The sequence below is a fragment of the Thalassospira sp. HJ genome (genome assembly GCF_000948415.1).
Taxonomy (GTDB): Bacteria; Pseudomonadota; Alphaproteobacteria; order Rhodospirillales; family Thalassospiraceae; genus Thalassospira.
The window spans coordinates 112757-170427 of the sequence record NZ_JYII01000021.1; the positions used below are offsets into that span (position 1 = coordinate 112757).

Consider the following 57671-nt stretch of genomic DNA (forward strand, 5'->3'; position numbering starts at 1 on the left):
GCGGCGACGTCGATCTGATTGCTGCGCAGTGCGGCGAGGATCGCACGGTGGTCTTGATCGGTCGGGGCTTCCCATTCCATGCGAAAGCCCGAGAACAGGAAACGTGCGCTGGCCGCATGCAGGTCATCAATTGTCGCAAGCAATCTGGGCATGCCACAGGGTTCAAGGATCACGCGGTGAAAAGCCTTGTTGGCCTGTTCCCAGGCATGAACGTCAGCGGCATTTTCGCCAGCGCGATTATGGTCCTCTGCCGCATCAAGGATTTCGGGGGTCAAATGCGGGGCGGCATGGCGCAATGCAAGGACCTCAAGCGATGCACGCATTTCGGCAACTTCACGGACCTCGGCAACGTCAAAACTGGCAACCCGCACCCCGCGACGGGGCTCACTGACCGCAAGGCCCTGTGCTTCGAGGCGACGGAATGCTTCGCGTACGGGCACGTGACTGGCACCGAATTCCTCGGCGAAATGGTCCTGACGCAGTTTCATGCCCGGTGCGAATTCGCCGGAAATGATCCGCTCTGCCAGTGCCCGGGTAATGCGGCCCGCGACCGTGGTGTCTGTGCTGCGTTTTGTCATGTTTTATAGATAATTTGTGACAATTGATTTGTCGACCGGATTGATGTGCAACAATGTTGTGCGGTGCAATATACTCTAGAACAATTGTCGTTCCCCACATCGCACATGCGAACCCAAAAGGGGCAAAGAGGCGCCATCATGATGGAACAGACTGCCAAACGCGATTTCCCCGAAATTGATCCATCCTTGCTGCAAACAGACCCGAAAACCGGTCTTGCGCAGGACGAGGTAAGCCGTCGGACCGAGCAGTTCGGTGAAAACCGGCTCAAGGATGATCAGACCAGCGCGCTCAAGAAGCTTCTGTCATTCTTCTGGGGGCCAATTCCCTGGATGATCGAAGGTGCAGCCATCTTGTCGGCGGTCGTGCAGCATTGGTCGGACTTTGCGATCATCATGGTGATGCTGGTGCTTAATGCCGGGGTCGGGTTCTGGCAAGAATTCAAGGCCGATAACGCCATCGCCGCCCTCAAACAACGCCTTGCCCCGGATGCCCGCGTGTTGCGCGACGGCAAGTGGTCGGATCTGCCTGCGCGCGAACTGGTGCCGGGCGACATTATCCGCATCAAGCTTGGCGATATCATTCCCGCCGACGCCAAACTGTTGGCGGGTGATTATTTGCGGGTTGATCAGTCGGCACTGACCGGGGAGTCGCTGGCGATTGATATGAAGGTCGGCGATGAGGTCTATTCCGGTGCGGTGGCGCGTCAGGGGCAAATGACCGCGATGGTGACGGCGACCGGCATGGCGACCTATCTTGGCCGGACGGCAAGTCTGGTCAAAGGGGCCGGCAAGCAATCACATTTTCAGCGCGCGGTTTTGCGCATCGGTAACTTCCTGATCCTGATCACGCTGGGCCTGATTGCGCTGATCATGACTGTCGCCCTGCATCGCGGTGATCCATTGATGGAAACCATGCTGTTTGCCCTGATCCTGGCGGTGGCGGCCATTCCGGTTGCCTTGCCAGCGGTTCTGTCGGTCACACTGGCGGTCGGGGCGGAAAAGCTGGCCCGGATGAAGGCGATTGTTTCGAGGCTGGTGTCGATCGAGGAACTGGCAGGCATGGACATCCTGTGTTCTGACAAGACCGGCACCTTGACGCAAAACCACCTGACGGTGGGAACGCCGGTTCTGATTGATGCAAAGGATGAAGCCACCCTGATCCGTGCCGCCGCATTGGCGTCTGAGGCCGACAGTCACGATCCGATTGATAGTGCGGTCTTTGCCACTCTTGGCGATCCGGCAAAGCTTGATGGTTATGACGTCACCACGTTCCGCCAGTTTGATCCGGTCCGTAAACGCGCCGAGGCCGAAGTCACCCATGATGGACAGACCTTCACGGTCGCAAAAGGTGCACCGCAGGCTGTTCTGACCCTGCTGTGCGGCGATGAGGCATCCGATATTGAAAGTGTCGCGGTCTATCGCCCGGTGATGGAAGCGATCAAGACCATGGCTGAGCACGGATACCGTGCCCTTGGTGTGGCAGAAAGCGATCAAGACGGTAATTGGCGGTTTCTGGGATTGCTGCCGCTATTTGATCCACCGCGCGAGGATGCGGCATCGACAATCGCCGAACTGCGCAGCAAGGGCGTTGATATCCGCATGATCACCGGCGATCACGAGGCCATTGGCCGCGAAGTCGCCGGGCAACTCGGACTGGGTCAGAATATCCTGCCTGCCGATGCGGTGTTTGACCAAAACAACCGCGCTCGCGATCCGTTGGCTATTGAGCAGGCCGATGGTTTTGCCCGCGTCTTTCCCGAGCATAAATACGCGATCGTCCGCCAGTTTCAGGATCGCGGCCACATCGTTGGCATGACCGGTGACGGGGTGAATGATGCCCCGGCCCTGAAACAGGCCGATATTGGCATTGCCGTATCCAATGCGACGGATGCGGCGCGTGCGGCCGCCGACCTTGTCCTGACAGCACCCGGGATTTCCGTAATCACCAGTGCGATTGAAGAATCGCGGCGCATTTTCGAACGCATGGGCAGTTACGCGACCTTCCGGATTTCCGAAACGATCCGCGTTCTGTTGTTCATGACGATTTCGATTTTGGTGTTTGATTTCTATCCCGTGACGGCGGTGATGATCGTGTTGCTGGCATTGCTCAATGACTTCCCGATCATGATGATCGCCTATGACAATGCCGATGTCGCCGAACGCCCGGTGCGATGGAATATGGGCAATACGCTGACCATGGCGTCACTTCTGGGCGCCATTGGGGTTGTCTCGTCCTTTACCTTGTTGTGGGTCTCGGAAATGTGGCTGCATCTGCCGCCCGCGGAAGTCCAGACGCTGGTGTTCCTGAAGCTTCTGGTGGCGGGGCATCTGACGATCTATCTCACCCGGCACAAGGGGTTCTTCTGGCAGAAACCCTATCCCAGCATGAAGCTGTTTCTTGCGACCGAGATCACGCAGATTATCGGCACGCTGGCCGCAGTTTATGGCTGGTTTGTGCCGTCGATTGGCTGGTATCACGCGCTGGTGGTCTGGGGCTACGCGCTGTGCTGGTTTGTGGTGGCAGGCTTTATCAAGGTCTGGGTCTATCGGCTTTTGACCCACCGCCATCATAGTCATCACAGCCATCTGGCCCGGGTTGAGGGATCACTTCATCGCGGACGGTAAGTTTGGCGCAGAGATAAAAAAAGCCGGACCATTTTGGCCCGGCTTTGATTTCTTGTTTTCTTATTCGGCGGCGATATCGCAATGCTCGTCTGGCATATCGGCAAAGGCATCGCGGAGCGCATTTGACCAGGCATCCGACAGGGCGCGAAAGCCGTTATCCTCGGCCTCAATCCGCCGGATTTCGGAAAACTGGCAGGCGTCATCGGGCAAAACCGCCAGATCAAGCGGCATACCGACCGACAGGTTGGAGCGCAGGGTTGAATCCATTGACAGCAACACCGCCTTCACCCCGTCCTGTATCGGGGTATCCGGCGTGATCACACGATCAAGGATCGGTTTACCGTACTTGTGCTCGCCAATCTGAAGATAGGGGGTGTCAGATGTCGCTTCGATAAAGTTGCCCGCGGCATAGACCAGAAACAGGCGCTGATCGCCGCCCTTGCGCTGACCACCGATCATGATCGAGGCAGCGCTGCTTTCATGATGTTGTTCAAGCGTATCATGGTATTTCAGCTGCACCTTCTGCATGGCTTCGCCGACCAGTTCGGCAACGCGGAACATGCTTGGTGCGCTGAGGATGCAGTTGCCCGGCTCGGTTTCGGGATCGTCGATGGCCTCGTGCAGGGTGCTCATCACCGCCTGGGTAATGGCAAGGTTGCCAGCCGAAAGTGCGACAATCGCGCGTTCACCGGGCACTTCCCAAGTGAACATCTTGCGATAGCGCGAAATGTTATCAAGGCCCGCATTGGTCCGCGTGTCCGAAAGGAAAACCATCCCTTCGTTCAGCATCAACCCGACACAGTAGGTCATCTTTTTGTCGTCCGACTATTGTTGTGACTGCGCAATGACGACTGTTACATCCAAATTTTCATTCGCGCCACCAGTATGTACGCCCCTAACGGGTGTGGCGACCTGGCCATCAAGCCCCGCCCCGAGCCGGATGTAATAATCGGTCGGGCAGCACTTGTTGGCCGGGTCGAACCCCACCCAACCGAATTCGGGCAGATGCAGTTCCGCCCATGCATGGGATGCCTCATGCGGTTTGCCATCCTGATCGGCAAACAGATATCCCGATACATAGCGGGCCGGAATGCCAAGATGGCGGGCAGCCGAGATCAGAACATGGGCATGATCCTGACAAACACCTTTGCCATCGGCCAATGCATCCGCCGCCGTAGTATGGACGTGGGTTGTGCCCGGGGCATATTCAATGGCATCTGCCACAGCACCGGCAAGGGCATGTGCCAGATCAAGTTTTGTGCCGTCCTTGGACTTCTTGGCGACCTTTTCGGCAAGTTTGCGGATGGCGGCACTCGATTTGGTCATCGGGGTCGAGCGCAGGAACACGTCGGGAAAGGCGCGCTCCTTGTGGCCGCGCAAAACGCCGGCGGTATCGGTGGTTTCGACCTCGCCGGTGACGACGATTTCAATTGCATCGACCGGTCCGTTGGCCGTCAGCGTGCTGATGACATCGCCATTGCCGTCGGTAAATTCCGATCCGATGGAGCATCCCTCAGCCGTGATCGACCAGTTGATGATTTTCTGGCCTTCGAACTCGGCCGGGGTCAGCTTAAGGCTTTGCACCGCGTGATAAGCTGGCATTTCATAGCGGTAGTGGGTTCTGTGTTCGACGGTCAAGCGCATCTTACTGCCCCCCGAAATGATAGGCGTCAGCAATCGCCAGCGACAGGATACGGTTGCGGCCCTGGAAATCGTTCAGGAATTCATGCAGCCCGGTCGAGAAGATCTCGTCCATGTCGCTTTGCGTCAGCAGGGAATACATCTCGACCGCCTGGCGGTGCACGCTGTGGCGCTGGCCATAATGGCGGGCCAGCCGTTCAAGATGCTGGGTAATCTGTTCAGCGCAATGGGCAAGGGATCGCGGACTGAACGGATTAAGGATCAGGAAGTGCGCAATTCGGTGCGGTGAATAATCATCACGATAAACCCAGTGGAATGCGCGAAGCGACGATGCCGCGCGCAGAACCGTTGTCCATTGATAGTTATCGACACCATCGCCAACCATGCTGGTTTCCGGCAGCAGGACGTAATATTTGACGTCAAGCAGCCGGGCGGTGTTATCCGCCCGCTCGATAAAGGTGCCCAGACGGATGAAGTCATAGCCGTCATTGCGCAGAATGGTGGAATCCGTGGCACCACGGAACAGCGCGCCCTGCTTTTTGACCCAATCGATGAATTCCGGCAGTTCATTTTTGGCCAGATTGTGCATCGACGGACGGCGAAGCTCCATCAGCGCATTGTTCAATGCTTCCCACATTTCGGCGGTGATGGCGGTGCGCATGGCGCGTGCATTGGCGCGCGCATATTCAAAGCAATTGATGATTGATGACGGATTGTCACGGTTAAAGATCAGGAAGTTGGCGACCTCTTCCTGGCGCAACGGGGCATCGGGATCATATCCCGCTACACAACCTGATGCGGACAGGACCGATTCCCATTCCGACCGGTTGCCGGTGGCGGCCGCAGGCATCAGCGCCATGCGATAGCCCATCTCCATCAGGCGGGCCATGTTTTCGGCCCGTTCAACATATCTCGACAGCCAGAAAAGGTTGTCTGCGGTACGACTAAGCATCTCTCAACCCTTTCCTTTTAATCGCTCATGATCCAGGTGTCCTTGACCCCGCCGCCCTGCGACGAGTTCACGACAAGCGACCCTTCGCGCAAAGCAACACGGGTCAAACCGCCCGGCGTCAGGCGCACATCATCGCCGACAAGGCAGAATGGCCTGAAATCGACATGGCGGGGTGCAACACCGCTTTCAACAAATGTCGGGCAGGCCGACAGCGACAGGGTCGGCTGGGCGATGAAATCTCCGGGATCTGCCTCGATCCGTTTGGCGTAGGCTGCCTGTTCTTCCTTGGTCGATGCCGGTCCGACCAGCATGCCATAGCCACCCGACCCGTGGACTTCCTTGACCACCAGTTCACCAAGGTGTTCAAGCACGTATTTCAGATCATCGGGCTTGCCGCATTTCCAGGTCGGGACGTTATTAAGGATCGGCTCCTGCCCCAGATAGAAGCGAATCATATCAGGCACATAGGTATAAACCGCCTTGTCGTCGGCAACACCGGCCCCCGGTGCCGAACAGATCGCCACCCCGCCGGAACGATACACATTCATCAGGCCGGGAATGCCAAGAACCGAGTCAGGCTTGAAACACAGCGGATCGATATAGGCATCATCAATACGGCGATAGATCACATCCACCCGTGCCGGGCCGCGCGTGGTGCGCATATAGACCCGGTCTTCATGAACAAACAGGTCCTGCCCCTCGACCAGCTCAACCCCCATCTGATCGGCTAGGAAGGAATGTTCATAATAGGCACTGTTCATCGCACCCGGGGTCAGGACGACAATATTGGGATCACGGTCGCATTTGCGCGGTGCGATGCTTTTAAGGGTTTTTAAAAGCATGTCCGGATAGCTTTCGACCGGCTCGATCCGAAGGCTTTTGAACAGGTCGGGGAACATGCGCATCATGATTTCGCGGTTCTCAAGCATATATGACACGCCAGACGGCGTGCGGCAGTTATCTTCGAGAACATAAAAATCTTCGGGCCCGGTGCGCACGATATCGACACCGACAATGTGGCTATATACATTGCGCGGCGGATCAATGCCGATTACGGCCGGTTCAAACGCCTCGTTGCGAAACACCAGATCGGCCGGAATGATGCCGGCCTTGATGATTTCGGCATTGTGATAGACGTCATAAAGAAACGCATTCAGCGCCCGGGCGCGCTGTTTGACGCCACGGTCAAGCTTGCGCCATTCCTGGGATGTGAAGATGCGTGGAATCAGATCAAAGGGAATAAGCCGTTCGGGATCCCCGCCCTCGCCATAGACGGCAAAGGTGATGCCGATCTTGCGGAACAGGGTTTCGGCTTCAAGGCGCTTTTGTTCGAGAACCTCGGGGCCGCTTGCTTCCATCCAGTCAACCAAGGCGCGATAAGGTTCGCGAATTTGGTCGTCAACACTCATCTCGTTGAACATGCATACTCCCCTTTATTACCCTTTGATTAAAGGGCGGCAGGCAGGGGACGGTCAAGGATGTTCACGGTTGAAATGACAGATTTTTCAGCAAACTACTGATCTGCTGAAAAAATAAACTTGCGGATCAGGCCCATTGTACAAAAAACGGGCGGACTTCACATCCGCCCGCCTCAATCAGGCTTTTGCCGGGCGCAGAACGTGGGTGTGATCAGCGGCATAAAGTCTAGAGTCGGTAAAATCTTTCCGACCGAAAACTTCGCCCACCATGATCAGTGCGGTCCGCGTGATGCCACTGCCTTTGACCTTCGCGCGGATATCGCCAAGGGTGCCGAAAATGTATTTCTGATCGGGCCAGGTCGCGCGATAGGCAATCACAACCGGGCAGTCTTCACCGTAATGCGGCGTCAGGTCGCGTACGACATTGGCAAGGTTGTTGATCGACAGATGCACCGCAAGCGTCGCCCGTGATTTGCCAAGTTCCTTCAGGCTTTCACCATCGGGCATGCTCGACGACCGCATGGCGGTTCGGGTCAGGATCACGGTTTGCGAAATATCGGGCAGGGTTAGTTCCGCCCCGATTTCAGCTGCCGTCGCGGCATAGGCCGAAACACCCGGCGTGATGTCATAGGGAATGCCGAGGTCATCCAGACGGCGGATCTGTTCGGCAATTGCGCCATAAATCGACGGATCACCGGAATGAACGCGCGCGACATCCTGACCCTTGGCGTGGGCAGCCTCGATCTCGGCCATGATTTCATCAAGGTTCATGGGGGCTGTATCGACCACATGTGCGCCATCGGGGGCAGCCGTGACGATTTCTTCAGGCACCAGTGACCCGGCATAAAGACAGACCGGGCATTTTTCGATCAGACGCAAGCCACGCACAGTGATCAGGTCCGGGGCGCCGGGACCGGCGCCGATAAAATGAACAGTCATTAGTCTGCCTTGTCGTTTTTTGGGGTGTCGGAAGTGCTGTGCGCAGATGTGCTCAGGACCGGTGCCTTGGCCGCGTCCGGGCCCTTTTTGGCATAGCCGCGCGGGGTATAGACCCATTCGTTTTCGCCGCGTGTGATATGGCGGCTGTTGCTGGACCCGACCAGCACGGTGGTCAGCATGTCGACCATGTCGACTTCTAGTTTCGAAAGCGGAACAACCGTGATTTCTTCGTCCGGGCGGCCAAGCTGGCGGCCAAGAACCACAGGCGTATCATCTTGGCGATGTTCAAGCAGGATATCACGGGCTTTCGCCAGCAAGTCGCGACGGCGCTTCGATACCGGGTTATAAAATGCAATGACGAAATCGCCCTCGGCCGCGGCTTTCAGGCGGCGCAGGATATCCTCGCGCGGGGTCAGAAGGTCCGAAAGCGAAATCGCGCAGAAATCATGACCGAGCGGCGCACCGATCCGTGATGCAGCAGCCTGCAGGGCGGAAATGCCCGGTGAAACCTGCACTGCGACACGGTTCCAGTCGGCGCGATCTTCGCGATCAAGCAGTTCGAACACCAGGGTGGCAAGCGCATAGATGCCTGCATCCCCCGATCCGATCAGGGCGACATCCTTGCCCGTCGCAGCCAGTTCCAGCGCATGACGGGCACGGGCTTCTTCGGCGCCGAGATCGGAATGGTGGCAATCCTTGCCATCAATCAGCGGGCCCAGAAGATCAAGATACATCTGATAGCCGACAATGTCGGTGGCACGTCCGATCAATGCAGTTGCCTCTGGGCTGCGCCAGCCGATCTGACCCGGTCCGATGCCAACAATCGAAAGCCTGCCTTGCGCGGTTCCGACCATCTCCGGGATGATGTCATCCTGGGACAGGGCAACGGCACAGGTGGATTTTTTGGTCTTGTGCTTGGGCACGATCAGCTTGCCCTTGGCACCGACCGTTGCCAGTGCCGCACCCTCGGCAACACCGTGGCAGCCGGTTTCGGCAAAGACGACGTCAGACGGGGTGACAAGGCGGTCTGCCTCGGCCTCAAGGGTTTTGGCATCAAAGAACCGTGCCGGCACACCAAGACGGTTTGCCAGTTCGTGAACGGCCGCTTCATCGGCCTTGAGATCGATCGAGCTCACACAGGCAATTGCCTTGGGGCTCAGACATTGTCCGGCCAGTGTTTCCATCACCAGATCATAAAGATCATCGACCGGGCAGCCGCGTTCGCAACCAACACCAAGTGCCAGAACCGGCGGGTGATAGGTGATGGCTGTTTCCGGTCCGGTTTCATCGGCATCCGACTGATCGGTTGAGCGCGCGGTGGCGGTGATCACGATACTGCCGTCATCAGATTGGGCAATCGCGCTGTTGGTCAGCCATGCGGCCGATCCGGCCTCGATCTCAAGCCTTGCGGATGCACCGGCCAGAAGGGCCGCCGTTGCCGGTTTGACGGTTTCGGGTGTACCCAGTTTCCAGCCCGCTGGCGGTTCATCAAGGGCAAGACCCAGCATCGCATCGCCCGGCGTGGTGATGGCGGCAAAGCCACCCAGCCGCTCAGCCAGATCGCGTGCCAGACGATTACCACCGTGATGCCCCCCCAGAAGCGGGATGAAGGTATCACCGGCCTCATCAACGGCAATAACCGCGGCGTCCTGCCACTTGCCACTCAGCAACGGGGCAAGGGCGCGGATCAGGATGCCCGATGCGCAGACGCCAATGATGACATGCCCGGTCGAAAAGGTTTGTTGCAGATGTGCAATGGTATCGTCAAAGGCGATATCGACATCGTTTGTCGAAACCCGGGTGCGTAGGCCATGCACGGTCGCACCCTGCAGGTTTGATGCGATCTTGCGCGCGGTCGGAAGAGCGCGCTGGGTCAGGCAGATCACCGCAATCGGGGCAATAGGATCGGTCGGCAGTGCCGGATTGTTGTTATTGTTCTGGGCGGTCATCGCCATGCGTCTCCGCGACGGTGGATCAGGATCATGGAAAAGTACGGGGCCTTGGCATCGCTGGGCAATTCGCCAAGCGGCACCATTTTCTGGGTCTCAAGCGTTGCGCGTTCGATATAGCGCGCCCGATCCGTCAGGCCGAGTTCATCAATCACGGCACGAACCTTGGCAAAGTGACGACCCAGTTTAATGATCGCAGCGGCATCGGTCTTGGCCAGCTGTTCGCGCAGGCGATCAGCATCAAGCGGGCCAGGAATGACCTGCAAGACATCGTTCTTGGCGGCAAGCGGCGCGCCAAGCTGGGCGGCACAGGCCATCATGGAACTGACACCCGGAACGGTTTTGACCGGATAACCGGCATCTGCCAGACGGCCAAACAGATACATGAAGCTGCCATAGAAGAACGGATCACCTTCACACAGCACTGCAACGGTTTTGCCATCTGCCAGATGCTTGCCGATTTCAAGTGCGGCTGCGTCATAGACCGGATCGGCGGGCTTGCCCATTTCAATGCGAATGGCAATTTCAATCCGGCCTTCTGGGATGTGCGGATCAACGATCTGACGCGCCAGACTGACACCGTCCTCAAGCGCCGGATAGGCAATCACATCGGCCTTTTGCAGGACGTTATAGGCCTTAAGCGTGATCAGATCCGGCTCGCCCGGTCCGATGCCAAGCCCATAGGCCGTTCCGGCCACCGGAAGGGGCGTTGCGGGACGTTCCGCACTGCTCATACTTTTACTCCGAGGTAATGGGTGACCGGGGCCAGATTGCTCCATCCCTTGAAACCGCCGCGCGGCACCAGCCGGGAAACCGACAGGCGCGTCAGGCTGCCACCATTTTTATTGTAAAACCGTAATAATTGTTCTTCGCCTTCGAGCGTCACCGTATTGGCCACCAGTCGCCCATGGATTGGCAACAGGTCCCAACAGGTATCAAGCAGGCCATCAATGGTGATCCCGCCGCCGATGAAAATGGCATCGGGCTTGGGCAGGCGATCGGCAAAGGCCAAGGCCTCTTCAATTGATTTTTGCTCGACCGCCAGGCTTGGCACGCCAAGACGAATGGCGTTCTTTTTGATGAGGGCGCAGCGTTCAGCGTCGCGTTCGATTGCGACTGCCAAACCCCCCATGCGCTTCCACTCAATCGAGATGGAGCCACATCCAGCGCCCAGATCCCACAGCACGCCATCCTCAAACGGGGCAAGCGAGGATAATGTCTGCGCACGGATTTCCGATTTCGTGATCATGCCATCATGGATAAAGGCATCATCAGGAAGACCGGGACCCTTGGGCAGCGGTTTGGCGTTGGGGCCAGCTTCGAGTTCGATCATGATCAGATTGAGCGGATCAATCGGCTTGATGTCGGGTATCGATGTTGCCCGCGCCTGCCAGGTTTGTGCGGTCTGGGTGGTAATGCGTTCTTCCGGGCCACCAAGCCGTTCGCAAACCGACATGCGGCTTTGATCAAAACCAGCTTCGCACAGCATAACGGCGACCAGCGCCGGGGTTGATCCGTCGGCACTCAGCGCAATCAGTTTGCCGTGCGGGCGCAGATGGCTGCGCAGGCTTTCGGGATCGCGGCCATGCAGGGTAATGACATCACAATCGGCAAGCGGCCAGCCAAGGCGTGATGCTGCTAGTGAAATGCTCGAAGGTGCCGGGATGGCGTAAACCGGTTCCGGCCCGAAATAGTTGATCAACGTATTGCCAACCCCGAAATACATTGGATCGCCACTGGCCAGCACCACCGGGTTCTGCTCAAGACAATCTTCGATCAGGGGCAGATTGGCTTCAAATGGCGTGATCCATTTGTTCTGGGTGGCGATGTTGCTGCCCGGCAGCATGGCAATATGGCGTTTGCCACCAAAGATGACGCTGGCTTTTTCAAGGATTTGGTGGGCCAGCGGGGAAAGGCCGTCATAGCCATCCTCGCCAATGCCAATCACCGTAATGCGGCCCTTGATCGGGGATTGTTCGTTCATGAAACCCCACCTTTCTTGCGATCAAGCGTGCCATCGGGTGTGGCATCATCATCGCGGGCCATGCGGGCCAATGCATTAACCGTGGCCGCTGTTACCGCACTGCCGCCAAACCGGCCGCGCAGTGTGACAAACGGAATGCCGTTGGCATGCGTAATCAGGGCATCCTTGCTTTCCGCGGCACCGACAAAGCCGACCGGCATGCCGATGATGACTGCAGGCTTCGCCATCCGGCCATCGTTGATGGCTTCAAGCAGATGGAAAAGGGCGGTCGGCGCATTGCCAATTGCAATTATTGCGCCTTCGATATGATCTTTCCAGCCTTCGACAGCGGCGGCAGATCGCGTCGTTGCCAGCTCGGTTGCCAGGCCATGCGTATCGCCGTCATTCAAGGTGCACAGCACCGGATTTTCGGCGGGCAGTAGCCGGGAAATGATGCCATGGCGGACCATTTCCGCATCACAGAGAATAGGCTTTCCGGCCCGAAGTGCGGTGATCGCCGCCGCGGCTACATTCCCGCCAAAGGCGATCTGGTCGGCCATTTCGACCATGCCACAGGCATGAATGATGCGAATTGCAATCGGGCGTTCATCCTCTGAAAAGCGCGCAAGCTTTGCCTCGGCCTCGATGGTGGCAAAGCTCTTGGCGTAGATTTCCTGCGGGTCACGCAGATAGTCAAACATTACCGCGCCTTTCAGGGGGACAGGGATCGACCGGTCAGGAACCGGTCGGCTTTTTCGCATCGTCATGATCATGGGCGTGGCTGTGCCCGTGATCATGGCTGTGGCCATGGCTATGACCGTGATGATGATGTCCGTGGCCATGATGGTGGTGGTGACCGTGGTCATGGCTGTGCCCATCGGTGCCAATGCCCATCACATGGTGGTGGTGGCCAACCTGCGGGGTGCCGACATCGCCTTCATAGCCAATGATCTGCTCGCGGTATTTGCACAGCTGGCAGTTCATGTTGTTATCGCCGGTATCGATCTCGGCCAGGCGCTCGGCAAAGCTTTCAAGCACCATCGGGTGGTCCTTGAGATAGCCCGCCTTGATGAATTCAACATCGCCAAATTCGGCCGCAACTTCATCCGTATGGGTATAGATGCGGTCGATCAGGATGCCGGCAAACAGGAAATACGGGAAGACGACAACGCGCTTGTAACCAAGCTTCATCGCTTCGCGCAGGCCCGCATTGACGCGCGGATGGGCAACGCCGGAATAGCTGATTTCGGTCCGGCCAAAGCCCATGCCTTCCTGCAGCATGCGCGCGACTTTATAGACGTTGGAATTGGCGTCCGGATCGTTGGTGCCGCGCCCGACCACCATCAAAAGCGTGTCCTTGCGCTCGATGCTGTCATCAGCGTCGACAAGTGCTTCTTCGATGCGCTCTTTTGCTGCCATCAGAAGTTTGGGATCAATGGCAAGATCGCGGCCAAACAGAACTTCGATATCCGGGTTCTCATGGGCGAAATTGTTCACTTCGCTCGGCAGGTCGTTTTTAACGTGACCGGCGGCAAACAGCATGCCCGGCAGGGCATAAATCTTTTTGTGACCCATGGCTTTGAGCTTTTCAAAGCCGTCACGCAGGATCGGGTGGGCAAATTCGAGAAAGCCGCTTTCGACATCGTAGTCGGCCAGGTGGGTTTGTTTCATCGTTTCAACCATGGCGTTGAACTGTGAAACTGCGCGTTCGTCGCGCGAACCGTGACCGCAAATCATTACTGCGCCTTTGGGGGACATAAAAGGCTGCTCCTTTGTCTCTCTCTGATGGTGTTCTTCGCACGACATTTTTGCCATGCGGTACCCGATGCCACCCCCGTTTTCACCGATTGGCTTGCGGAATGCAAGCGGCAGGTACGCCAAGATGATGCGCAAGGGGCATGGGCGATGAAAATACTACTTGTTGTGGGCTGCTATTGGCTTGGTATCGAAGATGTTGTGGGGTGGTGATCGGACTTTCTGTTCTGTTGGCTGTACTGCGAGGGGTTCCCGTGGGGTTCCAGACGATGGTTGATTGCCTTACGTGGTTCAGGGCAGGCAGGATTTATCAAGACAATGTATGATAAAATAAAATTTTGTATGAAACGTTTCTAGCAAACCGAAAACCTGATGGCAAATTCCGTGATTCCATCGGGACTTACCCCATTCCCATCGTCATTGGGATTGACGCCTTGTCGATCACCGCGCACATTGCCGCCATGGACCCAAACTTCACTGATTTTCTGATCCCGGAGCCCGCGTTTTTCGGGCCACTTTTCACAATGCTGGTGCTGGCACTGGTGTTGGATGCGGTGTTTGGTGATTTCCCATGGCTGTTTTCGCGGATCGGGCATCCGGTTGTCTGGTTTGGCAATCTGATTGCCTGGTTTGAAAAACGCCTGAACCGGCCAGATCGCAGCAATGCCGACCGGTTGCTGCGTGGTACCATTACAAGCCTCGCGGTCATTGCCTTTGCTGCCGCATTCGGCGGGTTGGTGCAGTTTATCTCCGCATTTGGCGAAGTCTTCATGGTGTTTGAGGTGCTCCTGGTCGCGGTTCTGATCGCGCAAAAGGGCCTTTATCAGCATGTCAAAGCCGTCGCGGTCGCACTTAAGAAAGATGGCATCGCCGGTGGCCGCAAGGCGGTTTCAATGATTGTCGGGCGCAATCCCGATACGCTGGATGAGGCCGGGGTTAGCCGGGCAGCCATTGAAAGCTGTGCGGAAAACTTTTCGGACGGCGTGGTGGCACCTCTGTTCTGGTATGTGGTGGGCGGACCGATTGGCATTTGTGCCTATAAGGCGATCAACACGCTTGATTCGATGATTGGTCACCGCAATGACCGCTATCTTTACTTCGGGCGTTTTGCCGCGCGCCTTGATGATGTGGTGAACTTTGTCCCCGCACGGATTGCGGGCGGTGTGATTTGTCTTGCAGCGTGGATCGGTGGCAAAATCAGTGGCAAAGCGGCCTGCCAGACTATGCTGCGTGATGCCAAAAAACACAAATCCCCGAATGCCGGTTGGCAGGAAGCCGCCTTTGCAGGCGCCCTTGAAATAGCCCTTGCCGGTCCCCGGCAATATGGCAGCGAAGTGGTTGATGACCCCTATATCGGCGATGGTCGCCGTGATCTGACAGCGATTGATATCGACCGTGCATTGCGGCTTTTCACAACCTCCTGTCTGATCAATGGCGCCTGGCCGATTGTGCTTAAAGTAATCTGGATCGGGTTATGAGTATCGGGCAGCGCGCCAGGGAGATTCCGCACGGCTGCGAATTTCTCTACGGTATCCTGCAAAATCCGGTCAATCGCCTGATCCTTGATCGGTTTTCTGTGCTCGGGATTGACGACTGGTGGCTCACGGCGGGATGTCTTGCCCAGACAATTTGGAACATTCAGGCCAATCGTGCCCCGGAATCTGATATTGCCGATTATGATCTTTTTTATTTCGATCCCGATACGGAATGGCAAGCCGAAGATCGCGTGATTGCCCAAGGCGCTGAATTGTTTGCAGATATCGCGGTTTCGGTGGAAATCCGCAATCAGGCCCGTGTGCCGATCTGGTATCCGGAAAAGTTCGGTGTGCCTTATGGTGCCGTGCGTGCGGCCAGCGACGGTATTGACCGCTTTGCCTATCAGACAAGTGCGATTGGCGTGCGCAAGGATACGGGCAATAACGGCATTGATGCCTATCGCATCTATGCGCCGTTTGGCCTTTCGGCCGTGATGCAAGGTCGGGTTGTTCCCAACACCGTTCTGCCGGCCAAAACGGTTTATGAGGCCAAAGTGGATCGTTGGCAGAAAATCTGGCCGGATCTGATCATCCAACCTTGGCCGGACGAAAGGGATTCAGGGTCGGACGCTTAATCCTTGCCCTTGTTCATCCGAGCAATGGTCGATGTGGTCGAAAAGCCATCTTCAAGATTGGCCAGAACCACCTTGCCGCCATAGGCCTGAACGATCTCAGCACCGACAACCTTGTCGATGGTGTAATCCGCACCCTTGACCAGAATGTCAGGCTTGATCGCCGAGATCAACTCAATTGGCGTGTCCTCGCCAAAGATCACGACACCACTGACGGTTTCAAGCGACCCCAGAACGGCGGCACGTGCGGCCTCCGACTGAACCGGGCGGGCTTCGCCCTTGAGACGTTTGACCGATGCATCGGAATTCAGCCCGACAATCAGGCGATCACAATTTGCCCGCGCCTGTTTCAGCAGGCTGAGATGGCCGGGATGCAACAGATCAAAGCAGCCATTGGTGAAGCCCACGGTATAACCCTTGCGCCGCCAGCGCTCTGCGCGATCGACCATGCGATCAAGCGGCATCAGTTTGGCTTCGCCAATCATCAGATCATGATGATGCAGGGTGGAAATCAGCTCGTCCGGATAGACAACCGCAGTGCCGATTTTGCCAACCACGATCCCAGCGGCAACATTGGCAATGCGCGCTGCATCGGCAAGGCTTGATCCGGCGGCAACCGCTGATGCAAGGCAGGCCACGACCGTGTCGCCGGCACCCGAAACGTCAAAGACTTCGCGGGCTTCGGTCGGCAGGTGAAGCGCCTCGCCATCCTTGGTGACAAGCGTCATGCCATCCTGACTACGTGTAAGCAGGACGTTCTCGATGCCGCATTCGGTAATGATTTTGGTCGCGGCTGCAACCGCATCTTCATCGCTAATGACGGCAATGCCGGTTGCTGCTTCGGCTTCTGCGCGGTTGGGCGTTACAACTGTCGCTCCGCGATAGATGCTGTAATCATTGCCTTTGGGGTCGACGATAACCGGCTTTCCGGCCGCGCGGGCAGCTTCAATTGCTGCTGCTACAACATCGGCATGCAAGACGCCCTTGCCATAATCTGAGAGAACAATCGCCGCGACATCCGGAGCCAACTGACCAGCCAGGGTCGAGATATTGCTGATGGTGGCAGGGGCAATGTCGTTTGTGGTTTCATTATCAGATCGCAACAATTGCTGTCCGCCAGCAATATAGCGGGTTTTGATCGTGGTTGGACGGTTGCGTTCGGTCTGTATATAGGGCTCAACGCCCTTGTCGCCTGCGACATATTCCATGACTTCGCGACCGGGCAGATCATCTCCCACCAGCGACAGGAACTGAACCGATGCGCCAAGGGCCGTTGCATTACGCGTGACGTTCCCTGCCCCGCCCAGCATCGCACTTTCGCGTTCCACCCGAATGACGGGAATGGGTGCTTCGGGCGAGATCCGTGTGACCGACCCATAGACAAACCGATCCAGCATGACATCGCCAATGCAAAGGACTTTGGCATCGGTCAGTTGTTCAACCTGTTGGGCCAGATGGCTAAGATCGGTCATGGTCGCAATTCTTTGTTCTGTCAGAGTATTCAGGCGGTTTTGATCGTTCGCCGGTTATTTCTTCGTCAGGCCAAGCGTGTGTTCAAGCGCACCGACCAGCATCTGGCCAATCTGGATATGCATTTCCTGGATGCGGGCGGTGGTGTTGCTCGGAACAATCAACAGCGGGTCACACAGATCCACCATGTCGCCACCGGTCTTGCCGGTCCAGCCAGTTGCAATCAGGCCCATTTCCTTGGCCTTGGCCAGACCGAGATTGACGTTCTTGCTGTTGCCCGACGTCGAAATGCCAATTGCGACATCGTCCGGGTTGCCAAGGGCTTCAATCTGGCGCGAAAACAGGTGATCAAACCCGAAATCATTGCCGATCGCGGTCAGGGCGGAGCTATCGGTGGTCAGCGCAATCGCCGGCAGTGCACGACGATCATTGATGTAGCGAACCGTAAACTCGGTGGCGATATGCTGGGCGTCGGCAGCAGATCCGCCATTGCCAAAGAACAGCAGTTTGTTGCCATCATTCAGCGCATCGGTGCAAATCTCGACCAGTTCGATAAAGGCATCGCGCGTGGCTTCGCGGGTCTTGTTGACCAGATCAAGATGCTCGTCAAACTCGGCGTCGAAAAAGGCTTTGATATCCATGGGTAATTCAGGTCCTGCTCGCTAAGTCGTCTCAGCCGTGTTTTGCAATCAGATCGCGGAAATATTCGATGGTTGATCCAAGGCCCGCTTCAAGTTTCACGGTCGGTTCCCAACCATCAAGGGTATTGCGCGCAAATGTAATGTCGGGTTTGCGCTGCAACGGGTCATCTGCCGGAAGATCCTTGAAGATCAGCTTGGATTTGGCACCGGTCATTTCGATGACGCGTTCGGCCAGTTCACGAATGGTAATTTCATGCGGGTTGCCAAGGTTCATCGGGCCGGTAACAGTTTTGTCTGTTGCCATCAGCCTTACAAACCCCTCGATCAGATCGGTATAGAAGCAGAAGGATCGGGTCTGCTGACCATCGCCATAAATGGTGATGTCTTCGCCATGCAGTGCCTGAATAATAAAGTTCGAAACCACACGGCCGTCCTGCGGATGCATGCGCGGGCCATAGGTGTTGAAGATACGGGCAACCTTGATATCAAGGTCATGCTGGCGGTGGTAATCAAAGAACAGCGTTTCTGCACAGCGCTTGCCTTCATCGTAGCAGGCCCGCGGGCCGATCGGATTGACGTTGCCGCGGTAATCTTCAGTCTGCGGATGGACTTCCGGATCGCCATAAACTTCGCTGGTCGAGGCCTGGAAAATCTTGGCACCAACACGTTTGGCAAGGCCCAGCATGTTGATCGCGCCATGCACGCTGGTCTTTGTCGTCTGGACCGGGTCGTGCTGATAATGGATCGGTGATGCCGGGCACGCGAGGTTATAAATCTCGTCCACTTCCAGATAGAGCGGGAAGGTCACATCGTGACGCATCAGCTCGAAATGCGGTTTGTCGAGCAGATGGACAATGTTGTCCTTGGTGCCGGTAAAGAAATTATCTACGCACAGAACGTCATTGCCTTCTTCAAGCAGGCGTTCACACAAATGAGAACCAAGAAAACCTGCACCACCCGTAACCAGAATCCGCTTGCGTCGCCACATATCGTCTTTAACCTTATCGCTCTGATATCAAAACGGCCTGAAACTAGCAGCTTGGTTGGTGGAAAGCTACGACTTATCGTTTCGTCGACATGTCTGAAATTGCCCGATATTCCCGTTTGGTTTCAACTTGTATGAATGCTAAATACATAACCTGTTAATGGACGGGCGCTATCGTGGTTTGGGCAGATTAGCGGCTGTGATTCCGTCAAAACAATCTTCTGGTTATTGCATTCATGTCTGAGAGCTCACTTCCATCGCCCGAAGCCTTCCTCGTTGACTATGTGCGACGCCTTGAGCGGCGCAAGGACGGCGTTGGTGCAATCCATGTGCATTTTTCCAAATTGTTGCCCTTCAACCGCCGTGATCATCACATCCGGACAGCCATTACTGCGTTTGAGGAAATCGTCCCTGAAGTCACCGGACGCATTTTCACCCTGTCCAACCAGGATCTGATTTTCATCTTTGATGCGGCAGAGATGGACGAGGTCAATGCCGTCATCTTCCGGCTGAAATTCCTGTTTAATGACGATCCGCTGATCAGTGATGGCAAGGATGAAAGCGGCGCGCCTGCCACCTTCACCGACTATTACGATGTCGGGCAGCAATATAAGGAATTCCTGCATCTGACCCAGATGCTGGTCCGGGCCAATGCCAATCGCCCGAAAATCATCAGCAAGGCGGCCGAACGTCACAATGACCATCCGGAACTGAGCGATGATCGTGCACCGCTGACTCCGAAAATCCTCGGGCGAATTGATGAGTCGCTTCGCCGTGCTGATCTATCGAACCTGATGCGGCGTCAGGCGATCTGTGCCGTGGTCGGTGATGCCCATCCGACGCCGGTCTTCCATGAATTGTTTATTTCTATCAAGGATTTGCAGGATACCCTGCTGCCTGATGTCAATGTGCTGTCAAACCGCTGGCTGTTTCAGCACCTGACCGAAATTCTTGATCGCCGGATGCTTTCGCTTCTGACGCGGTCAAATGACGCGTCGGTAACGGGTTCAGTCAGTATCAATCTAAATGTTTCGACCCTGCTGTCACCCGATTTCCTGACGTTCGATAGTAACGTCAAGGCTGGTCAGCGCGGCACGATCGTGCTTGAACTGCAAAAGATCGATATCTTTGCCGATCTCGGCGCGTTCTTCTTTGCCCGTGATTTCTGCCGTGATCGCGGCTATCGCATCTGTATTGATGGCATCAGCCACCTGTCCCTGCCCTATATCAACCGCAACAAACTTGGCGTTGATATGATCAAGATGCTGTGGGATCCGGAAATGGAAAACATGGATGACGAACATCGTGAAACGATGCGTGCGGCCGTGGCTGAATCTGGTGATACCCGCGTGATCCTGTGCCGCTGCGATGATGAACGTGCGATCAAGTTCGGTCATTCGATCAACATCACCATGTTCCAGGGCCGCCATGTCGAGCAGCTTATGAACGAGCGGACAAAAAAATAGCGCCGGAAATCCGGCGCTATCGATGTTCGATCAATAAAAACGGACGATCAGGCCTCATCCTTGCCATCGATCCCGGCTTTCTCAAAAGTCGCCATGCCGGTGTGGCATTCCGCCGCCGCACGCAAAAGCGGAATGGCAAGTGCGGCCCCCGATCCTTCGCCAAGGCGCATGCCGAAATTGATCAGCGCTTCCTTGCCGAGCTTTTCAATCAGCCTTGCGTGGCCGGGTTCTGCCGACACATGCCCGACCAGACAGTGATCAAGGGCATCCGGGCGCATCGCGGCCAGAACAGCCGCCGCTGCACAGGAAACATACCCATCAAGCAACACCGGAACCCGTGAAAAACGTGCGGCAATGATCGCACCGGCCATGGCGGCAATTTCACGCCCCCCGACACAGCGTAAAACATCAAGCCCGTCATGCATCTGGTTTCTATGCAGGATGATGGCATCACCCACCACGCGCGTTTTACGGCTTAGGGTCGTGTCATCAATCCCGGTACCGCGCCCGGTCCAGTCCGCGGCATCCCCGCCATAAAGCGCATGCGAAATCGCCGCGGCCGAGGTGGTGTTGCCGATACCCATTTCACCCGGCACAAACAGATCCAGCCCCTTTTCAATCGCGCTCATGCCAAAGGCCATCGCCTCGGCACAGCCTTCATCATCCATCGCGGGTTCATTTGCAAAATCGTTGGTCGGAATTTCAAGTGCGACTTCCATGACACGCAGTTCCGCATCGACCGATTTGCAAATCTGGTTGATCGCAGCCCCGCCATTGATGAAGTTTTCGACCATCTGCTGGTTCACACTGGCCGGGAAGGCCGAAACGCCTTGCGCTACGACACCGTGACTGCCAGCAAAAACCGTGACGCGTGGGCGCGACATACGCGGACGTGAGGTGGCCTGCCAACCCGCGAGCCACAGGCTGAAATCCTCAAGCCGTCCAAGCGACCCGGCAGGCTTGGTCAATGTCGGTTCGCGTTCAAGAACGGCGGCTTGCGCTTCCGGGTCGACATCGGGAAGTTCGGCAAGAAGGGCGCGAATTTCCTCAAGATTTTGCGGCGGGTGTTTCGGATTGAACATGTGGGTCTCCGGCTGGCGGCATCGGTGCTTGATGTGTTCCGCTTGGCTTCCGCGATGGTAAGGATTAGGCTCGGAAACCAATTTATTAAAGCGGTTCAGGAAGTCAGCCCAAACTAGGCCCGGGCGCAACAGATTGCCAGTTTGAAAATCGGAAATTTATGGTGTCCAAAGATCATAACCAAAACGAAACAAATATGCAAAGCGCAGATTCATCGGGCCAATCCACCCACGACACCGCGGAAAATGCACCAATTCCGGCTTCGCCGATCTCCGATTTCTGGCGTGCTTTGGCGTTGCTAAGCCGCGTCCCGGTACGGGGGATTGATGATTTTCGAGCCGAGCTGATCGCAAGATCGGTCTGGTCGTGGCCGCTGGTCGGGCTTTTGTTGGCCGGGTTTGCCATGCTGCCCGCCATGCTGGTCTATTACCTGACAGCCAGCACCCTGATTTTTGCGATTGTAGCTTTGGCCGGTATGGTTTTGTTGACCGGCTCGATGCATGAAGATGGCATGGCTGATTGCGCCGATGGATTTGGTGGTGGTTTTGAATGCGCGCGAAAACTTGAAATCATGCGTGATAGCCATATTGGCACCTATGGCGTTGTCGCCCTGATCCTGTGTTTTGGCCTGCGTTTTATCTTGCTGTCTGCAGCTGGTGATGCCGGGCAGGCAGCCATTCTGTTTCTGGTCATGGCAATCGTATCGCGCGCCGCCGTGCCGGTTGTGATGCATATCTTGCCGCCGGCACGCGCCGATGGTTTGGGCAAGGGAGCTGGCACGCCAAGTCTGATGATGGTGGGTCTTGGCGTTGGCCTTGCCGTGATCCTTGCGCTTGTTTTGTCGGGGGTCTTGGTGACGCTGGCCATTCTGCTTGGCGGGATTCTGGCGGTCACGCTTGTCGCGGGCGTTGCGAAATGGCAGATCGGTGGTCAGACGGGCGATGTCCTGGGGGCGACCCAGATTATGACCGAGCTGTTTGTCGGCATCGCCTTTATCGCCATCCTTTGATCAGCCAGCACAACAATTAATAGGAAAGCCGTGAGCACTTTGAAAACAACCCGCTGGTGGCTGGTGCGCCATGCCCCGGTCGAAAATCCCAAACGGCTAGTCTATGGCCAAAGTGATATGCCAGCCGACCTTTCCGATCAAAAGGCGCTTGAGGCTGTAGCGCGCCAACTGCCAGCTGACGCAGCTTGGGTAACAAGCCATTTGTCGCGCACACATGCTACCGCGCGCGGTCTTCAGGGTTTCATGAGTACGGACATACCGCCAAAGGCAGAAAACGGCTTTGCCGAGCAACATTTTGGTGATTGGGAGCTGCAGAACTGGAACGATTTGCCCAGGGGCGAAACAACCCGGTTCTGGACGGACTTTGCCCGTCAACAACCGCCAAATGGTGAAAGCTTTGCCGATGTTGTTGCCCGTGTCGGCCCTGTCTTTGGTCGTCTCAGTGCGGATTGGGCCGGACGCGATATTGTGGCCGTCGTTCATGGCGGCACAGTGCGGGCGATGCTGGCCAACGCGTTGGGCTTGTCACTTGAAACCGCACTGGCGTTTCATATCGACACCCTTGGCCTGACGACACTTGAATATATCGACGGGGTCGAAGAACCGGGCTGGCGTGTGACCGGGGTCAATCAGCGCTTCTGATCGGGAATTTTGGTCAGGCTGAAGCCAGTTCGATGTCGGACGCCATGTCATCAAGCGCATGTTCCGCCAGATAACGGTCGACCATATCCGGGCTCAGATCATATTTTTCGCAGATGTCGAAAACATCGCGCAGATAGGCCTGATAATAGGGTACCGGACGGCTGCGCGATTTGCCGCGCAGCTTGGCAACATTGGGAAAATCACCAGCAAAGGATGCATTTTCAATCACCTGAATAACGGTGTCATCAATGATTGCGGCCGGCATCCCGCAATAGGTCTTGCCACAGGCCGACAACATTTTGCTCGCGGTCGGAACCGAAATGCCCGGCTGGGAAAGAAGTTCGTTCAACTCTTCCTGACCAAAATCCGAAATCGACATCAGGGTCACAAGGGTCGGCATATCGCGGACAAGCAGCGACAATGCGTTCACCCGAATGCCACGTTCATGGGACCAGATGATCGTTGCGATCACGCCTTTTGCCGCATCCTCGGCAAAGATTTCACGCACATCGCGCCGTGCCAGCGTAATCTCGCCCTCGGTCGCGTATTGTTCGAGAAATTCCTGAAAGGATTGATCCGGGCTGTTCAGACGGCCAAGCAACCCAAGCCACATGTCCTTGCGAGACGACGTGGTCCAGGTTGGCGCGTTCAACTGTCGGATTTTGGAGAGATGAGAACGAATAGCCATTGGTCTTGAAAAATCCAGATTACCCCAAGTAGTTTCGGCCAAGCGTATTCCTCGACCAGCCGGGGGGATGTCTTTAACCCCGGGTTTCACCGGACCGCGGATTTTTCCGTCTCTAGGGACCAAATTCATTCATAAGATCATCCCGGTCTCCCGGATTTGTGCGGATATGCGGAGAGAAATCGCAAAAAGATCTATATCTTTCAAGGTTTTGCGACAAAATAGCCCGTGCAAATCCGGGAGATCCGAAGGACAACTGATCTGAGAGAAAGCCCCTGCGTCAAATCCCTTGACCGGGGATCACCCCGCTCTGCGGGCTTTTCCTAGCTTTTTCTCTCATATCAGTTGCCGGGGGGATCATATGAATGAATTTGGTCCCTACCAGTTCAACAATATGATGTTGGCTGAAATGGTATGACCTCTCAAGAAGACAATTCTTACAAATACTGACCTTCCGATTAGGGTGCGTGCACAACGAAGGGTTAAGTACCCAGAATGACCTTTGGCATTTTTGGCAAACCTGATAGGTTCGGCGCACCGTTCGGTGATGGGAAATCGGTGCAAGGCCGATGCTGCCCCCGCAACTGTATCGGGTTGGGAGATCCGGGTCGGCGCTATGGCGCCAGACCAGCCACCGGGCAACCGGGAAGGCGGATCGCTTTCATGCCCGCAGCCAGGAAACCTGCCGAAGGTATCACTATTCTTTAGATGGTGGCGACGCAATCGGGCCTCGGTGGGAGGCCATGGCGAGGAAGAAACGGGATGACCCAGAATTTACCCCCCTTTGCACCCCCTGGTGGGACGCATCTGATCCTTGGCGGGGCACGATCCGGCAAAAGCCGGTTTGCTGAAAACATCATCAATCAGGCGGGCGGCGGAACCTATATCGCAACAGGGCGGGCCTGGGATGACGAAATGGCCAACCGCATCGATCTTCACAAACAATCGCGCGGCGATCTTTGGCAGACTCTTGAAGAACCGCTTGAGCTTTGTTCGGCCTTGCAGACCTGTAATATCGCGGGCGGCAAGCCGGTTCTGGTCGATTGTCTGACCTTGTGGCTGACCAATCTGATGCTTGAAGACCGCGACATTGATGGCGAAATCACAGCCCTTTGCGATCTGCTGCCAACGCTTGTCGTGCCGGTCCTTTTTGTTTCGAACGAGGTCGGCTTTGGCATCGTGCCGGAAAATGCAATGGCGCGTGCCTTTCGCGATCATGCCGGGCGCCTTCATCAACGCATCGCCGAATTGGCAGACAAGGTCATCCTGGTGGTCGCCGGCATTCCGATGCAGGTCAAATAGTAACATAAAGAATTGATTTTTGAGGATTTCAGAAATGGCACAATTGGGCAAAATCCCGGCAACCGTTATTACCGGTTTTCTGGGCGCTGGCAAAACAACCATGATCCGCAACATGCTGGAAAATGCCGATGGCAAACGCATTGCGCTGATCATTAATGAATTTGGCGATCTCGGTGTCGATCGCGGCATCATCAATGGCTGCGGCATCGAGGGCTGCGAAGAGGATGATGTGGTTGAACTGGCCAATGGCTGTATCTGCTGCACGGTGGCCGATGACTTCCTGCCAACCATCCAGAACCTGATTGATCGCGATACGCCGCCTGACCATATCGTTATCGAAACGTCGGGTCTTGCCCTGCCAAAGCCTTTGGTAAAGGCGTTTAACTGGCCGGAAGTCCGCTCACGCGTGACGGTTGATGGTGTGGTGGCTGTTCTGGATGGCGCAGCACTTCGTGATGGTCTTTTTGCCCATGATCATCATGCGGTCCAGGCCCAGCGCGAAGCCGATGACAACCTTGATCACGAAAGCCCGCTTGAAGAACTGTTCGAAGAGCAGCTTCACTGTGCCGATATGGTGGTTCTGAACAAGACGGATCTTCTGACTGATGCCGAGCGCAGCAAGGTCGAAGCCGATATCCGGGCTGAGCTGAAAAAGCCGTCGGTGAAGATCATCGCGACCGAACATTCGCGGGTGGAGAATGCCATCCTGCTGGGGCTCGGTGCCGCCGCCGAAGACGATCTTGATAGCCGCCCGAGCCACCATGACGATGGTCATGAGCATGATCATGATGATTTCGACAGCTTCGTTGTCTCGCTTGATGCAATCAGCGATCCTGCCAGCCTTGAAAAGCGTCTGATTGATGTTGTCCGCCAGTTTGACGTTTTGCGGATCAAGGGCTTCCTTGATGTGCCGGGCAAACCGATGCGTCATGTGGTTCAGGGGGTTGGTGAACGCTTCCAGCGCTATTTTGATCGCCCGTGGGCGGATGGGGAAACCCGCCGCTCGGAACTGGTGGTGATTGGTCTGCATGGCCTGGACCGTGATGCGATCGCGGCTGCCATCAAGGCTGCCTGATCCTATTTGACCTGATGAAACCTGCCTGAGACCGGCTGTAAAATGCATCCGGTCTGGGCACTTTTTCGACCTAACGACGCAAGGATACGGATCCCCAAATGCATCTATTGGCAGCCCAGCCCGGAATGGTCACCGACGGCAGTGAGGCCGTCGACCTTGGACAGCAACCCGGCGATGTGGTGATCCTGTCTGCGGCCGAGTCTGAGCTGGCCTGTCTTGCCGGGGCACAGGGGCGTCTGGTCGAGGCGTTCGGGGATGCAACACCATCCTTGCGTTTGGCAAGCTTGCTGCAGCTTGGTCACAACATGTCGGTCGATCTTTATATCGACGATGTGCTTTCCGATGCCAAATTCATCATCGTGCGCATTCTGGGCGGGCGTGGCTATTGGGATTATGGCATCGAACAACTGGTTGCCGTTGCGCGCGCCAAGGACATTCCCTTGGTCCTGTTGCCCGGTGATGATCAACCCGATGCGGAGCTGTTGTCGCTTTCGACCGTCAAGGGACGTGAATACCAGAATATCTGGCGCTACCTGATCGAGGGTGGACCACAAAATTCCGAGAATTTACTGCGTCTTATATACGAAAGCCTGAATTCAAACGTGAATTGGAACTGGTCGCCCGCCGCCCCGCTGGTCAAGGCTGGCGGCTATTGGCCGGGAAAGGCCCAGGCAAGCTTGGATGACATCAGGGAGAACTGGTTTGAAAATCAACCGGTTACACCGATCATCTTTTATCGTTCGCTGGTGCAGGCCGCCAATCTGGATGTGATTGACGCGCTGGTTGAGGAACTTTGTGCCAATGGTCTGAATCCATTACCGATTTTTGTCGCCAGCCTTAAGGATCCGGTGGCCGCCGCATTGGTCGAGGATTGGCTGGCCGAAACCAGCGCGGATTTGATCCTTAATACCACCGGCTTTGCCATATCTGTTCCGGGATCAGAACGAAAAGGCGGGCCGTTTGATGCGGTCGATGCGCCGGTCTTTCAGGTGGTGCTATCCGGCGGTGGCGAGGAAGCCTGGCGCGATGGCGTCAATGGCCTGGCTGCGCGCGATATCGCGATGAATGTCGCCCTGCCAGAGGTCGATGGTCGTATCCTGTCACGTGCTGTGTCGTTCAAGGGATCGGCTGGCAAGGATGAACTCACCCAGATTGATCTGGTGAAATACATTCCGGTGCGCGATCGCGTGGGTTTTACCGCCGAACTGGCTGCCAACTGGGTGCGCTTGCGCAGAACTGACAGCAGCGCGCGCAAGGTCGCGATGGTGATGGCGAACTATCCCAACAAGGATGCCCGCCTTGGCAACGGGGTCGGGCTTGATACCCCGGCCGGCATGATCGAAACACTGCGTGCCATGCAGGGCGAAGGATACGGGGTCGATGATCTGCCTGCGGATGGCGATGCCCTGATTGCGGCGATCAAGGCCGGGCCGACCAACGATTTCAAATCGCTTGCGACCCGCGAAATCCGTGTGACCTTGTCCCGGACGGACTATCAAAAGGCGTTTGATGCCCTGCCGCAATCCATCCGCGATCAGGTGTTTGAGGCCTGGGGCGATCCGACGAAGGATCCGTTCTATCTGGCGAGTCAGGATGCCTTTGCGCTTTCCATCCTGCCGCTTGGCAATGTGGTGGTCGGGTTGCAGCCCGCGCGCGGCTATAACATTGATCCGCTTGAAAGCTATCACTCGCCCGATCTGGTGCCGCCGCACAACTATTTCGCCTTTTATATCTGGCTGCGGCATGTGTTTGGCGTCGATGCCATCATTCATTTTGGCAAGCATGGCAATATGGAATGGCTGCCGGGCAAGTCACTGGCACTGTCCGAAGACTGCTTCCCCGAGGCCGTCTTTGGTCCGACGCCGCATCTCTATCCGTTTATCGTCAATGATCCGGGCGAAGGCACACAGGCCAAGCGGCGCGCACAGGCCGTCATCCTTGATCATTTGACCCCGCCTTTGACGCGCGCAGAAAGTTACGGGCCGCTCAAGGATCTCGAAGCGCTGGTCGATGAATATTATGACGCCGCCGCGGTTGATCCCCGCCGTCTTGCGATCCTGAAACGCGACATTCTTGAATTGGCAATCCGCATCGGTCTTGATCGTGATTGCGGGATCGAGGCCGGCGAAGACGAAGAAAGCGCGCTTGCCAAACTTGATAACTATCTGTGCGAGCTGAAAGAACTGCAGATCCGTGATGGCCTGCATATTTATGGCAAGGCCCCGGAGGACGATCTTCTGACCGATCTTTTGGTCGCACTTGCCCGTCTGCCACGCGGCGCGGAAATCGGGCCTAAGGCATCGCTGCATCGCGCGATTGCCAAGGATATTCTGTCTGATCCGGCGTTTGATCCGCTTGATTGTGCCTTTGCCGAATTCTGGCCCGGTGCCAAGCCCGATGTGCTGGCGGCATATGATGCGGGGGATATCGGGCCGTGGCGCACCACCGGCGATACCGTGGAACGGATCGAGCTTCTGGCACGTGATCTTGTCAAAGGCACAGTGAAGGCCGATCCGGCATGGTCGGCGGTATGTGACGTTATTTCTGATATCGAAACAAATATTCGCCCGGCGGTAACCGGCTGTGGCCCGGCCGAGATCGAGGGCCTTTTGCGTGGCCTTGCTGGCAAGTTTGTTGAACCCGGTCCATCGGGAGCACCGACCCGTGGTCGCCCGGATGTGTTGCCGACCGGGCGTAATTTCTATTCGGTTGATACCCGTACTGTGCCGACCCCGGCGGCCTGGCAGTTGGGCTGGAAGTCGACCGAGTTGTTGCTGGAACGGCATGTGCAGGATCATGGCGAATGGCCAACTGCGCTGGGCTTGTCGGTCTGGGGGACCAGCAACATGCGCACGGGCGGTGATGATATCGCTCAGGCGCTGGCCCTGATGGGGGTGCGCCCGACTTGGGATAGCGCATCGCGCCGGGTGACCGGGTTTGAAATCATGCCTGCATCGGTGCTGGGCCGGCCGCGTGTGGATGTGACCTTGCGCATTTCCGGCTTCTTCCGCGATGCCTTTCCGGGTCTGATTGATATGTTTGACAGCGCCGTGCGTGCGGTGGCGGACCAAACCGATGAACCGGCTGATACCAATCCGATTGCCATGCGTGTGAAGGCCGAGGCCGAAAAACTTCGAAGCCAAGGTGTGTCTGACGATCAGGCCGCCCGACAGGCCGGGTTCCGTGTCTTCGGCTCCAAACCGGGGGCGTATGGTGCCGGTTTGCAGGCGATGATTGACGAAAAGCTTTGGGAAGACGAAGACGATCTTGCCGATGCCTACCTTGCCTGGGGAAGCTACGCCTATGGCAATGGGGCCGAGGGCACGGCGGCACGCGATCTGTTTGAAACCCGGCTTTCGAAGGTCGACGCAATCGTCCATAATCAGGATAACCGCGAACATGATCTTCTGGACTCGGATGATTATTATCAGTTCGAAGGCGGAATGACATCAGCTGTGCGCAATCTGTCGGGCAAGCAGCCAACAGTTTATCACAGCGACCATTCCCGCCCCGAAAGCCCGAAAATCCGCACGCTTGAAGAAGAAATCGCCCGTGTTGTGCGCGCACGCGTGGTCAATCCCAAATGGATCAAGGGCGTGATGCGCCATGGCTATAAGGGCGCGTTCGAGATGGCGGCAACAGTTGATTATCTGTTTGCCTTTGCCGCGACTGCGCGCTGCGTTGCCGATCATCACTTTGATCTGGTCTATGACGCCTATCTTGGCGATGCCGAGGTGCGCGATTTTATTGCCGATCACAATCCCGATGCGCTTCAGGATATCAAGGATCGCCTGAAGGAGGCGATTGAACGCGGGCTCTGGCAACCGCGGCGCAACAGTGTTTCCGCCGATCTGGGAAGCTAACGGGTCAACTGCCGCTTGTTGTTGGAATCACGGGAATTTTACCGTCGGAACAAACCGGGCAGTTGAAACGTTACGTTTTCGCACCATATCTCAATTAACCAACTGTTAATAAGTTGTGAGGGACGGGGCACCCCTATCGGATCGCCTGCATGGGAAGCAGGTTGATTGAACAGATCGGAGGCCGCGATGGATATCAAGACCAACGTTCGTTTGCCTGATTATCTGCAAACTCCAATGCCTGCCCATGACAGGCATGCAGATATCATCAACTTCCTGCTTTCTGATTTTGACATGCCCGACTGGCTGAGCGCCGACTTGCACGGCAATGGCCGCTATCGCCCGGCCCGTGGGGCCATTCGCGCGGTCCTTGACGTCCGCGAACGCTTCAACGGCGTGCATCGCCCGGTAACGTTCGATGAATTTCATGCCGGCATGACGGAACTCGCCCACCATCTTCCCGGTCCGGATCAAACCAAATTTGAAATCAATGCCAAGGTGAAGATTTATTGGCGCTACCTGCAAGGGGTTGAACGTCAGGTCTGGCGCACCGCCATTGCCGTAGCTCACCTCCGCCTTGATCATTTCCCGGTGGTACGGGATTTCAAAACCCTGATTGAACAGGTCGCGATCAGCCGTGACTGGCTGGAAAAACGCCTTGAGGTGGTCGAAAAAAGCTTCCAAAGCCCGGCAACCCCGCGCAATGACGCAGTTCGCAAGGCTTTGCAACGCTTGCGCCGCATGTCGCCGGGGGATCGCCTTCAACTGTTTAACAAGGCCCGGATGCGCCGCCCGGAACTGCGCAATATCGACATGCGCGAACCCGATAAATGGGCCGATCTGGTGACTGGCGATCTTGGATTGACCACCGGTGAAAGTGCCAGCTGTTAAAGTGTTCTGGCGCAACTGACTTCAAAAGCGCGATCTTACGGGTCGCGCTTTTTGTTTGCGGGATTGTCTTGGCCAATGCAGGCGGGCAAACTCGTTCTGCAACATTTCAGGCAGGCAGGCGCACCGCGTGAAGAACTTGATTTCAAAATCCTTTTTGCTCCCGGCAGTGATGGTTGTTGCTCTACTGGCAAATGGTTCATTGGCACAGGCAGATAACGCCTTGCACTGGACATCTGTGCCAAACGGCCCTTTTCACTGGCAGCTTCAGGGAACGCTTGATGTGGATGACAATATCCGCGTTGTCGGTGCTGATCTGTTCGATACGTCGGCTGATCAGGTTGCAGCCTGGCGCGCGGCCGGGCTTTATCCAATTTGCTATATCAATGTCGGCGCGGTTGAGGACTGGCGGGATGATGCCAAGGAATTCCCGCAAGATGTGATCGGCCAGCCCTATTGGAGGTGGGATGGCGAAAACTGGCTTGATATCAGCCGCTTTGATCGCTTTGCCGATGTGATCACAGCCCGTCTTGATTTGTGCCGGGACAAAGGATTTCTGGCGGTTGAGCCCGATAACATCGATGTCTTTGAAGCCGATCAAAGCAGCAAGCCAACCGGTTTTGACATCACACGCGAAGATCAGCTGCGCTATGTGAACTGGTTGATCACGGAGGCCCATGCGCGCAGCCTTGCCATCGGGCAGAAAAATGCCGCCGACCTTGTGCCCGATCTTGTCGATCAGATGGATTTTGCCCTTCTGGAATCGGCCCATCGGCTGGGTTTCATGGGTGAATTTGACCCCTATGTCGCGCAGGGAAAGCCGGTTTTTGCTGTCGAATATATCGATGAAGGGGCCGATGCAGCGGCCTTTTGTCCAGCTGCTGATGCCCACGGATTTCAGGGCGTGATTGCACGTACCGACCTTGATCACGCACCGCAAAACTGCCCTTGATCCCGGAGGTGGTTTCGCCGCATTCTGGGGCGGCATTTCAAAGGGAAGAAACAATGACTGACAAAAGCCAGCCAGACGTCGATGTCAACGCGCGCCATGATGAAAAAATGAAGAAAATCAAGGCCGCGCGAGACAAGATGATGGCCCAGAAAATCGATAAAAAGGGCCTGATCATTGTCCATACCGGCAAGGGCAAGGGCAAGTCATCCTCGGCCTTTGGTATGGCGATGCGCTGTGTCGGCCATGACATGAAAGTTGGCGTTGTTCAGTTCATCAAGGGCGGCTGGGAAACCGGCGAGGCCAAGCTTCTGAAAAAATTTCCTGATCTTTGTGAATTTCACGCCATGGGCGCGGGCTTTACCTGGGAAACCCAGAACCGTGCGCAGGATGTTGCATTGGCACGTGAAGCCTGGAACAAGGCATTGGAAATGCTGCGTGATCCGAGCTACTCAATGGTCATTCTTGATGAGATCAATATCGTCCTGCGCTATGATTTCCTGCCGCTTGAGGATGTGCTTGAAGCACTCGCCAACAAACTTCCCGATCAGCATATCGTGCTTACCGGGCGCAATGCTCCGGATACCCTGATTGAGGCCGCCGATCTGGTCACGGAAATGACCATGGTCAAACATCCGTTCCGCGAACAGGGCATCAAGGCACAGATCGGCGTCGAGTTTTGATCGGACGCCGATCACCCATATGAAAGTTTTGAAACCGGAATGAGTGTGCAATCTGTTCCCGCCCTGATGTTGCAAGGTACCGGTTCCGATGTCGGGAAATCCTTGCTGGTGGCCGGATTGTGCCGGGCCTATGCCCGCCGGGGCCTGAGGGTCCGCCCGTTCAAACCGCAAAACATGTCGAATAATGCCGCCGTCACCGATGATGGCGGCGAGATCGGCCGCGCACAGGCGCTTCAGGCGCGGGCGGCGGGCGTTGCCACGACGGTTCATATGAATCCGGTCCTGCTCAAACCGCAAAGCGATATCGGTGCGCAGGTGGTCGTCCAGGGCAAGGTCCTGACCAGCGCCAAGGCACGCGATTATTACCGGCTGAAACGGGATCTTCTGCCCAAGGTGGTCGAAAGCTTCGAGATCATGGCATCGGATGCCGATCTTGTCCTGATCGAAGGGGCCGGATCACCGGCCGAGGTCAATCTGCGGGCATCCGACATCGCCAATATGGGTTTTGCAGAGGCCGTTCAGGTCCCGGTCATTCTGGTGGGTGACATTGATCGCGGCGGGGTAATTGCCTCGATCGTTGGGACGCATGCGTTATTGTCGGAGGATGATCGCCGCTGGCTTAAGGGCTATGTGATCAACAAGTTTCGTGGCGATGTCTCGCTGTTTGAGCCGGCGACCGGCATCATTGCTGAAACCTGCGGTCTTGAAAGTTACGGTATCGCAACGTACTGGCCAAATGCCCATAAACTCCCCGCCGAAGATGGCGTGGCGCTCGAAAAGGCCGGGAGATATCACAGAAACAGCGGCGAAGACGCGGGCAAAGTCCTGCGCATTGCCGTGCCGCATCTGCCGCGCATTGCCAATTTTGATGACCTTGATCCGCTGGCGGCCGAGGATGATGTGGAATTGCTGGTGATCAAGCCGGGGCAGGTGATTCCCAGCAATTGTGATCTGGTGCTGTTGCCGGGTTCAAAATCGACCATGGCCGACCTTCGGTTCCTGAAAGAACAAGGTTGGGATATCGATATTCTCGCCCATCATAGGCGTGGCGGCCATGTGATCGGCATTTGCGGCGGCTATCAGATGCTGGGCCGCATGGTCCATGATCCCAATGGCGTCGAGGGTGAGCCCGGCAGTGAGGCCGGGCTTGGCTTGCTTGATATTGAAACCGTCATGGCCGGGGACAAGACGCTGCGCAAGACGCGTGGCATGACCATAGGGCATGATGCTGGGCTTGCCGTCGGGACACCTGTCGATGGCTATGAAATCCATATGGGTCAAACAGATGGACCGGATCGGGCGCGCAGCTGGCTTGATCTGAGTGGTGTTTCTGATGGCGCGATGAGCCCTGATGGCCGGGTTCTGGGCTGTTATCTGCATGGTTTGTTTGGCAGCGATGATTTCCGCCATGCCTTTCTGGGGCGGTTACGCTCGGGTGATGCCCATCAGACGACGCATTTCGAGGCTGGCATTGACGCCGCCCTTGATGAACTGGCCGATCATCTGGAAGCCTGCCTTGATCTTGACGGCATGCTGGAACTGGCAAAAAGCCGCGCCTGACGGGCCGGTTTTAAGCTTTATGTCAGCCATGACCGGTACGTATGGCAAAATTGCACTTCCCGGTGCTTGAAGCTCTTTACTTCGCACGCGTTGCATGGTTTGAGATATCTTGCAGTTCCGGGTTGGAAACGAACCGGGTTATTTGCGGTTTTGGGAATGTTTGCGACCCCGGGGCGGGTCTTTGCAAAACGTTCATCCTTGGTCGGGTATCTTCACGCTCATGCGTCAGTTATATCATTTTTGGCTCTCACCTTTTTCGCGCAAAGTCCGTCTGGTCCTGGCCGAGAAGAAGCTCGATTTCGAACTCGCAGCCGAACCGGTCTGGGAGCGGCGTGACGATTTCCTGCTGCTCAATCCGGCGGGTGAGGTCCCTGTTCTTGTCGAAGAAGACGGGGCGGTGTTTTGTGACTCCACCGTCATTTGCGAGTATCTCGACGAGGTCTATGAGGACGAGCCGAAACTGTTCGGATCGGACGCAAAGCAGCGTGCCGAAATCCGCCGCCTAGTCGCGTGGTTTGATGGCAAATTCAATCGCGAGGTCACCGACCATCTGCTGGGTGAAAAGCTTCTCAAACGCTTCTTTTCGACCGGCACCCCCGATACCAAGGTCCTGCGCGCCGGGCGCACCAATGCGGCCTATCACATGGACTATATCGGCTGGCTGTTTGAACGCCGCAATTGGCTGGCCGGTGATCACCTGACCATGGCCGATCTGGCGGCTGCCGCACAGGTATCCGTGATCGACTATATGGGCGATATCAACTGGTCGAAACATCCCCGCGCCAAGGACTGGTACATGCGGATCAAAAGCCGCCCCGCCATGCGCGATATTCTCGCAGACCGACAGGCCAGCTTCCCGCCATCCAGCCATTATGCGGAACTGGATTTTGAATGACGAATTCATCCATATCTGATGAATTCTACCCTGCCGGAGGCCTCAATACGGCCAGTTACGATCTTCGCGCTGATCTTGATCGTAAGATTTTCGAAGATCCCATTCCCTTCTATTCCCGTCTCGCAGAAAGCCTCGCACACGAGAACGGTGTGCTTGAACTGGGCTGCGGCACCGGGCGGATCAGTGCCGCGATTGCCAGGCTCGGTATCGCGGTTGAGGGGCTTGATCTATCCCCCGCAATGCTGGATCAGGCGCGTGCCAATTACCCCGATCTGACATGGCATCTTGGCAATATGTGCGACTTCGATCTGGGACGTCAATTTGATCTGGTCATCATCCCGTTTCGCGGGCTTCAGGAAGTCACCGATGCAACCGATCAGCGACGTGCCCTTGAGCGCGCCTTTGCCCATCTGAAACCGGGCGGGGCAATTGCGCTTGATCTGATGGATCCCGATTTGCGCTATTGCTTGCCCGAAGGCGATCCGGACCCGCTGGAGCTTCCCGTCTTTCCAATGCCTGATGGTGTCGGTAAGCCGGGCAGTCGCCTTCGTATCACGGCGATGGAACGCACCAATGATCCCCTGACCCAGAAGTTCAGCGAACATTGGCGCTTTGAAGAAATCAATGATCTGGATGAAGTGATTAAGCGCGAGGATTGCTGGCATCATCTGCGCTGGGTTCATCGCAGTGAAATGCGCCTTATGTTGGAGTTGTCCGGTTTCGTTTCGATAACGGAATTTTCGGATTTTCAGGGCAATCCGCCGAAATATGCCAGCAATCAGGTCTGGATGGCAAAACGGCCGGACTGATGCCCGGCCGCTATTATCAGGTATATTGGCTTTGATCGGTTTGGCGATCAGTTTCCGGCAAACTTCGCAGCACTGGTCATGGTTTCCGCACGTTCGTCACTGGTCAGCGGCACCAGACCGTTATCAGCAAGCAAGCCTTCTTCGCCAATCACTGCTTCGGAGACATAGGTCGAGATGAACTCGCCCAGGCTCTGGACCAGCTGCTGGTGGTCATCCTTGACGTAAAGATAAAGCGCGCGCGATGCCGGATAGCTGCCATCAAGGATGGTTTCGTAATCCGGCTCGATGCCGTTGATCGGAACGCCCTGCAGGCGCTCGCGGTTGCGATCCAGATTGTTAAAGCCCATCACGCCATATGAGGTCGGGTCTTTTTCAAGCTTGCTGATGACAAGGCGGTCATTTTCACCTGCCTCGATATAGGCGCCATCTTCGCGAAGCGTACGGCACAGCAAGCGGAAGCTGTCAGGGTCGGATGCCTCAAGGCTTGCGATATCGGAAAATGTCGCGCAGCCCTGATCAAGCAAAAGCTGACCCATAAGATCGCGTGTGCCAGATGTCGGCGGCGGGCCATAAACGCGGATTTTAAGATCCGGCAGGCTCGGGTCGATATCGGACCATTTTTCATGCGGGTTCGGAACACTTGCGCCATTGACCGGAACCGTACGTGCAAGGGCCAGATAAAGCTGGCGGGCGGTAAGTTCCATGGCCGGCGCTTCGCGTGAGCCCAGCATGACAATGCCGTCATAGCCGATCTTGATTTCGCTGATATCGCGAACAGAGTTCGCCGCACAAATTGCGGTCTCCGACCCGGTAATCGGGCGCGATGCATCAACAATATCGGGGAACTGTTCGCCAATGCCGCCACAAAACAGCTTGAAGCCGCCGCCAGATCCGGTGCTTTCAACCACCGGGGCTGGTGCGCCGGTGGTCTTGGCGAAATGCTCGGCGACCTTGGTGGTCAGCGGAAAGATCGTCGAGGATCCGACAATCCTGATCTGATCGCGGGCTTCTGCAGCCGGTGCTGCCAGAAGTGTGATTGATGCGGCAAGGGTAGCCAAGGCAAACGTGCGACGCATTTCGTCCCCCAAAAAACTTTCCGGTGATGGACCGGCAAATGGTTCTACCGGTCATATACAAGGAAATCGATCACCGTGAACCTGTTTTCTGAACTGACGGAGAACCGTCAGTCCGATCCGGTGCGAACATCCATCTTCTCTATATTCGCTTTTGCCGCATCGGCAACAGGGGTTCCGTTTGAAAGTTCTATGACAGTTAGCCAATCACGCCGTGCGAGATCCTTGTCACCGGCGATCTGATGCAGTTTGCCGCGCTCAAAAAGTGCCTGCACATTCTGGGGTTCGCGGCCCAGAACATATTCGATATCGGTCATTGCCAAATCGTAACTTTCAAGCAGGCGCCACGCCGATGCCCGGTAAATCAGGGCTTCGGTATGATCGGGCTGAAGATCAAGGGCGGCATTCAGATCATCAATCGCCTCCCAATACTGCCCGGCAAGGCCAAGCGCCATGGCGCGATCGACCCAAAGCTGCGGGTTATTGGGCACCAGCTCAAGCGCGCGACTTTGATCGCGCCAGGCAAATTCAAGGTTATCGGCCATCATCCAGGCCTGACCGGCCTGGGCCAGCATACCGGCAACCACACCCGGTCCGGCTGTGCTGTCCTTGGCAAGCGCATCAAGGCGGGTCGCGGCCTCTTCATATTTGCCAAGCGATATCAGGGCGACGGCAACGCAGTGGCGTGCCGGTTCCCCACCGCCCAAGTCGCGCCAGGCAATCGCACTTTCAAATCCGTCTTCGGGCTTAAGCTGGGCCAGCTTGATGCAGTCGCGATATTGCTGGCTTTCTTCCTGTGTCATGCCACCGTTGCTTTCGGTCTGGGCACGGGCATCGGGTATGTTTGCGCCGATGCCAACCAACCCCGCCAGACACAGCAAGCCTGTGGCGCGCGCGCGTAGCGAGGAACCGGAAAGTCGTGACATGAAAAAGCTCCGTCTTTGGCAAAAATTTCTCGCAGCCACCATAGAAGATCAATCAGTCGATCCACCATGATTGATTGCGCATATCTGAAGTCTCACAACATGAAAACGGCAAGATAATGATTGTTGTTCCCAAAGCGGGCGTTTGCGGGAACAAATCCCCCTGCCAAAAGGTTTTGTCTGTATGGGACAAGGCCGCTACTGTGCCTTCAAACCAAATCGCCGTGATAAAAGGTGCCTTGATGACCAATAAGCTGTTCTGTTTCGGATTGGGATTTTCCGCCCGCCTTGTCGCCAAAGCGCTTCAGGCAGAAGGCTGGAAAATTGCCGGCACTACCCGAAGTACCGATAAGGCCGAGCAGCTAAAGGCCGAGGGTATCGAACCCTTCATATTTTCTGATGATCAACCGATTGCCGATATCGCGACGGCCCTTAAGGGCGTAACCCATGTTCTGGCATCCGCCCCACCCGGTGGGCAGGGTGATCCGGTGATCCATCACCATGGCAGCGACCTTGCAGCCCTGCCGTCTGGCACCTGGATCGGATACCTTTCGACCACCGGAGTTTACGGTGATCGCGACGGTGCCGAAGTGACCGAGGAAGATGAACTTATACCGAGTGGCAAGCGCGGACGCAGGCGGGTCGCGGCGGAAAAGGCATGGTTTGATCTTGGCCGTCGACATGATCTCTGTGTGCAAAGCTTCCGCTTGGCCGGTATCTATGGCCCGGGGCGCAATGCACTTGAAACCGTGCGATCAGGTCGGGCACGCCGGATCGTCAAACCCGGTCAGGTCTTTTCACGCATCCATGTCGAAGACATCGCCCAGACGGTTCTGGCATCGATCAAGCAACCCAATTGCGGGGCGGCCTATAATGTTTGTGATGATGACGCGGCCCCGCCGCAGGATGTCATCGCTCATGCTTGCGGATTGCTTGGGGTGGATCCGCCACCCGAACAGAATTTCGCCACTGCCAAGCTCAGCCCGATGGCAGCAAGCTTTTATGAAGACAACAAGCGCGTTTCAAATGCGCGAATGAAGCAGGAACTGGGTGTAAAGCTGCGCTATCCGGATTATCGGGCCGGTTTGATGGCGCTTCATGATGAAATTCTGGCCAGATTGCAGGCCCGGGACGAAAATGTTTAATAAAACCGCATTGTTGACCACAATAGCGGGTCGTATATAACCCAAGAGCCTGCGGAAAATCATATCGTCGCCTGTTTCTGTTTTAGCACCATATGATTTTCCACAGGACCCGTTTCGGACCGGATCGCCTGCGCAGTCCGGACCACAAGGCCACCGAGTACCGGCACGTGATGCGGACATCGTCCACATCTTCCCGACCGGCAAGGAGAGAGTAAGCATGGATCGTCGTATTGTAACCGTCTTTGGCGGCACCGGATTTGTCGGACGTCATATCGTCAAGCGTCTGCTTGAGCGCGATTATATCGTTCGCGTCCCGACCAGAAGCTTTGAGCGCGTCAAGAAGCTCAAACCGATGGGCTATCTGGGCCAGGTTGTCCCGGTCCATTGCGATGTGCGCAACGAAGACAGCATCAAGGGCGCGCTTGAAGGATCCGAAGCGGTGATCAACCTGCTGGGTATTCTCTATGAGCGCGGCAGCAAGAATTTCCTCAACATCCACGTCAAGGCGGCCAAACGCATTGCCGAGGAAGCCAAGGCAGCGGGCGTAAAAACCCTACTGCATATGTCGGCACTGGGTGTGGATAAAAACAGCTCGGCCAATTATGCGACTTCGAAGCTGGCTGGAGAAAAGGCCGTGCGCGAAGTCTTCCCGGATGCGGTGATCTTCCGCCCGTCGGTTATCTTTGGCCAGAATGACAACTTCCTGAACAAGTTCGCCACCATGGCGCGTTTCTCGCCGGTTCTGCCGGTCGTTGGTGCGCCGGGCCTGCCGAAAGTTGATCTCGGCGAAGGCAAGGTCGATCTGCACGGCGAAGGTGGTCCGAAATTCCAGCCGGTCTATGTTGGTGATGTTGCCGATGCCTTTGTCGCAGCCCTGACCGAAGGCAAATCTGCCGGTAAGACCTATGAGCTTGGCGGACCGGAAACCTATTCCTTCATGGCGCTGCTGCAGGACATGCTGCGCATCACTCGTCAGCGCGCCATCCTGATGCCGGTTCCGTTCTGGCTGGCCTCGATCAAGGCATTCTTCCTGCAGTTCCTGCCGGTACCGCCGATCACTCCGGATCAGGTCCGGTTGCTGAAAACCGATAACGTTGTTTCCGAAGGTGCGGACGGTTTTGCCGAACTTGGCATTACCCCAAACAGCCTGGAAGCAATCGCACCCTCCTATCTGAAACGCTTCTGCCCGCCGCGCAAATCGGGCGAGTTCCGCCGTTTCGTCTAAGGCGTGCGAATCTAAGATACAAAAAACCCCGCCGACAGATCGGCGGGGTTTTTCTATTAAGATGGGCAGCATAGGCGCCGCCTGTGAAACAGGTGATCAGCTATGCTAGAGGAAGTCACCAACAATGCCGATGATCTCTTCGCGTGACGGTGCCTGAATGACCGGCTCGCCGCCCGGACGTTCGATCATGATGACCGGAATGCCTAAATTGCGCGCTGCCTCGATCTTGGCATAGGTCGCACCCCCGCCGCTATTCTTGCTGACGATGACATCGATCTCGTGGCGTTCAAGAAGCTCGGTCTCGCTTTCAACGCTGAATGGGCCACGGGCAAACAGCCATTCACCATGTTCCAGATCAAAAGGATCGCGCGGGGCATCAACGGTGCGGACAAGCAGCCATGTTTTTTCAAGCCCTTCAAAGGCATGCAGGTTCTTCGCCCCACTTGCAATCAATGCGCGTGTGCCGACTTCAGGCAGGATTTTCGCGGCTTCCTCGATCGATTGCACCGAAATCCAGTTGTCCTTGTCGGTCTTTTCCCATGCCGGGCGGTGGAACTGAATGCAGGGCATGGCGACCGCGTGACAGGCCTGGGCGACATTGTGCGAGATTTCGGTGGCATAGGGATGGGTGGCGTCAATCACCAGATCGATCTGTTCGCTTTTGACATAGGAAATAATGCCTTCGGGTCCGCCGAAACCGCCAATGCGGACCGGCACGCCATCGGGCAGGCTGGGGGCGCTGGTGCGCCCGGCAAGCGAAAGCTGCAGGCGAATGTCGCTGCCAAATTCATGCAGCAGGTCTTCGGCAATGCGATTTGCGTCTCCGGTCCCGCCAAAAATAAGGATGTGCTTCGGACGGCTGGCAGGACGGGCGAGGGACATGGGCAGAAAACCTTTTTGTTGCTTTGTCGTTTGGTCGGATCGGCTGACAACCGGTCTGCGGGACCAGTTTAACGAACCAATCGTTACGATGTAACTGGTCGGAACCGATCAAAATCGCCAATGCCGTGGCGGGCAACGATGGTGCCGCTGCGATCGGTAATGACGATTTCGACCGCCGATGCACCATCAAGCGTGGCACGCGCGGATTCGCAGGCCTGACGGGCAATGGTGTCTTCAATTTTAACGTTTGCCGCCTGACAAAGTTCCAGAACCTGTTTGGCTGTGTTGGCGGTGCGACACTGCTCTTGCAGGCTTTCATCGCCGCCACATGTCGCCACTGTTTGCGTCAGTCGATCAAAATCGACCTGTGATCTGCTTGAATGCAAATCAAGATGACCTTGGGCAAGCTTGACCAGCTTGGCAAAACCGCCAGCAATGCTGACAAAGGCAATCGGGTTCTTGCGCAGATATTTGAGCATCCCGCCGACAAAGTCGCCCATATCCAGAATGGCTTCTTCGGGCAGGCCATAGAACGCCCGAATGGCGGCCTCTGACGTTTTGCCAGTTGCCCCGGCAACGTGTTCGCGCTTGGTGGCACGCGCGACATCAATGCCGCGATGGATGGAATGAATCCACGCTGAACAGCTAAACGGAATGACAATTCCCGTCGTGCCCAGAACCGACAATCCACCAACAATGCCAAGGCGCCCGTTCCATGTTTTGGTGGCGATCTCGGCACCGCCGGGAATGGAAATCTCGATCTCGACATCGGCATTTGCGCCAAACTGATCGCAAAGCGCTTCGATCTGTCCGACCATCATTTCGCGTGGCTTGGGATTGATCGCGGGTTCGCCCGGCGGTAATGGCAATCCCGGTTTGGTGATGGTTCCTACCCCCTCGCCGGCATGGAATGTGATGCCGCTTCCGGGCTTACCGATGCGCACGGTCGATATGATTTCCGCCCCGTGGGTGACATCGGGATCGTCACCGGCATCCTTGATCACGCTGGCCCGCGCCCAACCATCGCCCTTTTCCGCCTTGACCAGCTGAAATGTCGGGGTTTCCCCACGCGGAAGGGTGATGGTGACCGGATCAGGAAACGCGCCGGACAGCAATGCCTGCCACGCCGCACGGGTTGCAGCGGTGGCACAGGCCCCCGTGGTCCATCCCTTGCGCAGTGGTCCGTCCGGTTTTCGCGTCATCAGATGATTTTTTCCTGTTAATCGTGCCGGTGTTTTCGGTATTGAGGGCGCGGGTGAAAGTCGCTTGGGAAACTCAATTAAACATCATTAATTATGTTGTTTGAAAAGTTATACGAAAAAATATCGGAAATATGTTGTGCGTATCGTTTGATTGCTGTTTAACATATCTTCTTGATGTGGTCCTGCACAGAGGGCTGCATTCCATTTAAGTAGAAGTAATACGTGATGACGAACCTTGGTGTTGATTTTCCGGTTTTTGAACCGGGTTGGGTATGGCTTGTTGGCGCGGGGCCGGGTGATCCCGGTCTGTTGACGCTGCATGCCGTCAATGCCATGCAACAGGCCGATGTCGTTGTCTATGATGCGCTGGTCGATGAACGGATTTTGAACCTTCTGCGCAGTGACGCCGAGCGCATCTATGCCGGCAAGCGCGGTGGTCGTCCGTCATCCAAACAAACCGATATTTCCCTGCAGCTTGTCGAACTGGCCAAACAGGGCCTGCGTGTCCTGCGCCTGAAGGGTGGCGATCCGTTCGTCTTTGGCCGCGGCGGGGAAGAAGGCATGACGCTTGTCGATCACAATGTGCCCTTCCGCGTTGTGCCGGGCATTACCGCTGGCATCGCCGGTGCGGCCTATGCCGGTATTCCGACCACCCATCGCGATTGCAACTCGTCTGTCACCTTTGTCACCGGTCACGGATCAAGTGGCGATGTTCCGGACAATATCAACTGGGCGGCCCTTGCCAAGGGTGCGCCGGTGCTGGTCATGTATATGGCGATGAAACATCTGCGCCGGATTTCTTCGGAACTGATGAAAAATGGCCGGGCGGCGGATGAACCGCTTGCCGTGATCAGTCAGGCAACCACACCGGGGCAGGGCATTCTGATCACCACCCTTGAAAAGGCGGCTGATGATGTCGAACGCGAAGGCGTGGAACCGCCTGCGGTGTGCATTCTGGGCAAGGTTGTCGGGCTGCGCGATCGTCTGAACTGGCTTTCGCCGCAGGATGATGTGACCGCCGTGCGCCACGTGCCGTTCGAACAGGTGTTTGACCTGATCACCACACCGGCTGATCCCCTGAAAGACTAACTGCTTAGGCCATCCATTCAGGACGGCAACAGATTGATATATATCGTTGCCGGGGCGATTGGCGATTGTACAATCGCAGCAATTCTTTTGACCCGGATGGATCATGGACGAACAGCAGGTATTGATACGCATCCTTGAAAGCGGTTGGGCACAATGTGCCGATATCGTGCGCACGGATGGCGGCGTGCTTTTGACGGCACTTGTGGCGGGCCTTGTCGGCAGTGCGACCCATTGCGTTGGCATGTGTGGTCCGTTCGTCATCAGCCAGGTCACCAGCCGGATGGAACAGCTCCCGGTCGAAAAAATGAGCGAGTTCCGTCGTCTGACCGGTGCGGCCCTGCTGCCCTATCAGTTCGGGCGTTTGTCAACTTATTGCCTGCTCGGCATTTTGGCCGGCTATTTCACCGACAGCATCAGTGTCCTGACCCGTGTCTGGTGGATCGGGCCGGTCCTGCTGATTGCGGCGGGTTTGTTTTTCCTCCTGTTTGGCATTCTTGGCCTGATGCCCCATCTGGGCGGCTTGTTGCCATCGACCGGTGAATCACGCTGGTGGAACAAACTGGTCGGCAATCATGCGCGTGGGCTGTTTGCCGCTCCTTTTGGTTGGCGGGGCTATTTGCTCGGTGTGATGCTGGGCTTTATTCCCTGTGGCTTGGTCTATGGCGCGCTTGTCATGGCGGCTGCCACCGGGGCTGCGCTCAATGGCGGGGTGGTGATGCTGGTCTTTGGTCTTGGCACCGTGCCGATGCTGTTTGTCACCGGTTTTGTCGGACAATATGCCGCACAGCGGTTCCGGGCCCTGATGGTGCCGGTCGGGCGTGGGCTTATGATTATTAACGGTGTGATCCTGTTTGCCTTGGCGGCAGCGACACTTGCCTAACGAATGGCCGGCATACCAAAGCCCCGTATTTTCAGGGGATTGTGATCAAGTGTGAGCTTTCCCACAGGGGCTGACCTTGCAAGAATGACCGGGATATTTATAGTGCCGGGTCAGTTTGTGACGCACAAAGATCGGTTGTCTGTAACGGCATAACCGGCAAAGACATGAGGGTGGACGCGTGAGCAAAAAGACGCTTCTGGCAATTCTGGGTATTGCCCTAGTTCTTGGGATCGGCCTGACCTATCGTCTGATGATGATGGGAACCGAAACCGGATCATCAGGTTCGGCTGCCATCGGCGGTTCGTTCGAACTGGTCAATCAGGATGGCGAAACCGTCACCCAGGAAGACTTTGCGGGCAAATACATGCTGGCCTATTTCGGCTATACCTTCTGCCCGGATGTCTGCCCGACCGAATTGCAGGTCATGGGCACCGCCCTTGATATGATGCCCCAGGACATCGCTGATGAAATCACCCCGGTCTTCTTCACCGTCGATCCAGAACGCGACACGGTCGAAGCAGTTGCCGAATACGTCCCCTATTTCCATGAACGCATGGTTGGTTTGACTGGCACGGTCGAACAGACGACGGCGGCTGCCAAGGCCTATCGGGTCTATTACGCCAAGGCGATCCCCGAAGGTCAGCCCGAAGACACCGACAGCTATCTGATGGACCATTCATCGTTTGTCTATCTGATGGATCGCGAGGGCAAATTCGTCCGTCACTTCAATTACGGCACCAGCCCCGAAGACATGGCAAAGGGTGTGACCGAGGCCGTCAAAAAGAACGGCTGATAATGTGATTGAGTTTGGCTCCCAAGCCGCGCAATGCCATGATCACGGCTGATGAATTCGGCTCGGAGACAGCCTAGGGTCAGGACCTACTGATTTGGTGTGAATGGCAGACGTTATATTTGTGAAATCCAAGGAAGAGCCCGCCGGGCGGGCCGGCATCCCGGCCAAGGGGTTTGACGTCGGAGTTTGCAAATATAACGTCTGTCCTTCGGATTAACCGGATTTGCACGGGCTACATTGTCGCAAAGCCTTGAAAGATGTATATCTTCCTGCGGCTTTGCTCCGTGTATCCGTACAAATCCGGTGAACCATTCACACCAAATCAGTAGGTCCTGACCCTAAATGCCTGACACCATTCCGGGGATCGTGATCGCGGCCCCCGCGTCCAACAGTGGCAAAACCGTGATTACCCTGGCGCTTTTGCGTGCCCTGACACGTAGCGGTCATGCGGTTGCTGCGGCCAAAACCGGTCCGGACTATATCGATCCCGCTTTTCAGGCCGCGGCCTGCCGCGATACCTGCATCAATCTTGATCCATGGGCGATGACACCCGATCAGATCAAGGGCCTTGCGACCGACCACGTCAAAGGCAAAGCCTTTTTGATGTGTGAAGGGGTGATGGGCCTGTTTGACGGGGCGGCGAATGGTGATGGCTCGACTGCTGATCTTGCGGCCCTTGCCAGGTGGCCGGTTGTTCTGGTTGTCGATGTCAAAGGGCAGTCGGCATCAGCCGCGGCTGTCATTTCAGGCTTTGCCAAATTTCGCGATGACATCAATGTCGCCGGTGTGATCCTTAACCGTGTCGGAAGCGACCGCCACAAACAAATGATCGTTGATGCCTGCGCCAAACATCTGCCCGACCTGCCGGTTCTGGGCGCGGTCCGGCGTAGCGAAGATCTGATCCTGCCCGAACGCCACCTTGGTCTGGTGCAGGCGGGTGAACATTCCGAACTTGATGCGTTGCTGGATCGTGCGGCTGATATCATCAGCCAAGATGTTGATCTCAATACCTTGATCGCACTGATCGATCAGAAGTCCGGGAAGGCCAAGAAAGCCGGAAAGTCTGGCAAATCCGCGAAGGCCGAACAAAACGCCCCAGTGATTGCCCCGCTCGGGAGCCATATCGCGGTGGCGCGGGATGCCGCCTTTGCCTTTAGCTATCCCCATCTTCTGGATGGCTGGCGCGCAAGTGGTGCGAAGATTTCCTTTTTCTCGCCACTGGCCGATGAGGCCCCCAGCCCCGATTGCGATGCGATCTATCTGCCCGGCGGTTATCCCGAGCTTCACGCCGAAACCCTTGCCGCCGCCAAAGTCTTCAAGGCCGGGATGCGGGATGCGGCCCAAAAGGGTGTCCTGATTTACGGTGAATGCGGGGGCTATATGACCCTTGGCAAGGGCCTTGTCGATGCCAGTGGCACACGCCATGAAATGCTGGGGCTATTGCCGCTTGAAACAAGCTTCGCCAGCCGCCGGCTGCGTCTTGGCTACCGGGAGGCGCAGCTGGGCATCCCGACCCCGTTTGGTCCGGCGGGCATGAAGCTGCGCGGACATGAATTTCATTATGCGACGACGCTTTCGGAAGACGGCATGCCGTTTTGCCGGATGAAAACGGCAACCGGTCTTGATCTAGGGCCAGCAGGGCTGGTGGAAGGCCGTATTTTCGGCTCCTTCTTCCATATGATCGCACAGAGTTGATCAAAGCGGTATCAGACGTGAATTCATCGGGGCATACGTGGTGCTTAGACTGTGTTATGTCTGATCGACGGCCCGATTGAGAGAGACCATGGATAAAAAAGCCCCCGCTGCGATAGGACCTGAACCGTTCTGGGAAACCAAGACACTTGCGGAAATGACGCAGGAAGAATGGGAATCCCTGTGCGATGGCTGTGGCAAATGTTGCCTGCACAAGCTTCAGGATGAAGAAGACGATTTCGTCTATTACACCTCGGTCGCCTGTCGGCTGCTTGATTGTCATAGCTGCCGTTGCAAGGACTATCCCAATCGTACTGAACACGTTCCTGATTGCGTCCAGCTTTCCAAGGAAAATGTCGAAACCCTGAACTGGATGCCGTCAACCTGTGCCTATCGCCTGCTGGCCGAGGGCAAACCACTGCCCGATTGGCATCCGCTGAAAACCGGTTTCCCTGACTCGGCCATCATGGCGGGCATGTCGGTGCGCGGCATGGCCATCCCCGAAGATGAAGCCCACCCGGATCTGACCCGCTATATCGTGAAATGGCCCGCCTGATACAATTTGGCGTTGTAGTGGGTCCTTAAGCAACTCTCAGAAGGGTAACGTTAGGTCTCCTTGCAATGAGTGTCCTGCTTTCCCACCTGAATGAAATCAGAAATTGAAATCATCAGGAACGGGCAATGTTTGGCAAAAGCAGTGGTAGTAAAGACGCACAGCAGATCTTTGACGCCTTGAGCAAGTCTATGGCTGTGATCGAGTTTGAGCCGGATGGCACAATCATCACCGCGAATGACAACTTCCTGAAAACCATGGGCTATGAGCTTTCAGAGATTGTTGGCCAACATCATCGAATGTTCATGCCAGATGAGCTGTTTGACCAGACTGAATACGAAAAGTTCTGGGCTGATCTGCGGGCCGGACAATTCGCATTCGGTGCCATGGCGCGTCAGAAAAAGAACGGCGAGATGATCTGGCTGGAAGCCAGCTATAACCCGATCCTTGATCGCAATGGCAAGGTCAAAAGGGTTTTCAAATTTGCCACCGACATCACGGAACGCCGCGTCGAACGTGCAATGTGGCAAAGCGTTTTCAGGGCCACCGATCAGATTTCCGAGGAAATCGCCGGTATTCAGGGGATCTCCAACGAAGTCGTTGATGCGCTTCAGGGGATCAGCAGTTCCATTGAAACTGCACGTGATAGCGTGACCAACATCGCCTCTGCGGTCGAAGAACAAACTTCGGTCACGGACGGTGTTTCGCAAAACATGCAAAGCATGGCGGTTGCGGTTGAAGTGCTGTCGACAAGCCTTGGCGAGATTTCGAGCATGTCCGGACTTGTCGGGGATTCGGTGGGCCGCACCAGGTCCGCCGCGGAAATTCTCGCACGCTGATTTTAGGGCGCAAGCTAACGAGCTTGCGCGAAGGGGCTGGAACCATTTGGTTCCGGCCCCTTTTGTTTGTGACAGTTTAAAGATGTTCGCATCTGCCAATATCGAACCCCTTGCCTTGCTCTTGCTGAAATCACAAGAATGTCGGTCTGAAACTGGTATAGTTGACCCCGATAGGGGCAATGGCGGGGCAATAAGGCAATGAACAGCGATCATCTGCGCATTGATGTTCTTGGCGTTGGCGAGGCATTCGATCCGAATTTTGAAAATTCATCTGTTGTCGTGTCTGCGGGCGATTTCCGTCTGCTGATTGATTGCGGCGCGACGGCGGCCGGCCATCTGATGGGCAAGTTTCCTGATCCCGACGCAATTGATGCGATCTATTTTACCCACATGCATCCCGACCATATTTTTGGTCTGGTGCCGATCATGCTGAACTGGCGTGATGACGGGCGGTCCAAGCCGCTGCGCATTCTGTGTTCGCCGCAATTGCGCACCCATCTTGAAAAACTGATGGAACTTGGCTTCACCGGTTTGGGATCGGCCTGGCCCTTTACCATCATCTGGCATTCGATTGCCGACACATCAAAAATCGGCCCGTTTGAATGTCGCTTTGCCCGGTCTGACCATAGTGTCCAGAACCATGCCATCCTGCTTCGCTATGCCGACAAGGGCTTTGCCTATTCAGGCGATGGCAATGTCACGGCCGACACTGCCGCCCTGTTTACCGGTGCGGATCTGGTGTTTCAGGAAACCTATCTGATCAAACATGATCCGCAGCATGCGGCCCATTGTGATCTTGAAACGGTTTTGAAACTGGCATCCGACATGCCTGGTGCGCGGTTCTGGCTTTATCACGTCAAACGCGATGTGCGGGCCGAGATGGCCCAGGTCATTCACGGCAATGAGCAGGTCCGCATGGCCGTGCCGGGCGAAGTGATAGAAATCCGCTAGGCTGCGAAAGTTTCCCGAAAACACCGCACAGATATAAAAAATGCCCAGCACATGGCCGGGCATTTTGGCATTCAACGATAGCGGTGTCTGATCAATGGACCGCGCGCGGTTCCATGTCGTGCTGGCGGATGGCAGCATCCGCAACAGCATGGTTTTCAAACGATGCGATATGGGTGCCGTCTGCGGTAAACACGCCATAAACCAGTTCGTCACTGTCTTCCTCGGTATTGGGGACCTGACGGACATAGGCAAAGTCATGAATACCCAACAGGGCGAAGTCACCATTTGACAGAAGGCCGGTATCCTGACCGATCCGCTGCGGGCTTTTGGTGTCGTGGTTGTCTGTCCGGTTTGTCATTTTAACCACTCCTTGGTTAGGCTTTGCCGTTTTCTGTATCGGCAGCGCTGTCCTCTTCCTCGACCTTCATGTCTATGGTGCGGGAAGGCACAGCTTTTTTCTTGTTCGATCCAATCGCAATTTCACGCACGACCGGTTCCGGCAAGGGTCTGTTGAGATCAACATGCAAAAGACCGTTATCAAGATGCGCGCCGACAACTTCGATGCCTTCGGCAAGAACGAAAGAGCGCTGGAACTGGCGTGACGCAATGCCACGATGGATATAGACACGTTCGCTATCATCATCGGTATGTTTGCCCCGGATGATCAGCTGATTGTCTTCGGTGGTTACCGACAGGTCTTCTTCGGCAAATCCGGCGACCGCGACCGTAATGCGCAGTTTGTTTTCACCGATCTGCTCGATGTTATAGGGCGGATAACCCTCGGCCTTGGTTTTCGAGACCTGATCGAGAACGCGTTCGATCTGATCGAAACCCAAAAGCAGCGGGCTGTTGAACATTGAAATTCGCGACATTTGCAGCACCTCCTCCGTCAGAGCGAGTGTGGTTGTATTCGGATCCCGCGCAATCTGCGTTTTGGGCATCCGGGCGTCCGACCCGAATCATTCGGCACCGGACATTTCATCAAGGGTCTGAACCCAATTGAATGCTTGAAATGGTCGTGAGGCATTCGTGCGGATATTAGGAGCTTTAACGCAGAAAGGCTAGCTGCCTTTCAAGGTGAAGCGACGCAATAGCCCGTGCAAATGCCTCCGATCCGAAAGACATCAGAATAACCTGCGACCTGCTTCGTCAATCTCCTTGCGCGGGTAACATCCCGCGCTGCGGCGATTTCCTAGCATCTCTTGATTCTTCTGATGCCATTTTAAACATTCAGTTGGGTTCAGACCCTACTCAAATAAATGTGGTTTTCCTTGCAATAGTCAAGCCTTGCCTGCGTGTGGCCGCCTTCTGCGCACCTATTTCTTGGTCTTTGTCAGATCGGGTATGGCATCAAGTGCGTAATAGGCCACCGACTGGTTCTTGCCCCTTAGTGCAACCTCATGCACGGCGGCGTTTTCCGGCAAGGGAATCGGCCCATGATCAAACAGTGCCTTTGAAATCACCAATGGCACGCCATGCCCCTTGGTCTGGGCTTCAAGGCGGGCGGTGGTGTTGATGGTGTCGCCAATCGCACTGATATTTTCGCGGCCGGGCGGGCCCATTTCCCCGACAATCGCCTTGCCCATATGCATGCCGATCCCGATGCGCAGCGGATGGGGCAGTTCGGACTGCAGGTGTTCGTTCAACCCCTCGATCCGGCGCAGCATTTCCGCCCCGCCTTCGAACGCCTGCAGGATGGTGCGTTCAATATCGTCACTTTCATGACCATAAAGCGCCATCAGGCCATCACCGGTAAACTGCGCGTAATAACCGCCCGTCGCACGCAGCGCCTCGGTCATCTCGGCAAAGAACTGATTAAGGATGAAAAGCACGTCATAGGGCATCTTGCTTTCGCCAAGCTTGGTCGAATCGCGCAAGTCGATAAAGATGCAGACAACCTGTCTTTCACTGCCCGAAAGCCCGCCTGGGCGTCGGCCGTCGCGCGCGGTGGCGTTGGGCGGCAAGAGTGGTGCGACCGCCAGATCATTTTGCGGCCTGATCTGACAGGCAAGGCGCATGCCCTTGGGTGCCTGTATGCTTTTAAGCGCGGCCGCCTCAATCTGGCCGGGGGCTGCCAGTTGATCGGTGCCCGATCCGCAGTGAATGCGGCACGTGGTGCAGCGCCCGTGCCCGCCACAGACCGATGCCATCGGAACTCCCGCATCGCGCAGCGCTTCAAGTGCTGTGGCCCCGGGCGGAACACGCACAAAACGCCCATTGGGCAGGCTTAGCATCGGGCCACGTTTGACCCTATCAATGGTCTGGCGGATTTGCCGCACACCAAACGGTGCGAGGGCCAAGGCGATACTGATGATGGTGAAAGGTACAATCGCATTTTCATAAAACGTGATGGCTGCCTGATTGACATTGGCGGCATCAATCACGCCAAACACATATTTGCGCCCGCCTTCCTCAGCCCGTCGGACCACTTCGGCGGCGGCCGCCGCATAGCCCGCCAGTGACAGGGTCGGGATCAGGATGGCAAGGGTGCCAAGCGTGTTGCGCCATTTCGGATAGAACGGTTTGACCCGAAGCCAGAAATGAATGCCGATACAGCCGTGTGCCCAGACGACAATGACGGTGATGGCCTGCAGAACCCCCTGAAACGGTATGAACACCGCCAGATCAAGCAGAACACGCTCATGCGGAGAATCGACATCAAAGCCAAGATCAATGACCCGGGTCGCGATGATATGGCGAAAAATAAGAAACGGAATGCACAGACCCAAAATCATCTGCGCCCACTCAGATTTGCGCAGACGAAGGGTACGGCGGCTGGTCAGGCGCCCGGTGGCAAGGAAGAAGTGCGTGATCAGCGACACCAGCAACAGAATTTCAAGCGGCAGGAACTGCCAGACTTCGGTGGTGTATTCACCGAATGCCTGCATCAATTCCGGTGAAACGATGCCTGCGGCATGGTTCAGCAGATGCATCAGCACATAGGCAAACATGGTCAGGCCGGAATACAGCCGCAAATTCTGGATCATCGGTTCAGGTGCCCGTTGTTTATTCGCTCGTCTCTCACGCAGTCCAATCGGGCGTCGACATTCTGTGGTCGATCATGTCCTTTTGGCTTAGTCCTGTTGTGACAGGATCATGCAACACCTTTGGTTGATAAAGTGTTTTATCTGTTCAGGCACGAAAAAAGCCATCAGCAAAACTGATGGCTTTTGAATTTGTCTGTCAGTGATCAGTTGGCATAGCCTTGGATCAGGCGGCGGATTTGATGCGCTTCCGGGTCATGAATTTCACGATTGAACGTGCGAAATCAACGCTGGTGATCGGCGTTTCAAGCGACTTCATGGCCGCAGCGTGCACATCATCCGGGATAAGATCATAGCGCGCCTGCAGAAGTGCGGTTTCATAGGGCTTCATGAATTCCGGGTGCGGCTGGATGGATGCGGCATTGGGGCCGTACTGCAAACCGGCATAGGGGCAGAAATCCGAACTTGCCCAAACGCTTGCACCTTTTGGCGGTTCGACAACCTGATCCTGATGGAAGGCATTGATACGGATGGTCGCCGGGCTGTCGGAAAGCCAGTCGCTGTTGCTGGCATCCACCGCATATTCATGCACACCAACGCCCCAGCCCTTGTCAGACTTGATCACCTTGCCGCCCAGTGCGGTTGCAAGGATCTGATGGCCAAAGCAGATGCCAAAGACCGGCTGACCGGCATCAACTGCATTGCGCAGGAATTCCTGCAGGCGGATCATCCACGGGGTGTTTTCATAAACGCCATGCTTGGAACCCATGATCACCCAGCCATCAGCATCGCCGATGGAGGCCGGGAAAACGTCTTCAAGGACGGTCCAGGTTTTGAACTCAAGGCTTGGGTCAACATCGCCTAGCAGCTTTTCAAGCATCCCGGGATAGGATGCGAAATCGCTGCGAAGTTCTTCCGGGGCAAATCCGGTCTCAAGAATGCCGATCTTCATTTGGAAACCTTTATGGACGTCAATATGGCGCTATTGCTCAGTTATGGGATTTTAACGCCAAAGACAAGCCCGGTGCTGCGAGAATTTAGCCAAATTTTGACCGGAAATGCGAAACCGCCCGGTGGAACACACGGGCGGTTGCAAAACCTGCGGCCAAAGGCCGGGGGGACCAAACCGGCAGCAGATTATAGGTTCGGGCTTATTTGTTCAGACCGACCGCACGGGCACCGCCCATACCGACAATCATTGCAACAACAAAAATGATCGTATCGGTATGTCCGAATGCCAGCGCACTCAGTGCCGGACCGGGGCAATAGCCAACCAGACCCCAGCCGGTCCCGAACAGAAGACCACCCGCGATCAGTTTGGTGGTAATCGCACGGTTGTTCGGAAGGCTCATCTCACCGCCGCAAACAGCTTCGGTACGGTTCTTGGCAAACTGGAAGATCGGAATGGCAACCGCCAGACCACCGCCCATGACGAAGGCAAGGCTTGGGTCCCAGCCACCATCGGCAATCGCCCAGATATCAAGAAAGCCAAGAACCTTTTGCGGGTCAATCATGCCCGAAATATAAAGGCCAAAGCCAAAAATCGTGCCGCAAATCAGGGAAACAATCGTACGCATTACATGCCTCCCATCAGATGGCGGGTAACAAGGACGGTGACAAAGCCGGCCGCCATGAAGGACAGCGTCGCAACCAGCGAACGCAGCGAAAAGCGCGACAGGCCGCAAATGCCATGGCCACTGGTGCAGCCACTGCCGATCGTGGTGCCAAGACCGACCAGAAGACCGGCAACAATGATCACCGGAAGGGAGCTCGTCACAACACTCTGGGCTGCGATCTCGGTGGCATTCATCAGAATGAACGGACCGACAACCAGACCGATGACAAAGGCAAGGCGTTCAAACACGGCCGAGCCACCCTTGGTCGGGGTCAGCAAGCCGCCAAGAATGCCGCTGATACCGGCAATCCGGCCATTTAGCAAAAGATAAAGGCCAGAGGCCAAACCAATAAGTCCGCCGCCAATCAGGGCGGAAACCGGCGTGAAGTTTTCCATCATCCAATCCATTGAAATCGAAATTTATATTAATGTATGAGAATGCATTAATTTTATCAATGGGCGTCGATAAATTTTTGTCTCATCCATAAGGAAACGCTGAGATAGCGCTCTGTTTCAGAACATTTTTAAACTGGGGATGCTGCTGCGAAATTCAAGATAAGAAGAGGGTGATCCTGCAAGGCAGGGTTGAAGTCGTTCTGAGAGAGTGGCGGGCTTTTGGGTGTGCCGTAATCGTTCTTTGCCAATACAGAACAGACCATCTGGATGTTTAAATATGCGAATGGTTCGCAAAATAAATTGCAATTCGGGGGTGCCAGTGATAACCCCGAAAGACCCCGGAAAAAGTGTGGGCTGGGCACCGTGTCCCCGGCATCGGGTGCGAACATCAACAAGACGGATAAAGAACGTGCATCCGGATCAGAACATCCATGTTGCCTGTATCGGGCCTGATAAAATGGCCCCGTCACTTACCGATCGGGACCGCTTTGCCCCGGTGATTTTTGAACGGCTTGGTCAATATGCCCTGCCTGATGTTGATCTGTCGCGCTATGCCGCCTTGGCGATTTCCATTCATGCCGATTTGCGCTTCTTGCTCGCCAACAAGGATGTGCTGGCGCGCTACCTTGATTGCGGCGGTGTTGTGCTTTGGAGTGGCCCGATGGCCTATCCGGTGATTGACGGGGTTGGTGAATTCATCCCGCGCCCGAAACGCAACTTGGTAGGGCTCAGGATTACCCGATTGGCGGATCACCCGCTGTTTGATGGCGTAACCGACGAAGATCTGACATTCCGTCGCGGTGTTGCCGGTTTCTGGGGGCGTGGTCATAACCCGGCACCCGATGGGGCCTTGGTGCTCAACGGGATGGATGAAGACCCGAAGCAGGCCCCCATCGACTGGATCTGGCACCGCCCGGAAGGCGGGATTGTTATCTGTCATGCGGGAAATGATTTTCTGACCTTTGCCCAGGCCGGTGTTGGCACAACGGCAGACAGGCTTGCCCCGAACTTTGCCAAATGGCTGGTAAGTCAGGTGCAGGCAACAGTACGGCAGGAGGAACGGGTATGAGCACGGCCATGAATACTTCAAATCCATCCCGCCCGAAGCTGATCGCCCTTGATGGCGGTATGGGCTATCACAAGGCAACGCTCGATGACCCGCGGATTGCGCCGCATATTGATGAAGTCATCTACATTCGTGATCTGCGTGACGAGGATCTGACGGATGCTGCAGGCCTGATCATTTCGTGCCGCACACCTGCCGAGGTCATTGTGCCGCACGCCAATCGCATTCGCGCATTCCTTGATCGCGGTGGCATGGTGGTCGCCATGGGCGATACGGAGCAGGAAAAATGGCTGCCCGATGTGTCGCGCGAACAGGTCGAAACCAATTTCTGGTGGTGGCTGGAACCGGGCGCGGACCTTGGCCTCGAAATCGCAGTACCCGAACACGACATGTTTGCCGATCTCGGTAAGGCCGATGTCAGCTGGCATCTGCATGATCTGTTTGATGTGCCGGCCCATGCCAGATCATTGGTCGATTACAAGGACGGTCGGTCGGTGCTTTATGAAGACACGACCAGCTTTGCCGGGCATCTCATCGTCACCTCGCTTGATCCGATGTATCACCACGGGGCTTGGTTCATGCCGGCAACGACACGCTTTCTCTATGGTTTTATCCCGTGGATTCGCCGCACACTTGATGCCAGGGCCGTTTTGTCCTGAGGCAAAATCTTTGAGATCGTCTAAAATGCTGATTTCAAATGATTTAATCTATCTTGCCAAACTCCGAAAATAGGAAGATATAGCATTATCTTTGGTTGTGGTTTCGGCCCCGGTGCCCAAACCCCCTTTTTCGGATTTCTCAGGTGGGTCAGGACCTGTCCATTTTGTTGAAATGGTCGCTCAGATCTTTACGGATACGCGAAGCAAAACCGCAGGAAGATACATATCTTTCAAGGTTTTGCGACAAAGTTGCCGTACAGATCCGAGCGATCCGCAGGACAGCCGTTATGTTTGCGACCTCCTGCGTCAAATCCCTTGTCCGGGATGCCAACCCGCTCTGCGGGCTTTTCCTTGGATTTCACAAACATAACGGCTGCCATTGCAGCAAAATGGACAGGTCCTGACCCAAGATGAGCAAAGATCGTGTGTTGGCCAGTCGGCGGCTTGATGTCGCACTGGCATTGGTATCGCAGGGCGACTACATCGCGGCAATTGATGTTGCCCGTGCTGCATTGGCAGCCGACGGGGAATGGGACGAAGCCCATTTTACCCTGGGCGATATCTATGAACGCGCCGGCGAAACCGATAATGCCATCGAAGCTTTCCGTAAGTATCTGATGCTTGATCCCAAGGATCGCATGGGGGCTGAAGTCCGCCTGACATTGCTGGGTGCTGCCGCCCTGCGTGATCGCCTGCCGCCTGATTATGTGCGCGCGCTGTTTGACGATTATGCCCCGCGCTTTGAAATCAGCCTGCGGGATCGTCTGGCCTATCGCGGGCCGGAGCTTCTTTTTGAAGCCCTGCGGTCGCATTTGCCCGACATGCTGCGTCCGCTCGAGGTGCTTGATCTTGGCTGCGGTACCGGTCTCGTGGCCGAAGTATTTGCAGGTCACGTCGATGCCATTGACGGGATCGATCTGTCACCGCGCATGATCAACCGGGCGCGCGCCAAGGGGCTTTATCGCACGCTCGTTGCCGGTGATATCACCGACATCCCGGCGGAAATGGGCACCGAATACAGTTTGGTGATTGCGGCAGACGTTCTGAACTATCTTGGCGATCTGGCCCCGGCCCTGCGTGCCGCACATGCGCGGATGCGGCCCGGAGCGCTTCTGGTCTTCACGCTCGAACATGGCGAAGCCTTCCCGTTTGACCTTGGCCCCGGCCAGCGGTTCCGCCACCACCAGCGCGCAATTGGCGAATGGCTGGCAGAATGCGGCTTTGATGTCTTGTCCGATACGCAGGGTGTCCTGCGTCAGGAAAAGGGAAACCCGGTCGAAGGCCGGATTATTGTTGCCCGCGCTACTGATGCCCTTGGCCTGATGGCCGGTGATCTGATCATGCCCGGTGATCCCGATCAGGCATCGGGTCAGACCCTGCATTAATCAAGGCGGTTTTTACGCGACCCGAATACAAAACACCCCGTAACCATTGGTCACGGGGTGTTTCTGTTTCTGATCAGGATGGCACTGGCCTTAAACCGGTACGCCGCGAATAACTGCTACTTCGTGATAGAGCGGCACATTCGGATCCGCATTGATCATTTGTTGGGCCTTGGTGGCTGAAAGCGGCTGCTTGCCTTCCGGGTCGGCATAGAATTTACAGACCAGCTGCTTTTCAAGCCCGGTACCGCTCAGCGCTTTTTCCAGGGTCACGAAGAACGAAATATCGGTGCCCGCGTGCTGCAGCACGATTTTCGAGGCGATTTTTTCGGTCTTGTAGCCATTGGCTTCAAAGCACTCACAGATGATCTCTGTGCCGATGCGACAGCCGAAATT

Annotated in this window: 54 protein-coding genes and 1 riboswitch (2 of these 55 running past the window's edge); of the genes, 27 read left to right on the forward strand and 27 right to left on the reverse strand. The window is 56.0% G+C overall.

Features of this window, described 5'->3' with window-relative positions; translation table 11 throughout:
• Positions 1–578: the 5' portion of a GntR family transcriptional regulator gene (locus UF64_RS18330; RefSeq protein ID WP_044830060.1), read on the reverse strand. Its footprint begins 64 nt before the window's first position; only the first 578 of its 642 coding nucleotides appear in the window; its start codon is at positions 576–578; the stop codon falls past the left edge of the window.
• Between the two features lie 138 nt (positions 579–716).
• Here UF64_RS18330 and UF64_RS18335 point away from each other — a divergent pair, with 138 nt between their 5' ends.
• On the forward strand, positions 717–3203 hold the full coding sequence (locus UF64_RS18335; RefSeq protein ID WP_235285153.1) for a plasma-membrane proton-efflux P-type ATPase: 2487 nt from the start codon (positions 717–719) through the stop codon (positions 3201–3203).
• 60 nt (positions 3204–3263) lie between these two features.
• Here UF64_RS18335 and UF64_RS18340 read toward each other — a convergent pair whose 3' ends face one another.
• From UF64_RS18340 to UF64_RS18385, 10 genes are all read right to left on the reverse strand, one after another.
• The gene (locus UF64_RS18340; protein WP_044830062.1) at positions 3264–4013 is read right to left on the reverse strand and encodes a proteasome-type protease; all 750 of its coding nucleotides are present in this window, start codon (positions 4011–4013) and stop codon (positions 3264–3266) included.
• A 15-nt stretch (positions 4014–4028) separates the two neighbouring features.
• The gene (locus tag UF64_RS18345) at positions 4029–4847 is read right to left on the reverse strand and encodes a transglutaminase family protein (RefSeq protein WP_044830063.1); all 819 of its coding nucleotides are present in this window, start codon (positions 4845–4847) and stop codon (positions 4029–4031) included.
• A 1-nt stretch (position 4848) separates the two neighbouring features.
• The gene (locus UF64_RS18350) at positions 4849–5796 is read right to left on the reverse strand and encodes an alpha-E domain-containing protein (RefSeq protein WP_044830064.1); all 948 of its coding nucleotides are present in this window, start codon (positions 5794–5796) and stop codon (positions 4849–4851) included.
• Between the two features lie 17 nt (positions 5797–5813).
• On the reverse strand, positions 5814–7217 hold the full coding sequence (locus tag UF64_RS18355) for a circularly permuted type 2 ATP-grasp protein (protein WP_044830065.1): 1404 nt from the start codon (positions 7215–7217) through the stop codon (positions 5814–5816).
• A gap of 174 nt (positions 7218–7391) precedes the next feature.
• The gene (gene cobM, locus UF64_RS18360; protein WP_044830066.1) at positions 7392–8153 is read right to left on the reverse strand and encodes a precorrin-4 C(11)-methyltransferase; all 762 of its coding nucleotides are present in this window, start codon (positions 8151–8153) and stop codon (positions 7392–7394) included.
• Complete coding sequence (gene cobJ / locus UF64_RS18365) at positions 8153–10108, reverse strand: precorrin-3B C(17)-methyltransferase (protein WP_044830067.1); 1956 nt, start codon at positions 10106–10108, stop codon at positions 8153–8155. Before cobJ ends, cobM begins: the two co-directional genes overlap by 1 nt.
• Positions 10099–10836, reverse strand: coding sequence for a precorrin-2 C(20)-methyltransferase (gene cobI, locus UF64_RS18370; protein WP_044830068.1), 738 nt, complete (start codon positions 10834–10836; stop codon positions 10099–10101). The genes cobJ and cobI overlap by 10 nt, the downstream gene beginning before the upstream one ends.
• The gene (locus tag UF64_RS18375; RefSeq protein WP_044830069.1) at positions 10833–12086 is read right to left on the reverse strand and encodes a bifunctional cobalt-precorrin-7 (C(5))-methyltransferase/cobalt-precorrin-6B (C(15))-methyltransferase; all 1254 of its coding nucleotides are present in this window, start codon (positions 12084–12086) and stop codon (positions 10833–10835) included. The genes cobI and UF64_RS18375 overlap by 4 nt, the downstream gene beginning before the upstream one ends.
• The gene (locus tag UF64_RS18380) at positions 12083–12766 is read right to left on the reverse strand and encodes a precorrin-8X methylmutase (RefSeq protein WP_044830266.1); all 684 of its coding nucleotides are present in this window, start codon (positions 12764–12766) and stop codon (positions 12083–12085) included. Before UF64_RS18380 ends, UF64_RS18375 begins: the two co-directional genes overlap by 4 nt.
• Before the next feature lie 34 nt (positions 12767–12800).
• On the reverse strand, positions 12801–13823 hold the full coding sequence (locus tag UF64_RS18385; RefSeq protein ID WP_044830267.1) for a sirohydrochlorin chelatase: 1023 nt from the start codon (positions 13821–13823) through the stop codon (positions 12801–12803).
• Between the two features lie 431 nt (positions 13824–14254).
• Here UF64_RS18385 and cbiB point away from each other — a divergent pair, with 431 nt between their 5' ends.
• Both cbiB and UF64_RS18395 read left to right on the forward strand, forming a co-directional pair.
• Positions 14255–15298, forward strand: a complete 1044-nt coding sequence (gene cbiB / locus UF64_RS18390) for an adenosylcobinamide-phosphate synthase CbiB (protein WP_200892701.1) — start codon at positions 14255–14257, stop codon at positions 15296–15298.
• Positions 15295–15930, forward strand: coding sequence for a nucleotidyltransferase family protein (locus UF64_RS18395; protein WP_044830070.1), 636 nt, complete (start codon positions 15295–15297; stop codon positions 15928–15930). The genes cbiB and UF64_RS18395 overlap by 4 nt, the downstream gene beginning before the upstream one ends.
• Here the strand turns inward: UF64_RS18395 and rfaE1 are convergent.
• Genes rfaE1 through UF64_RS18410 form a run of 3 tightly spaced genes read right to left on the reverse strand, consistent with a single transcriptional unit; the run spans position 15927 to position 19026 of the window.
• Positions 15927–17399, reverse strand: a complete 1473-nt coding sequence (gene rfaE1, locus UF64_RS18400; RefSeq protein WP_044830071.1) for a D-glycero-beta-D-manno-heptose-7-phosphate kinase — start codon at positions 17397–17399, stop codon at positions 15927–15929. The two genes, UF64_RS18395 and rfaE1, sit on opposite strands and share 4 nt — an antisense overlap.
• A 54-nt stretch (positions 17400–17453) precedes the next feature.
• The gene (locus UF64_RS18405) at positions 17454–18038 is read right to left on the reverse strand and encodes a D-sedoheptulose 7-phosphate isomerase (RefSeq protein ID WP_044830072.1); all 585 of its coding nucleotides are present in this window, start codon (positions 18036–18038) and stop codon (positions 17454–17456) included.
• Between the two features lie 31 nt (positions 18039–18069).
• Positions 18070–19026 carry a UDP-glucuronic acid decarboxylase family protein gene (locus UF64_RS18410; RefSeq protein WP_044830073.1) on the reverse strand — a complete coding sequence of 319 codons (957 nt, stop codon included), beginning with the start codon at positions 19024–19026 and terminating at the stop codon, positions 18070–18072.
• A 233-nt stretch (positions 19027–19259) separates the two neighbouring features.
• Here UF64_RS18410 and UF64_RS18415 point away from each other — a divergent pair, with 233 nt between their 5' ends.
• Entirely contained in the window at positions 19260–20489 is a 1230-nt protein-coding gene (locus UF64_RS18415) for a hypothetical protein (protein WP_044830074.1), read from the forward strand.
• 47 nt (positions 20490–20536) lie between these two features.
• On the opposite strand, the gene cobT is transcribed toward UF64_RS18415, so the two are convergent.
• Positions 20537–21571 (reverse strand): nicotinate-nucleotide--dimethylbenzimidazole phosphoribosyltransferase, encoded by a 1035-nt coding sequence (cobT, locus tag UF64_RS18420; protein WP_044830075.1) that lies wholly within the window; start codon positions 21569–21571, stop codon positions 20537–20539.
• A 194-nt stretch (positions 21572–21765) separates the two neighbouring features.
• On the opposite strand from cobT, the gene cobS reads away from it, so the two are divergent.
• Together cobS and UF64_RS18430 are read left to right on the forward strand one after the other, a co-directional pair.
• Positions 21766–22578, forward strand: a complete 813-nt coding sequence (gene cobS / locus UF64_RS18425) for an adenosylcobinamide-GDP ribazoletransferase (RefSeq protein ID WP_235285154.1) — start codon at positions 21766–21768, stop codon at positions 22576–22578.
• Between the two features lie 30 nt (positions 22579–22608).
• Positions 22609–23220: a histidine phosphatase family protein gene (locus UF64_RS18430; protein ID WP_082049895.1), complete on the forward strand. Its 612-nt coding sequence runs from the start codon at positions 22609–22611 to the stop codon at positions 23218–23220.
• Positions 23221–23233: 13 nt separating this feature from the next.
• Here UF64_RS18430 and UF64_RS18435 read toward each other — a convergent pair whose 3' ends face one another.
• Positions 23234–23908: a hypothetical protein gene (locus tag UF64_RS18435; protein ID WP_235285155.1), complete on the reverse strand. Its 675-nt coding sequence runs from the start codon at positions 23906–23908 to the stop codon at positions 23234–23236.
• A gap of 510 nt (positions 23909–24418) precedes the next feature.
• Positions 24419–24610, forward strand: a riboswitch (cobalamin riboswitch).
• Positions 24611–24667: 57 nt separating this feature from the next.
• Here UF64_RS18435 and cobU point away from each other — a divergent pair.
• The 9 genes from cobU (at position 24668) to UF64_RS18480 (ending at position 35926) form a co-directional block, all read left to right on the forward strand.
• On the forward strand, positions 24668–25207 hold the full coding sequence (gene cobU, locus UF64_RS18440) for a bifunctional adenosylcobinamide kinase/adenosylcobinamide-phosphate guanylyltransferase (protein WP_044830078.1): 540 nt from the start codon (positions 24668–24670) through the stop codon (positions 25205–25207).
• 34 nt (positions 25208–25241) lie between these two features.
• Positions 25242–26282 (forward strand): cobalamin biosynthesis protein CobW, encoded by a 1041-nt coding sequence (gene cobW, locus UF64_RS18445; protein WP_044830079.1) that lies wholly within the window; start codon positions 25242–25244, stop codon positions 26280–26282.
• 98 nt (positions 26283–26380) lie between these two features.
• Complete coding sequence (gene cobN / locus UF64_RS18450; protein ID WP_044830080.1) at positions 26381–30145, forward strand: cobaltochelatase subunit CobN; 3765 nt, start codon at positions 26381–26383, stop codon at positions 30143–30145.
• 186 nt (positions 30146–30331) lie between these two features.
• Positions 30332–31033: a hypothetical protein gene (locus tag UF64_RS18455; RefSeq protein WP_044830081.1), complete on the forward strand. Its 702-nt coding sequence runs from the start codon at positions 30332–30334 to the stop codon at positions 31031–31033.
• A gap of 127 nt (positions 31034–31160) precedes the next feature.
• Positions 31161–31982: an endo alpha-1,4 polygalactosaminidase gene (locus tag UF64_RS18460; protein ID WP_235285156.1), complete on the forward strand. Its 822-nt coding sequence runs from the start codon at positions 31161–31163 to the stop codon at positions 31980–31982.
• A 53-nt stretch (positions 31983–32035) separates the two neighbouring features.
• Positions 32036–32662, forward strand: a complete 627-nt coding sequence (gene cobO, locus UF64_RS18465) for a cob(I)yrinic acid a,c-diamide adenosyltransferase (RefSeq protein WP_044830083.1) — start codon at positions 32036–32038, stop codon at positions 32660–32662.
• Between the two features lie 39 nt (positions 32663–32701).
• On the forward strand, positions 32702–34222 hold the full coding sequence (locus UF64_RS18470; RefSeq protein WP_044830084.1) for a cobyric acid synthase: 1521 nt from the start codon (positions 32702–32704) through the stop codon (positions 34220–34222).
• A 220-nt stretch (positions 34223–34442) separates the two neighbouring features.
• Positions 34443–35117: a glutathione S-transferase family protein gene (locus UF64_RS18475; protein ID WP_044830085.1), complete on the forward strand. Its 675-nt coding sequence runs from the start codon at positions 34443–34445 to the stop codon at positions 35115–35117.
• Positions 35114–35926 carry a class I SAM-dependent methyltransferase gene (locus tag UF64_RS18480; protein ID WP_044830086.1) on the forward strand — a complete coding sequence of 271 codons (813 nt, stop codon included), beginning with the start codon at positions 35114–35116 and terminating at the stop codon, positions 35924–35926. Before UF64_RS18475 ends, UF64_RS18480 begins: the two co-directional genes overlap by 4 nt.
• Positions 35927–35973: 47 nt before the next feature.
• Here the strand turns inward: UF64_RS18480 and UF64_RS18485 are convergent, their stop codons facing one another.
• Positions 35974–37002, reverse strand: a complete 1029-nt coding sequence (locus UF64_RS18485) for a substrate-binding domain-containing protein (RefSeq protein ID WP_044830087.1) — start codon at positions 37000–37002, stop codon at positions 35974–35976.
• 107 nt (positions 37003–37109) lie between these two features.
• Positions 37110–37925 carry a tetratricopeptide repeat protein gene (locus tag UF64_RS18490; protein WP_044830088.1) on the reverse strand — a complete coding sequence of 272 codons (816 nt, stop codon included), beginning with the start codon at positions 37923–37925 and terminating at the stop codon, positions 37110–37112.
• Between the two features lie 239 nt (positions 37926–38164).
• On the opposite strand from UF64_RS18490, the gene UF64_RS18495 reads away from it, so the two are divergent.
• Together UF64_RS18495 and UF64_RS18500 are read left to right on the forward strand one after the other, a co-directional pair.
• Positions 38165–39067, forward strand: a complete 903-nt coding sequence (locus UF64_RS18495) for an SDR family oxidoreductase (protein WP_044830270.1) — start codon at positions 38165–38167, stop codon at positions 39065–39067.
• A gap of 217 nt (positions 39068–39284) precedes the next feature.
• Complete coding sequence (locus UF64_RS18500; protein ID WP_044830089.1) at positions 39285–40292, forward strand: complex I NDUFA9 subunit family protein; 1008 nt, start codon at positions 39285–39287, stop codon at positions 40290–40292.
• A 105-nt stretch (positions 40293–40397) separates the two neighbouring features.
• Here the strand turns inward: UF64_RS18500 and UF64_RS18505 are convergent, their stop codons facing one another.
• The gene (locus tag UF64_RS18505; protein ID WP_044830090.1) at positions 40398–41174 is read right to left on the reverse strand and encodes a cobalt-precorrin-6A reductase; all 777 of its coding nucleotides are present in this window, start codon (positions 41172–41174) and stop codon (positions 40398–40400) included.
• Between the two features lie 83 nt (positions 41175–41257).
• The gene (locus tag UF64_RS18510) at positions 41258–42376 is read right to left on the reverse strand and encodes a cobalt-precorrin-5B (C(1))-methyltransferase (RefSeq protein ID WP_044830091.1); all 1119 of its coding nucleotides are present in this window, start codon (positions 42374–42376) and stop codon (positions 41258–41260) included.
• A gap of 225 nt (positions 42377–42601) precedes the next feature.
• Here UF64_RS18510 and cobA point away from each other — a divergent pair, with 225 nt between their 5' ends.
• The 7 genes from cobA (at position 42602) to UF64_RS18545 (ending at position 49173) form a co-directional block, all read left to right on the forward strand.
• Positions 42602–43465, forward strand: coding sequence for a uroporphyrinogen-III C-methyltransferase (cobA, locus tag UF64_RS18515; RefSeq protein WP_044830092.1), 864 nt, complete (start codon positions 42602–42604; stop codon positions 43463–43465).
• A 103-nt stretch (positions 43466–43568) separates the two neighbouring features.
• Entirely contained in the window at positions 43569–44345 is a 777-nt protein-coding gene (locus UF64_RS18520; protein ID WP_044830093.1) for a sulfite exporter TauE/SafE family protein, read from the forward strand.
• A 178-nt stretch (positions 44346–44523) separates the two neighbouring features.
• Positions 44524–45138 carry an SCO family protein gene (locus tag UF64_RS18525; RefSeq protein ID WP_044830094.1) on the forward strand — a complete coding sequence of 205 codons (615 nt, stop codon included), beginning with the start codon at positions 44524–44526 and terminating at the stop codon, positions 45136–45138.
• Between the two features lie 342 nt (positions 45139–45480).
• A complete protein-coding gene (locus tag UF64_RS18530; RefSeq protein ID WP_082049896.1) occupies positions 45481–46833 on the forward strand; it encodes a cobyrinate a,c-diamide synthase in 1353 nt (450 codons plus the stop codon).
• An 88-nt stretch (positions 46834–46921) separates the two neighbouring features.
• Positions 46922–47386: a YcgN family cysteine cluster protein gene (locus UF64_RS18535; RefSeq protein ID WP_044830095.1), complete on the forward strand. Its 465-nt coding sequence runs from the start codon at positions 46922–46924 to the stop codon at positions 47384–47386.
• A 125-nt stretch (positions 47387–47511) separates the two neighbouring features.
• Entirely contained in the window at positions 47512–48222 is a 711-nt protein-coding gene (locus UF64_RS18540; RefSeq protein WP_052657705.1) for a PAS domain-containing protein, read from the forward strand.
• A 198-nt stretch (positions 48223–48420) separates the two neighbouring features.
• Entirely contained in the window at positions 48421–49173 is a 753-nt protein-coding gene (locus tag UF64_RS18545; RefSeq protein WP_044830096.1) for an MBL fold metallo-hydrolase, read from the forward strand.
• Between the two features lie 91 nt (positions 49174–49264).
• Here UF64_RS18545 and UF64_RS18550 read toward each other — a convergent pair whose 3' ends face one another.
• From UF64_RS18550 to UF64_RS18575, 6 genes are all read right to left on the reverse strand, one after another.
• Positions 49265–49531: a DUF1150 family protein gene (locus tag UF64_RS18550; protein WP_044830097.1), complete on the reverse strand. Its 267-nt coding sequence runs from the start codon at positions 49529–49531 to the stop codon at positions 49265–49267.
• 16 nt (positions 49532–49547) lie between these two features.
• The gene (locus tag UF64_RS18555) at positions 49548–50045 is read right to left on the reverse strand and encodes an Hsp20 family protein (RefSeq protein WP_044830273.1); all 498 of its coding nucleotides are present in this window, start codon (positions 50043–50045) and stop codon (positions 49548–49550) included.
• Positions 50046–50489: 444 nt separating this feature from the next.
• Positions 50490–52160: an adenylate/guanylate cyclase domain-containing protein gene (locus tag UF64_RS18560; protein ID WP_044830098.1), complete on the reverse strand. Its 1671-nt coding sequence runs from the start codon at positions 52158–52160 to the stop codon at positions 50490–50492.
• 223 nt (positions 52161–52383) lie between these two features.
• A complete protein-coding gene (locus tag UF64_RS18565) occupies positions 52384–53109 on the reverse strand; it encodes a type 1 glutamine amidotransferase (protein ID WP_044830099.1) in 726 nt (241 codons plus the stop codon).
• Positions 53110–53308: 199 nt separating this feature from the next.
• A complete protein-coding gene (locus tag UF64_RS18570; RefSeq protein WP_044830100.1) occupies positions 53309–53734 on the reverse strand; it encodes a DUF6691 family protein in 426 nt (141 codons plus the stop codon).
• A complete protein-coding gene (locus UF64_RS18575) occupies positions 53734–54168 on the reverse strand; it encodes a YeeE/YedE family protein (RefSeq protein ID WP_082049921.1) in 435 nt (144 codons plus the stop codon). The genes UF64_RS18570 and UF64_RS18575 overlap by 1 nt, the downstream gene beginning before the upstream one ends.
• Before the next feature lie 409 nt (positions 54169–54577).
• On the opposite strand from UF64_RS18575, the gene UF64_RS18580 reads away from it, so the two are divergent.
• The 3 genes from UF64_RS18580 (at position 54578) to UF64_RS18590 (ending at position 57278) form a co-directional block, all read left to right on the forward strand.
• Positions 54578–55237, forward strand: coding sequence for a hypothetical protein (locus UF64_RS18580; RefSeq protein ID WP_052657706.1), 660 nt, complete (start codon positions 54578–54580; stop codon positions 55235–55237).
• Positions 55238–55245: 8 nt separating this feature from the next.
• On the forward strand, positions 55246–55893 hold the full coding sequence (locus tag UF64_RS18585) for a hypothetical protein (protein WP_044830275.1): 648 nt from the start codon (positions 55246–55248) through the stop codon (positions 55891–55893).
• Positions 55894–56303: 410 nt separating this feature from the next.
• Complete coding sequence (locus UF64_RS18590) at positions 56304–57278, forward strand: class I SAM-dependent methyltransferase (RefSeq protein ID WP_044830102.1); 975 nt, start codon at positions 56304–56306, stop codon at positions 57276–57278.
• A gap of 90 nt (positions 57279–57368) precedes the next feature.
• On the opposite strand, the gene UF64_RS18595 is transcribed toward UF64_RS18590, so the two are convergent.
• Positions 57369–57671, reverse strand: partial view of a 50S ribosomal protein L11 methyltransferase gene (locus UF64_RS18595; RefSeq protein ID WP_044830103.1) — the final stretch only. The gene runs 615 nt beyond the window's last position; 303 of the gene's 918 nt are visible here — the last part of the coding sequence; its start codon lies beyond the right edge, outside the window — the gene reads right to left on this strand; its stop codon occupies positions 57369–57371.

What these genes read in the sequence shown, in the direction of transcription:
- rfaE1 (WP_044830071.1), bottom strand. Translation starts at nt 17,399, where the DNA reads ATGACCGATCTTAGCCATCTGGCCCAACAGGTTGAACAACTGACCGAT.
- UF64_RS18495 (WP_044830270.1), top strand. Translation starts at nt 38,165, where the DNA reads ATGACCAATAAGCTGTTCTGTTTCGGATTGGGATTTTCCGCCCGCCTT.
- UF64_RS18510 (WP_044830091.1), bottom strand. Translation starts at nt 42,376, where the DNA reads ATGACGCGAAAACCGGACGGACCACTGCGCAAGGGATGGACCACGGGG.
- UF64_RS18435 (WP_235285155.1), bottom strand. Translation starts at nt 23,908, where the DNA reads ATGGCTATTCGTTCTCATCTCTCCAAAATCCGACAGTTGAACGCGCCA.
- cobS (WP_235285154.1), top strand. Translation starts at nt 21,766, where the DNA reads ATGCAAAGCGCAGATTCATCGGGCCAATCCACCCACGACACCGCGGAA.
- UF64_RS18500 (WP_044830089.1), top strand. Translation starts at nt 39,285, where the DNA reads ATGGATCGTCGTATTGTAACCGTCTTTGGCGGCACCGGATTTGTCGGA.
- UF64_RS18535 (WP_044830095.1), top strand. Translation starts at nt 46,922, where the DNA reads ATGGATAAAAAAGCCCCCGCTGCGATAGGACCTGAACCGTTCTGGGAA.
- cobA (WP_044830092.1), top strand. Translation starts at nt 42,602, where the DNA reads ATGACGAACCTTGGTGTTGATTTTCCGGTTTTTGAACCGGGTTGGGTA.
- UF64_RS18405 (WP_044830072.1), bottom strand. Translation starts at nt 18,038, where the DNA reads ATGGATATCAAAGCCTTTTTCGACGCCGAGTTTGACGAGCATCTTGAT.
- cobN (WP_044830080.1), top strand. Translation starts at nt 26,381, where the DNA reads ATGCATCTATTGGCAGCCCAGCCCGGAATGGTCACCGACGGCAGTGAG.
- cobI (WP_044830068.1), bottom strand. Translation starts at nt 10,836, where the DNA reads ATGAGCAGTGCGGAACGTCCCGCAACGCCCCTTCCGGTGGCCGGAACG.
- UF64_RS18505 (WP_044830090.1), bottom strand. Translation starts at nt 41,174, where the DNA reads ATGTCCCTCGCCCGTCCTGCCAGCCGTCCGAAGCACATCCTTATTTTT.
- UF64_RS18550 (WP_044830097.1), bottom strand. Translation starts at nt 49,531, where the DNA reads ATGACAAACCGGACAGACAACCACGACACCAAAAGCCCGCAGCGGATC.
- UF64_RS18350 (WP_044830064.1), bottom strand. Translation starts at nt 5,796, where the DNA reads ATGCTTAGTCGTACCGCAGACAACCTTTTCTGGCTGTCGAGATATGTT.
- UF64_RS18480 (WP_044830086.1), top strand. Translation starts at nt 35,114, where the DNA reads ATGACGAATTCATCCATATCTGATGAATTCTACCCTGCCGGAGGCCTC.
- UF64_RS18455 (WP_044830081.1), top strand. Translation starts at nt 30,332, where the DNA reads ATGGATATCAAGACCAACGTTCGTTTGCCTGATTATCTGCAAACTCCA.
- UF64_RS18340 (WP_044830062.1), bottom strand. Translation starts at nt 4,013, where the DNA reads ATGACCTACTGTGTCGGGTTGATGCTGAACGAAGGGATGGTTTTCCTT.
- UF64_RS18555 (WP_044830273.1), bottom strand. Translation starts at nt 50,045, where the DNA reads ATGTCGCGAATTTCAATGTTCAACAGCCCGCTGCTTTTGGGTTTCGAT.
- cobM (WP_044830066.1), bottom strand. Translation starts at nt 8,153, where the DNA reads ATGACTGTTCATTTTATCGGCGCCGGTCCCGGCGCCCCGGACCTGATC.
- UF64_RS18385 (WP_044830267.1), bottom strand. Translation starts at nt 13,823, where the DNA reads ATGTCCCCCAAAGGCGCAGTAATGATTTGCGGTCACGGTTCGCGCGAC.
- UF64_RS18415 (WP_044830074.1), top strand. Translation starts at nt 19,260, where the DNA reads ATGTCTGAGAGCTCACTTCCATCGCCCGAAGCCTTCCTCGTTGACTAT.
- UF64_RS18565 (WP_044830099.1), bottom strand. Translation starts at nt 53,109, where the DNA reads ATGAAGATCGGCATTCTTGAGACCGGATTTGCCCCGGAAGAACTTCGC.
- UF64_RS18395 (WP_044830070.1), top strand. Translation starts at nt 15,295, where the DNA reads ATGAGTATCGGGCAGCGCGCCAGGGAGATTCCGCACGGCTGCGAATTT.
- UF64_RS18585 (WP_044830275.1), top strand. Translation starts at nt 55,246, where the DNA reads ATGAATACTTCAAATCCATCCCGCCCGAAGCTGATCGCCCTTGATGGC.
- UF64_RS18475 (WP_044830085.1), top strand. Translation starts at nt 34,443, where the DNA reads ATGCGTCAGTTATATCATTTTTGGCTCTCACCTTTTTCGCGCAAAGTC.
- UF64_RS18380 (WP_044830266.1), bottom strand. Translation starts at nt 12,766, where the DNA reads ATGTTTGACTATCTGCGTGACCCGCAGGAAATCTACGCCAAGAGCTTT.
- UF64_RS18355 (WP_044830065.1), bottom strand. Translation starts at nt 7,217, where the DNA reads ATGTTCAACGAGATGAGTGTTGACGACCAAATTCGCGAACCTTATCGC.
- UF64_RS18520 (WP_044830093.1), top strand. Translation starts at nt 43,569, where the DNA reads ATGGACGAACAGCAGGTATTGATACGCATCCTTGAAAGCGGTTGGGCA.
- UF64_RS18545 (WP_044830096.1), top strand. Translation starts at nt 48,421, where the DNA reads ATGAACAGCGATCATCTGCGCATTGATGTTCTTGGCGTTGGCGAGGCA.
- UF64_RS18485 (WP_044830087.1), bottom strand. Translation starts at nt 37,002, where the DNA reads ATGCGTCGCACGTTTGCCTTGGCTACCCTTGCCGCATCAATCACACTT.
- cobO (WP_044830083.1), top strand. Translation starts at nt 32,036, where the DNA reads ATGACTGACAAAAGCCAGCCAGACGTCGATGTCAACGCGCGCCATGAT.
- UF64_RS18375 (WP_044830069.1), bottom strand. Translation starts at nt 12,086, where the DNA reads ATGAACGAACAATCCCCGATCAAGGGCCGCATTACGGTGATTGGCATT.
- UF64_RS18335 (WP_235285153.1), top strand. Translation starts at nt 717, where the DNA reads ATGATGGAACAGACTGCCAAACGCGATTTCCCCGAAATTGATCCATCC.
- cobT (WP_044830075.1), bottom strand. Translation starts at nt 21,571, where the DNA reads ATGTTCAATCCGAAACACCCGCCGCAAAATCTTGAGGAAATTCGCGCC.
- cobW (WP_044830079.1), top strand. Translation starts at nt 25,242, where the DNA reads ATGGCACAATTGGGCAAAATCCCGGCAACCGTTATTACCGGTTTTCTG.
- UF64_RS18410 (WP_044830073.1), bottom strand. Translation starts at nt 19,026, where the DNA reads ATGTGGCGACGCAAGCGGATTCTGGTTACGGGTGGTGCAGGTTTTCTT.
- UF64_RS18570 (WP_044830100.1), bottom strand. Translation starts at nt 53,734, where the DNA reads ATGCGTACGATTGTTTCCCTGATTTGCGGCACGATTTTTGGCTTTGGC.
- UF64_RS18490 (WP_044830088.1), bottom strand. Translation starts at nt 37,925, where the DNA reads ATGTCACGACTTTCCGGTTCCTCGCTACGCGCGCGCGCCACAGGCTTG.
- UF64_RS18590 (WP_044830102.1), top strand. Translation starts at nt 56,304, where the DNA reads ATGAGCAAAGATCGTGTGTTGGCCAGTCGGCGGCTTGATGTCGCACTG.
- UF64_RS18530 (WP_082049896.1), top strand. Translation starts at nt 45,481, where the DNA reads ATGCCTGACACCATTCCGGGGATCGTGATCGCGGCCCCCGCGTCCAAC.
- cobU (WP_044830078.1), top strand. Translation starts at nt 24,668, where the DNA reads ATGACCCAGAATTTACCCCCCTTTGCACCCCCTGGTGGGACGCATCTG.
- UF64_RS18470 (WP_044830084.1), top strand. Translation starts at nt 32,702, where the DNA reads ATGAGTGTGCAATCTGTTCCCGCCCTGATGTTGCAAGGTACCGGTTCC.
- UF64_RS18560 (WP_044830098.1), bottom strand. Translation starts at nt 52,160, where the DNA reads ATGATCCAGAATTTGCGGCTGTATTCCGGCCTGACCATGTTTGCCTAT.
- UF64_RS18575 (WP_082049921.1), bottom strand. Translation starts at nt 54,168, where the DNA reads ATGGAAAACTTCACGCCGGTTTCCGCCCTGATTGGCGGCGGACTTATT.
- UF64_RS18345 (WP_044830063.1), bottom strand. Translation starts at nt 4,847, where the DNA reads ATGCGCTTGACCGTCGAACACAGAACCCACTACCGCTATGAAATGCCA.
- cobJ (WP_044830067.1), bottom strand. Translation starts at nt 10,108, where the DNA reads ATGGCGATGACCGCCCAGAACAATAACAACAATCCGGCACTGCCGACC.
- UF64_RS18540 (WP_052657705.1), top strand. Translation starts at nt 47,512, where the DNA reads ATGTTTGGCAAAAGCAGTGGTAGTAAAGACGCACAGCAGATCTTTGAC.